General features: G+C 42.0%; 41 protein-coding genes (1 of these 41 running past the window's edge). 24 read left to right on the top strand and 17 right to left on the bottom strand.

The features are described 5' to 3' along the window. The 4 genes from tssI to ORQ98_RS15085 all read left to right on the top strand — a co-directional run. A partial coding sequence (gene tssI / locus ORQ98_RS15070; RefSeq protein WP_274689634.1) for a type VI secretion system tip protein TssI/VgrG occupies window positions 1–1,143 on the top strand: 1,143 nt, incomplete at its 5' end. Further along, window positions 1,140–2,009, top strand: coding sequence for a DUF4123 domain-containing protein (locus ORQ98_RS15075; RefSeq protein WP_274689635.1), 870 nt, complete (start codon window positions 1,140–1,142; stop codon window positions 2,007–2,009). The genes tssI and ORQ98_RS15075, both read left to right, overlap by 4 nt. Window positions 2,010–2,044: 35 nt before the next feature. Then, window positions 2,045–4,153: a T6SS phospholipase effector Tle1-like catalytic domain-containing protein gene (locus ORQ98_RS15080; RefSeq protein WP_274689636.1), complete on the top strand. Its 2,109-nt coding sequence runs from the start codon at window positions 2,045–2,047 to the stop codon at window positions 4,151–4,153. Next, complete coding sequence (locus ORQ98_RS15085; RefSeq protein ID WP_274689637.1) at window positions 4,150–5,049, top strand: hypothetical protein; 900 nt, start codon at window positions 4,150–4,152, stop codon at window positions 5,047–5,049. Before ORQ98_RS15080 ends, ORQ98_RS15085 begins: the two co-directional genes overlap by 4 nt. Before the next feature lie 105 nt (window positions 5,050–5,154). Here the strand turns inward: ORQ98_RS15085 and ORQ98_RS15090 are convergent, their stop codons facing one another. After that, on the bottom strand, window positions 5,155–6,189 hold the full coding sequence (locus ORQ98_RS15090; protein ID WP_274689638.1) for an N-acetylmuramoyl-L-alanine amidase-like domain-containing protein: 1,035 nt from the start codon (window positions 6,187–6,189) through the stop codon (window positions 5,155–5,157). A 336-nt stretch (window positions 6,190–6,525) separates the two neighbouring features. Between ORQ98_RS15090 and ORQ98_RS15095 the strand changes: the two genes are divergently transcribed. After that, a complete protein-coding gene (locus tag ORQ98_RS15095) occupies window positions 6,526–7,467 on the top strand; it encodes a LysR family transcriptional regulator (protein ID WP_274689639.1) in 942 nt (313 codons plus the stop codon). Between the two features lie 98 nt (window positions 7,468–7,565). Beyond that, a complete protein-coding gene (locus ORQ98_RS15100; protein WP_274689640.1) occupies window positions 7,566–8,180 on the top strand; it encodes a LysE family translocator in 615 nt (204 codons plus the stop codon). 13 nt (window positions 8,181–8,193) lie between these two features. Here the strand turns inward: ORQ98_RS15100 and ORQ98_RS15105 are convergent, their stop codons facing one another. The 10 genes from ORQ98_RS15105 to ORQ98_RS15150 form a co-directional block, all read right to left on the bottom strand. Continuing rightward, window positions 8,194–8,520: a DUF3392 family protein gene (locus ORQ98_RS15105; protein ID WP_274689641.1), complete on the bottom strand. Its 327-nt coding sequence runs from the start codon at window positions 8,518–8,520 to the stop codon at window positions 8,194–8,196. 10 nt (window positions 8,521–8,530) lie between these two features. Then, on the bottom strand, window positions 8,531–9,673 hold the full coding sequence (gene hemW / locus ORQ98_RS15110) for a radical SAM family heme chaperone HemW (RefSeq protein WP_274689642.1): 1,143 nt from the start codon (window positions 9,671–9,673) through the stop codon (window positions 8,531–8,533). 60 nt (window positions 9,674–9,733) lie between these two features. After that, a complete protein-coding gene (locus ORQ98_RS15115; protein WP_274689643.1) occupies window positions 9,734–10,339 on the bottom strand; it encodes an XTP/dITP diphosphatase in 606 nt (201 codons plus the stop codon). A 7-nt stretch (window positions 10,340–10,346) separates the two neighbouring features. Then, window positions 10,347–10,796 (bottom strand): DUF4426 domain-containing protein, encoded by a 450-nt coding sequence (locus ORQ98_RS15120; protein WP_274689644.1) that lies wholly within the window; start codon window positions 10,794–10,796, stop codon window positions 10,347–10,349. A 67-nt stretch (window positions 10,797–10,863) separates the two neighbouring features. After that, entirely contained in the window at window positions 10,864–11,454 is a 591-nt protein-coding gene (gene metW, locus ORQ98_RS15125; RefSeq protein ID WP_274689645.1) for a methionine biosynthesis protein MetW, read from the bottom strand. After that, the gene (gene metX / locus ORQ98_RS15130) at window positions 11,444–12,601 is read right to left on the bottom strand and encodes a homoserine O-succinyltransferase MetX (RefSeq protein WP_274689646.1); all 1,158 of its coding nucleotides are present in this window, start codon (window positions 12,599–12,601) and stop codon (window positions 11,444–11,446) included. Before metX ends, metW begins: the two co-directional genes overlap by 11 nt. 349 nt (window positions 12,602–12,950) lie before the next feature. Beyond that, on the bottom strand, window positions 12,951–14,915 hold the full coding sequence (locus ORQ98_RS15135) for a dynamin family protein (protein ID WP_274689647.1): 1,965 nt from the start codon (window positions 14,913–14,915) through the stop codon (window positions 12,951–12,953). Between the two features lie 445 nt (window positions 14,916–15,360). Next, window positions 15,361–15,966: a YggT family protein gene (locus ORQ98_RS15140; protein ID WP_274689648.1), complete on the bottom strand. Its 606-nt coding sequence runs from the start codon at window positions 15,964–15,966 to the stop codon at window positions 15,361–15,363. Between the two features lie 42 nt (window positions 15,967–16,008). Then, on the bottom strand, window positions 16,009–16,836 hold the full coding sequence (gene proC / locus ORQ98_RS15145) for a pyrroline-5-carboxylate reductase (RefSeq protein WP_274689649.1): 828 nt from the start codon (window positions 16,834–16,836) through the stop codon (window positions 16,009–16,011). After that, window positions 16,837–17,544 (bottom strand): YggS family pyridoxal phosphate-dependent enzyme, encoded by a 708-nt coding sequence (locus tag ORQ98_RS15150; protein WP_274689650.1) that lies wholly within the window; start codon window positions 17,542–17,544, stop codon window positions 16,837–16,839. Window positions 17,545–17,733: 189 nt separating this feature from the next. Here ORQ98_RS15150 and ORQ98_RS15155 point away from each other — a divergent pair, with 189 nt between their 5' ends. Both ORQ98_RS15155 and ORQ98_RS15160 read left to right on the top strand, forming a co-directional pair. Then, a complete protein-coding gene (locus ORQ98_RS15155) occupies window positions 17,734–18,768 on the top strand; it encodes a type IV pilus twitching motility protein PilT (protein WP_274689651.1) in 1,035 nt (344 codons plus the stop codon). Window positions 18,769–18,920: 152 nt separating this feature from the next. Continuing rightward, window positions 18,921–20,060, top strand: coding sequence for a PilT/PilU family type 4a pilus ATPase (locus ORQ98_RS15160; RefSeq protein ID WP_274689652.1), 1,140 nt, complete (start codon window positions 18,921–18,923; stop codon window positions 20,058–20,060). Between the two features lie 247 nt (window positions 20,061–20,307). Here the strand turns inward: ORQ98_RS15160 and ruvX are convergent, their stop codons facing one another. From ruvX to gshB, 4 genes are all read right to left on the bottom strand, one after another. Further along, window positions 20,308–20,724, bottom strand: coding sequence for a Holliday junction resolvase RuvX (gene ruvX, locus ORQ98_RS15165; protein WP_274689653.1), 417 nt, complete (start codon window positions 20,722–20,724; stop codon window positions 20,308–20,310). Window positions 20,725–21,037: 313 nt separating this feature from the next. Beyond that, entirely contained in the window at window positions 21,038–21,613 is a 576-nt protein-coding gene (locus ORQ98_RS15170) for a YqgE/AlgH family protein (RefSeq protein WP_274689654.1), read from the bottom strand. Window positions 21,614–21,678: 65 nt separating this feature from the next. Further along, window positions 21,679–22,557 (bottom strand): energy transducer TonB, encoded by an 879-nt coding sequence (locus ORQ98_RS15175; protein WP_274689655.1) that lies wholly within the window; start codon window positions 22,555–22,557, stop codon window positions 21,679–21,681. Between the two features lie 95 nt (window positions 22,558–22,652). Continuing rightward, window positions 22,653–23,609 carry a glutathione synthase gene (gene gshB / locus ORQ98_RS15180; RefSeq protein ID WP_274689656.1) on the bottom strand — a complete coding sequence of 319 codons (957 nt, stop codon included), beginning with the start codon at window positions 23,607–23,609 and terminating at the stop codon, window positions 22,653–22,655. Between the two features lie 319 nt (window positions 23,610–23,928). Between gshB and pilG the strand changes: the two genes are divergently transcribed. From pilG to ORQ98_RS15225, 9 genes are all read left to right on the top strand, one after another. Continuing rightward, window positions 23,929–24,324 carry a twitching motility response regulator PilG gene (pilG, locus tag ORQ98_RS15185; RefSeq protein WP_163836154.1) on the top strand — a complete coding sequence of 132 codons (396 nt, stop codon included), beginning with the start codon at window positions 23,929–23,931 and terminating at the stop codon, window positions 24,322–24,324. A gap of 99 nt (window positions 24,325–24,423) precedes the next feature. Next, window positions 24,424–24,798: a twitching motility response regulator PilH gene (gene pilH / locus ORQ98_RS15190; protein ID WP_180566535.1), complete on the top strand. Its 375-nt coding sequence runs from the start codon at window positions 24,424–24,426 to the stop codon at window positions 24,796–24,798. Window positions 24,799–24,809: 11 nt separating this feature from the next. Continuing rightward, window positions 24,810–25,352, top strand: coding sequence for a chemotaxis protein CheW (locus tag ORQ98_RS15195; protein WP_274689657.1), 543 nt, complete (start codon window positions 24,810–24,812; stop codon window positions 25,350–25,352). 93 nt (window positions 25,353–25,445) lie between these two features. Further along, the gene (locus ORQ98_RS15200) at window positions 25,446–27,482 is read left to right on the top strand and encodes a methyl-accepting chemotaxis protein (protein WP_342455205.1); all 2,037 of its coding nucleotides are present in this window, start codon (window positions 25,446–25,448) and stop codon (window positions 27,480–27,482) included. A gap of 58 nt (window positions 27,483–27,540) precedes the next feature. Next, complete coding sequence (locus tag ORQ98_RS15205) at window positions 27,541–28,410, top strand: CheR family methyltransferase (RefSeq protein WP_274689658.1); 870 nt, start codon at window positions 27,541–27,543, stop codon at window positions 28,408–28,410. Window positions 28,411–28,425: 15 nt separating this feature from the next. Beyond that, window positions 28,426–35,007 carry an Hpt domain-containing protein gene (locus ORQ98_RS15210; RefSeq protein ID WP_274689659.1) on the top strand — a complete coding sequence of 2,194 codons (6,582 nt, stop codon included), beginning with the start codon at window positions 28,426–28,428 and terminating at the stop codon, window positions 35,005–35,007. Continuing rightward, entirely contained in the window at window positions 35,000–36,073 is a 1,074-nt protein-coding gene (locus ORQ98_RS15215; RefSeq protein ID WP_274689660.1) for a chemotaxis protein CheB, read from the top strand. The genes ORQ98_RS15210 and ORQ98_RS15215 overlap by 8 nt, the downstream gene beginning before the upstream one ends. Window positions 36,074–36,123: 50 nt before the next feature. Then, the gene (locus tag ORQ98_RS15220; RefSeq protein WP_274689661.1) at window positions 36,124–36,585 is read left to right on the top strand and encodes a chemotaxis protein CheW; all 462 of its coding nucleotides are present in this window, start codon (window positions 36,124–36,126) and stop codon (window positions 36,583–36,585) included. A gap of 631 nt (window positions 36,586–37,216) precedes the next feature. After that, the gene (locus ORQ98_RS15225; RefSeq protein WP_274689662.1) at window positions 37,217–37,390 is read left to right on the top strand and encodes a hypothetical protein; all 174 of its coding nucleotides are present in this window, start codon (window positions 37,217–37,219) and stop codon (window positions 37,388–37,390) included. Window positions 37,391–37,494: 104 nt separating this feature from the next. Here the strand turns inward: ORQ98_RS15225 and ORQ98_RS15230 are convergent, their stop codons facing one another. Together ORQ98_RS15230 and ORQ98_RS15235 are read right to left on the bottom strand one after the other, a co-directional pair. Continuing rightward, window positions 37,495–38,331, bottom strand: coding sequence for a hypothetical protein (locus ORQ98_RS15230; RefSeq protein WP_274689663.1), 837 nt, complete (start codon window positions 38,329–38,331; stop codon window positions 37,495–37,497). A 102-nt stretch (window positions 38,332–38,433) separates the two neighbouring features. Continuing rightward, on the bottom strand, window positions 38,434–38,700 hold the full coding sequence (locus ORQ98_RS15235; protein ID WP_274689664.1) for a DUF4404 family protein: 267 nt from the start codon (window positions 38,698–38,700) through the stop codon (window positions 38,434–38,436). 338 nt (window positions 38,701–39,038) lie between these two features. Between ORQ98_RS15235 and ORQ98_RS15240 the strand changes: the two genes are divergently transcribed. The 7 genes from ORQ98_RS15240 to ORQ98_RS15270 form a co-directional block, all read left to right on the top strand. Beyond that, window positions 39,039–40,184, top strand: a complete 1,146-nt coding sequence (locus ORQ98_RS15240) for a FecR family protein (protein ID WP_274689665.1) — start codon at window positions 39,039–39,041, stop codon at window positions 40,182–40,184. A gap of 232 nt (window positions 40,185–40,416) precedes the next feature. Continuing rightward, the gene (locus ORQ98_RS15245; protein WP_274689666.1) at window positions 40,417–43,149 is read left to right on the top strand and encodes a retention module-containing protein; all 2,733 of its coding nucleotides are present in this window, start codon (window positions 40,417–40,419) and stop codon (window positions 43,147–43,149) included. 225 nt (window positions 43,150–43,374) lie between these two features. Continuing rightward, on the top strand, window positions 43,375–52,311 hold the full coding sequence (locus ORQ98_RS15250; protein ID WP_274689667.1) for a retention module-containing protein: 8,937 nt from the start codon (window positions 43,375–43,377) through the stop codon (window positions 52,309–52,311). A 324-nt stretch (window positions 52,312–52,635) separates the two neighbouring features. Next, on the top strand, window positions 52,636–54,978 hold the full coding sequence (locus tag ORQ98_RS15255; protein ID WP_274689668.1) for a retention module-containing protein: 2,343 nt from the start codon (window positions 52,636–52,638) through the stop codon (window positions 54,976–54,978). Window positions 54,979–55,066: 88 nt separating this feature from the next. Further along, complete coding sequence (locus ORQ98_RS15260; RefSeq protein WP_274689669.1) at window positions 55,067–55,753, top strand: DUF2927 domain-containing protein; 687 nt, start codon at window positions 55,067–55,069, stop codon at window positions 55,751–55,753. Window positions 55,754–55,833: 80 nt separating this feature from the next. Next, the gene (locus ORQ98_RS15265) at window positions 55,834–57,153 is read left to right on the top strand and encodes a TolC family outer membrane protein (protein WP_274689670.1); all 1,320 of its coding nucleotides are present in this window, start codon (window positions 55,834–55,836) and stop codon (window positions 57,151–57,153) included. Then, on the top strand, window positions 57,141–57,671 hold the 5' portion of the coding sequence (locus ORQ98_RS15270) for an OmpA family protein (protein WP_274689671.1). 117 nt of this gene lie beyond the right edge of the window; only the first 531 of its 648 coding nucleotides appear in the window; it begins with the start codon at window positions 57,141–57,143; the stop codon falls past the right edge of the window. The genes ORQ98_RS15265 and ORQ98_RS15270 overlap by 13 nt, the downstream gene beginning before the upstream one ends.

A 57,671-nucleotide genomic window follows, 5' to 3' on the forward strand; every position in this document is an offset into this window, starting at 1 on the left:
CAGCTACAAAATTATGATGACCCTCGTTATGACGTTCAATGGCTGGTCGATGATGTATGGCACTATGGTAGCCAACCCCAATCAGTAGAAGAGTTTACCGGCAGTAGCAACAGTGGCTATAGCAATAAACTACATGCAAGCCCCAGAGATCATGTATTTAAAACTCAACCCGTTGCCCCAAAACCGAAAATCCGAGGTTCACAAACCGCGTTTGTCACAGGCCCTAAAGGCGAAGAGATTTACTGCGATAAATACGGGCGGGTAAAAATCCAATTCCATTGGGATAGAGATGGCAAATACGATGAAAACAGCTCCTGCTGGGTACGAGTTAGACAACCACTGGCGGGTAATAAATGGGGAGACTTACTTATCCCACGAATCGGTACTGAAGTATTAGTGAAATTTATTAATGGCGACCCCGACCAACCGATAATCATGGGGTGCTTATACAATGGCAAAGACAAACCACCCTATAAACTCCCCGATCATAAAACCCGAACCACTTTCAAAACCAACAGCAGCCCAGGGGGTGATGGTTTTAATGAAATTCGCCTGGAAGATAAAAAAGGCAATGAAGAAGTGTTTATCCATGCCCAAAAAGACTTGGATATACAAGTCAAAAATGACAAGCGAGAACACATCAACAACGAACGCCATCTGAATGTCGATAACTGCAGCTACGAACACCTTAAAGGCAAATTCCACCAAAAAATCGATGGCAACTACAACTTAAATGTTAACAAAGACATCCACACCATCATCAACGACAGTTTGCACAGTACCACCGGGGTGAAATACAGCATCCAGGCAGGCAACGAAATTCATATCAAAGCTGGCGACAAAATCGTATTTGATGCCGGGGTAGAAATGACCCTAAAAGGCGGCGGCAGCCAGGCCAAAATCAATCCTTCGGGTGTGCATTTTACAGCACCGAAAATCAAAATTAAAAAAGGTACACCCGGCAGTGGTAGCGGGCTAAGTATTCAGGAGCCAAATGTAGCGGTTGAGGCGGATACCTCTATACCGGGATTAGCTCAATCTCAACTGGGTACGTTGAAAAAAGCAAGAGAATTAGCAGCTCCTGCATGTGCCATATGTGAGCCGTGCCTTGATAATGTATGCCCTACAGGAGAAAAGGAATGAATAAAAACGAACTGATCATTCAGCTCAATCAGCCAGAGTATCAATCTTCACCTCTTTATTTCATTATTGATAGTTTGACTGAAGATAAGCTTTATCAAAACTTCTTTCTTTATAAAGAAAGTGATCCTTATGCTGTTTTATATCAACAAACCCGCTTTAATGAGTTATACCAAGCAGGTCCAATATTTGTGCAAACATCTATCAACTCACCGTTAGCAGATTATCTACTAAATGATTTATCTCATTGGGGATGGTTATTTATTTCTGAGGCTCCTTTTGAAAAGTTGGTTGAACACTTCAGATGGTTGATTACGGCGAAATACATAATAGATGGATCAACAGTAATATTTCGATATCAAGACCCTCGAGTATTGTACAAACTTATTCCTGCACTCACTCCAGCAGAGTCATCACAGTTATTTAATTCAATTGATCAGATATGGATACAAGATCTAAATAAACAGTGGCAAGAATTTATACTTAATAGCCAAACTCTTGATAAGACTCAAGCTGAGAATGTCCCTGATAGTGAAAAAAATGAAATGTTTATACTTTCCCGAAAAATGCTAGAGGCGACGGGCAACGATAACGTACTTATAGATAACTTACAAAAAGAGCTTTGGCACAGTTATCCAGTTGAAATGGGACGCTTGTTAGCACATGGAGAGCTAGAAAATATGTTGCTCCATATTCTTAAAGAGGCAAAAAACTTGGGTTTTACTGCCTATGATCAGTTGAGGAAATTTATAATATGGAGTGGTCAGCATGGCGTTAATTTCCAGCGAATAGAGAAGTTAAGAAACCAATTAATTGCAGTAGAAACAGCTGAAGAGCGATTTAAAATAATAGAAAAATACTTTGCATAATCAAATTAAGGTTGTATATTGAGTTCTAGTTAATAATGAATAGTAACAGTAAAACGCAGTGTCCTAATTGTAATCACTGGGCTGAAGTACATATTTTTGATCCTCGTGCTAAAGGCTTCCCTGGTCATGAGTATCTTTTTATTGATCAGCAAGGTAATGAATATAATGGAACACTGAGTAAGCATAGTATAATTAGAATTAACAATATAGCTGCTGGCCCTTACAAGATATTGATTAAGGATAAAAATAGCTTTTTAAAAGATGCTTGGTTGAGGCCAGTGTGGGATGACAAGGAAGAAGCCAGTTTTATCGTTCCAGATGAAGAAAAGGATATGCCCATTAGCGCTGTACAAGATATGGCACAAATGGAAGGAAAAGTTTATAAAAAAGTAGAACTACCACAAACAGGTAGCGATAAAATTAACTATTTGGACGAATTCGCAAAAACACCAGAAGAGTATTACGAACTAACCGAGCAAGTTGATTTAATTCATGATAAGAAGTATTACATTGAGCTAAAACCTCCGTTGACTGAACCACTATGGATTTCATGCTTTTTTGACGGCACAGGAAATAGCCTAGTTTATGACAAAATTCTAGAAAAAATGACTAATGTAGGGAAACTGTATTGTGCTCATGTGGGTGAAACACGTGATGAATTTCGTGATGCAGACAAACGTATAAAATATAAATATCATGAAGGAATGCATTGCTATGCATTATATTACAGGGGAGTGGGTAGTGATCCAAATAGTAAAATTGATGAAGTAGCTGGAGGAGGTTTTGGACTAGGAACTAGAGAACGTGTTGACTATATAAAAGAACAAGTAACGGCAATATTCGACTTACATGTAAACTCTATACAGAAAGACATTTCTGCTTTTGGTTTTTCACGCGGATCATCTGCTGCCAGAGCCTTTAGCTGGGAGGTAAATAAAGATGATATTAATAGTGACAAGTATGAGACTATAGTCCGACTAAAAATTCCTGGACAGTCACCTATTGTTAACACTACCAGTCGAGACTTAAACACTTATGTAACACTTAAGCATAAGTTTACCCAAAAGTTTCTTGGTATATTTGATTCAGTGACTTCTATTGGTCTTGACCCTGACAATATAGAGTTTGGTATTGATTTTGAAATCCATGAAAAAATCGAACGCGTAGTACATTTTATTGCTGCTCATGAACGACGAGGAAAATTTGACTTGCAATCGATAAGATTGTACAACACTTGGACACAGCCAGTGTCAGGCAAATGGTTAGAAAGAATGTACCCAGGAGTACATGCTGATGTCGGTGGTGGATATTACCCAGGTGAGCAGGGTAAAAGTAATGAATTAGCCAGAATTCCGCTAAATGATATGTATGATGAGGCAATTAAAGTAGATGTCCCACTTGACACATTAGAAGTACTAAAAACAAAAAAACTTATGTCAGACAAAGAGCATCAAGAATCTAAGATTATTTTTGAGAAAAACATAGCAAATAAAATAAGCAGTATTAGAAATAATTCAAATAAATCTGAAAATGAAATAAATATAAAGGTAAATCGTGAAATAAGTAAAATTAAAGACGATTTTTCTGTTTTTTCTTTAAAGTCTATTTGGGAGTGTTTTGAGCGAAATAGTGAAATGATGGATCTTTTTGAGAAGTATAGTGATGAGATTAAGAAATTGCTCTTAAGGACGAATAAAGATAATATACAAAATGAGATGGCGGAGCATGAATTTCTATTGTTTTGTTATTTTAGGTTGTCTATTGATAATGTTGATTTGATAATTAAAGATGTTCCTGACTGGTATGAGAAAAAGTATGAATATAAAGATTCTTTGGAAAAATTAAAAGGTGAGCTTAATAAGTTTTATTTGAGATTTGTCGCTGCTTTCGAACCAGAAAAAATACCTTCTGCTGTAAAATGGATAGATAAAAAAGATGTCTCACGTCAACACGAAAGATGGTATGATGCTATAACGCATGGATACAAAAAATTAGATCCAGAAATTTATAAGTTTTTCTTGTATTATATTCACGACTCTGTGGCTCATTGGATGTTTTCTTTTATTGATGCTAGAACACATGCTCGAGGAGTATTTTTTCAATTTGATCCAAGATCAGTAATTGAGGTTTATCCCAACGAATGAAAAAAATGCTCATTTTTTTAATTATTTTTATATTTTCTATTAATGGATGTAATGAGTCTTCTATTAAGTTATCTGAGGTTAAGAAACAGTCTTTCGATGAACAGTATAAAATAGCAGAGCAAGCTTGGCAACAACAAGATCATGAGTTAGTACTTGATATTCTTCATCATCTTGCTTCCAAAAAATATCCTCCTGCATTACTTAGGTTAACTGATCTGTATGAGTACCATGATAAAATCAATCTATCTTTTTTCAGTAAGTACCAATGGCCTCCTAAAGCTCCACTATTGGAGGCATGTACCTGGAGTTTAAAGGCAGCCCATTTAGGTAACGAAGAAGGAATTGACAGAGTTATTGATTTTGTAGAAAAGAATCTTATTGAATCTAATAAAAAGTATTTTTCTTACTATTTGCGGTATAAAATGGCTGAAAATGGGCATTATGCAGGATTTCTTGCGATTGGGAGTACATTTAGTGGATCAAAAATGCTTAGTAGTATGATTGGATACCATGAAAAAAATATAGATAAAGAAATCTACTGGCATAAATTATCTGCCTTGAAAGGATCTAAAAAAGCATTTTACTTTATAGCATTTAGCTATAAGCACGAAAAAAAAGAATTAGTGACTGGGAATGCTTGGTTTTGGTTAGGTGAACAACAAAGTGATTACGAAAGCAAGAGTGCTTTTAGTGCTTATAAATCACGTGTTACAAAGGAAGAAGCTGAAAAGACTATTAAGCTTGCAAAAAGAATTTGGCAGGATTTAAATGAAAACAAAGAAGCCCTAGTATCAGAAGGTATCAAAAAAGTTAAAGAAAAACTAGCAGAGCCTGAAATGCAAGAGCTTGAGAAGTATTTTTACGGTTTGAAAAGCTGTGAAGATCTAGCTAAGTAGTGGTATTTTTAATATGATAAGCAGCAAAGATTGCTCACCAAAGAGCTTTTAAGTAGAACCCAATGCTCCGTGGTGAGAAAGAAAGCGTAAAATTTTCGGTAAATATTACCGTCTTAGTCTTAAAACGTTAACCCCTTTAAGTGTAGGACTTAGTAAAAATTTTGAAAAGTACTGAGTAAATTCAACATCTACGACTGCGTTCTGACTGGAGCTGGCATGGCGGAAATACAACTTGCCGTTTTTACGGATAGCTAAACCTTGATGAGATACATTCATATTAGTGCCAATCCATTTTTTAAGGTTCCAGTTGGGTCTGACTACATTGATAATACTGCCGGAGGGTATTTTATCAAGTAATGGTTGATTAATTACTGAATCTGCTATTCTATTTTCCAGGTTAAATTGCTTTATTTTTGCTTTACGCTCTTTATCAGATAATGATTCATCAGTTTGAATTGATCTGAGTTTATTTGCTCTTTCTTGTAAAACCTCTGAAGTAGGAGTTGTTTGGACAAAAATAGAATCGAGTGGAATATAAGGTAAGCTTGCTTGTTTAGGCTCAAATTGTTCCCCTTCAGCTTTTAATTGTTCCAGCAGTTGTTGTTTATTATTTTCGTCTATATCAATTGATTGGATTCTGGTTATTTTGCTAGCCTTATACCAGGCTTTTTTATCAATGATTGCTACTGCTTGAGCAGTTGTTTCTCCTGATATTGAACGAGTGATATCTTCGAAAAACACCTGATTATTAGGGATCCAGTCGAGACTGGGGAAGTGATTACGTGTAGTATATGAGACATAACCAGCTTTGTATCTGATATTATTTATGTTATTCAAAAAACTGTCAGAAGTATCTGAGATGGCAATAGCCATTACAGTTTCAACAAAAGTAGTGCAATCAAATTTATCAAAACGATAAAGTGGGTCTCTGTCATATTTACCATTGACTCCTTCTCCCAATTTTCCATCAGCATAGGGTGTTCCAAGTAGTAATTCGCTGATTTTTTCTACTTTTTTAATAGTGCTCAGGTTTTGAGTAGCATCTATTAAACTTTGTGTAATGTTAGATGTTGCAAACAAAGGTGAACAGAAGAGCATTGATAAAGTTAAGGCAGCGGCTTTTTTGCTAGTAGATAGCATATAATGACCTATAATGTATATCTTGAAATAATCAATAAAGTAGGTCTTATGATATCAGTATTGTTACTTGTTTGTAACAAGGCTTTTGCTAAATTTGGCTGGTTTTTTTGAGAGGTTATAGAGAGGTTATAGAGAGGTTATATTGTTCGCTGCTGGTATATATTTCTCATGACTAATGGTCTTGCTGTTTTCTATTTATAGGTTGTGAGAAGTTCTCTTTATTCAATTATTCTACTACTACCTTATTTTGTGCATGGCCCACTAGGTTTAACATTAAGTGAATATGAATTACATTTAAGCTAACAAGTCAGATGCTTATTGTATGGCCAACATAGTATGTTAAAAAACATAAACCTAGGTTTGCTTCAGACGCTACTTATCCTGTTACAAGAAAACCATGTTAGTAAAGCAGCTGCACGACTGAACTTGACGCAATCTGCTGTCAGTCGACAGCTCGGCCAACTTAGAGAGTTGTTTCAAGATCCTTTATTCGTTCGTCAAGGCAACCTATTATTAGCTACTCCCAGGGCAAAACAGTTGGAGCCTGAGTTAAAGGCGCTCATTCATCAAGTTAATACTTTAGTTTCTCCTGTGAATTTTAATCCTGCTCACTGGCAAGGCAATTTAACATTGGCTTCTTCTGACTATGTGGGACAGTTTATTTTTCCGGATATATTTGAGGCTTTTGCCCTGCAAGCTCCCGGTTTAACGCTGAATTACCAGTTATGGCAACCCGATCAATTATCGGTGTTGGGCGAGTTGGATATTGAGTTTGTGACTACTATGTTGGATCAACTTCCAGATGGTATTTATGGTGAGTTAATTGGCCAAGACAGCCCCGTTTGTGTCATGGCTAAAACACACCCTCTTGCTCAGCAGAAAGCTGATATATCATTATCAGACCTGTTGAGCTATCCCCATATTTCAATTACGACGGGAGGAGAGAAAGACAGTTTTGTAGACACCTATCTTACTTCTATTCAGAAACAACGTCATATTCAACTTAAAGTCCCTCTATTTGCGACCGCAATAAATATTCTTTGTCGTAGTGATGCACTACTGGTGATTCCTGAACATATTGCCTTGCATATATCTAAGCATTTTCCTGTTTATTATCGACTGCTACCTATTCCAATACCTATCCATAAATACTGGCTAATATGGCATCCTAAATACGATATGGATCAGGCGCATATTTGGGCGCGTGGTATGCTGATTACTCAGCTTAAAGGGTCTATCTACTCTCCATTACAGGTTATGAATAATTCTCATGACTAAGTCTACTTTTTTTAATTTCTTATCATCAGCCTAGATTGCTAATCTATGCCTGGAAAGCAAACCCTGCCTCTTATACTAGTAGTGGAGTTCTATTCCTTATGGAATTTAGTCTTTGGTTATCCCTTGTATTAATTTGTCTATTAGGTGCAATGACACCAGGCCCTAGTTTAGCTGTGGTAATTCAGCATACAGTGGGTAGCAGTCGACTACATGGCTTCTGTACTGCTTGGGCGCATGCATTAGGTGTTGCATTATATGCACTATGTAGTTTGTTAGGGCTGTCCATTGTTCTCCAGCAGTCTCCACTCTTGTTCAAAGTGATTGCCTACGGCGGTGCGGCCTATTTAGCATGGCTGGGCTTCAAAGCCATTAGCTCTAAAGGGGGTCTGGTCAATCAGCTCAAATCCCAGCAAGCTGCCAGTTATAGTAAGGCTGCTAAGGATGGAGCCATGATTTCCCTGTTAAACCCCAAGTTAGGGTTATTCTTTCTTGCTCTTTTTAGTCAGTATGTTTCTGCAAGCTCAGGCCTTTCTAGCCAAGTTGCTTTAGTTTCCACACCATTAATTATTGATGGGCTCTGGTATAGTTTGGTTGCATTTCTACTGACTATCCCCAAGATATTGAGCACTATTCGTCAACAAGCCATTTGGATTGATCGAGTGTCTGGCGTGATCTTGCTGATTCTGGCTGTGAGGGTCGTGTGGTCTGTCTAGTAGAGGGTGCTGTTTAGTAATTCCTATCTGCGATCATCCCTATGCCAATAAATAAAAACAATAATATTGGCGAGAGTACTAGGTTGTGTAGTGAAACGAGTATGTCGGCTAGCCAGGGGGTTAAAAAGATTAGTGCGGCACCATAACCCACAGCACAAACCAATATAAATACGGCAGTTCGGATTATAAAATTAAAGCGATTAATATGACGTTTTATTGCCAGGTTAACTTTATTGCCAAACAGTACAATTAATGTAGCCATAATGGCTAGTGCCGTTTCGTAACTGTACTTTTTGCACCATAGCGATAGTTGGCTAAAAATATCTAAAAATGCATCCATAGTTTATTGTTTAACTCATAAATAATTCGAGTAAATCATTTAGATACTGAGTACCCAATGGAGTAGGTTTGATTGTGCCCTTGGATATATCAAGAAGCTCTTTATCCACTGCTATTTGTAAGTCTGTTTTTATTAACTCAACGGAAATTCCTGTGCGCTCACTAAAATAGCTAAGGGGTACACCTGCTGTTAGCCGCATGGCGTTCATCATAAATTCTAAGGGAAGTTCTGACGTAGTAATCAGTCGTTCGCCAGCAATAAACGTTTTGTCAGGGTTTAAATAGTCTTTAGGTAACCGAGTTTTCCAACGACGTATAATCTGTTGTTGGGTTAAATCAGTCAGTTTACCGTGGGCACCTGCACCAATGCCGATAAAATCGCCGAATTGCCAATAATTCAAATTATGTTGTGCAGGTCTACCTGGCTTGCTATAAGCAGAAACTTCGTATTGTTGATAATTATGCTGAGCTAATAAAGTCTGGCCTGCTTGTTGAATATCCCATAGCAGATCATCAATAGGGAGTTTAGGTGGTTTTGAGTAAAAGACCGTATTAGGTTCAATAGTTAGTTGGTACCAAGATATATGGGTTGGCTCAGCAGCAATAGCTGTGTTTATATCGGATAACGCTTGTTCAACCGTCTGGTTAGGCAAGCCATGCATTAAATCCAGATTAATATTTTCAAAGCCAGCTCGTTTTGCAATTTCAACTGCTAGTAGTGCTTCATCTGCATTGTGAATACGCCCAAGCACAGTTAAATGCTTGGGATTAAAACTTTGTATACCAATGGATAGACGATTGATGCCAGCCTGGAAGAAGCCTGCAAACTTTTCCTGTTCAAATGTACCTGGATTAGCTTCCAGGGTTATTTCTATCGTTTTTGTAAATTGTATATGAGTTTTTAGTCGGCTTAATAACTCTTTTATTGCATTAGCTGAAAGCAGGCTGGGAGTTCCGCCACCAAAAAAAATACTCTGTAGTTCTCGGCCATGAATGTATGGCTTCTCTTGAATAAAGTCCTGAATTAACGCATCAATATAGTCTCTTTCGGGTATTTGTTGTGGTGAGGTGTGAGAGTTAAAGTCACAGTAGGGGCATTTACGCACACACCAAGGTACATGAATATAAAGACTTAAAGGGGGCAATTTGATCACAATATACGACTTTAGCTAGCTAAATACCCAAGAAATTAAAACCATACGAGAATGACATTGTTAACTTTTCTTTAGCTTTGCTAACAACTGCTGCATTGCTTGCGCACGATGGCTGAGTTTGTTTTTCAGGTTTGATGGAAGTTCTGCAGATGTGCAATGCTCAGATGGCACAAAAAATAATGGATCATAACCAAAGCCATTGTCACCACGTACTTCTTCTAAAATGATACCTTCCCAAGTGCCATGACAAATGAGAGGGGTTGGGTCTTCCGGGTGCTTTAGATAAACCAGCACACAGTGGAAGCGGGCAGTACGTTCACTGGGGGACTTGCCTTCTAGTAGCTGTAATAATTTCTGGTTGTTATCAGCATCTGATGCGGCTTCGCCAGCAAAACGAGCAGAATAAATGCCTGGGGCACCATTGAGAGCATCTACTTCTAAACCAGAGTCATCAGCAAGTGCTGGCAACCCAGCAATGCTTGAGGCATGTCGTGCTTTTAAAATGGCATTTTCAACAAAAGTAAGACCAGTTTCTTCTACTGATTGGATACCAAATTGCTTTTGGGGCAGCATCTTAAAATTCAGCCCCCCCAGTAAGTGTTGAAATTCGTTCAGCTTACCTAAGTTATTGCTTGCTAGTACCACTTGCTGAATATTGCCTGACATAAATAGATTATTCCTCGTATAACTTGTGATGAAAGTTAAGCTCGAAGGGAGACTGATTAGGATCGGGTTGAATTTCTACAGTAAATTTTAACTGCTCTTCGTTGGTAAATTCAAAAGGTGCTAGATAATAAACGGCAGTGCCTTCTTCGATTTTTTTAAAGGAGAGAGTTTGAGACTGTTGAATTAGGTTGATGACTTTTCCGTTCAAAATCGCACTGACTGGCTTGCTGCTGCCTTGTTGCTTTTTTTGTACGGAAATATTAATTACACCTTCACGCTTGCCTCTTGGAATGCCATATTGTGCAGCGACATTTGGCTGTAAAAAAGTGCTGTTGAATACGGAGTAATGAACTATGTAGTCGTTGAACGACTTGGTTTCAGCATTAGCTGATGGGCTTAATAAATAAGCAAAAATCACTGCAACATAACCCATCAAGTTTAATTTGACTCTCATCATGGCTGACTGCCCTTGTTTGTTAAGCTGACTCTAAGCGGCTATTGATTAAAGTATACTCTAGCTCGTACTAACGAGTGAGATGGTAGATAGCTATTTCCCCAAACAGGTTTGGTAATAGCCGTGACAACCAATCACCACGGTGAGTTTGGTCTACTACCATACGGCTAAGAATTTTCACTTGTTTCTGCTGGCAAAGCTCTTCAAAGTCTTTAAAAGTACAGAAGTGAATGTTGGGGGTGTCATACCAGGTGTAGGGCATGAACTTGGATACAGGCATTTTACCCCGCTGGGTTAGATAAAATCGACAACGCCAATGACCAAAGTTAGGGAAAGTGACAATACACTCTCGGCCAATTCTTAGCATTTCTTCTAACACTAAGTGAGGGTAGTGAACAGCCTGTAGTGCTTGAGCCATTAATACAGTATCAAAACTGTTATCGACAAAGTTACTTAGCCCTTTATCTAAGTCTTGCTCAATAACATTAATGCCTTTCGTAATGCAGCGTTCGATATTTTCTGGGTCAATTTCTAAACCATAGCCCTGGGTTTGTTTGTGTTCATGCAGATATTTTAGAAAAGAGCCATCACCACAGCCTAAGTCTAGTACCCTGGATTGAGGGTCAATCCATGCCTGAATAATCTGAAAGTCAGTTCTCATTGGCTTTCACCTCATTGGCAATACGCGCTAAATAAGCTTTAAAAGCATTTCGATAGCGAGGGATTGGTAATAAAAAGGCGTCATGTCCTTCTGGTGCATCTATGTCCAGGTAGCTCACATTTTTTTTGGCAGAAAGTAGAGCATCAACAGTTTCTTTGGAGCGCTCAGGAGAAAAGCGCCAATCTGTCGTGAATGACATGATAAAAAACTGGCAGCTGGCATGGCTTAATGCAGCCACCAGATCATCGTTATAATCTTTTGCAGGGTCAAAGTAATCCAGCGCCTTGGTCATTAGTAAGTAAGTGTTTGCATCAAAATTTTCAGAGAAAACTTCACCCTGATAACGTAAATAACTTTCAACCTGAAACTCTGCACCAAAATCAAAATTAATTGCCCCAGAGCGTAACTCTCTACCGAATTTTTGCCGCATGGCATCATCAGAAAGGTAGGTGATATGGCCAACCATTCTGGCAAGCATTAACCCTTTTTTAGGGTAATCATTTTGCTTTTTGTACCAGCCATTATGAAAGCCTTCATCGGACATAATGGCTTGTCGTGCAACTTCATTAAATGCAATGTTTTGTGCTGTTAGTTTTGGGGCAGAGGCTATAATCACCGCATATTTAAGACGGTCAGGATAATCAATTGACCATTGTAGCGCTTGCATACCACCTAAACTTCCCCCAATGATGGCGGCCCACTGCTCAATACCAAGCATGTCTGCTAACCTAGCCTGGCTATTCACCCAGTCTTTAACTGTGACAATTGGAAATTCTGGGCCATAAAGCTTTTTGGTGGCAGGGTTAATACTGTTTGGTCCAGTGGAACCATGACAACCCCCGAGATTATTTAAAGCCACCACAAAAAAGTGGTTGGTATCAATGGGTTTGCCAGGGCCTATGTAGTTATCCCACCAACCTGGTTTTCGATCTTCCATACTATGGAAGCCTGCTGCGTGGTGGTGACCACTGAGTGCGTGACAAATCAATACAGCATTTGATTTATTGCTATTTAGGTTGCCATAGGTTTCGTAGGCTAACTCATAATGAGGCAGAGTTTGGCCACAAGCAAGTTTCAAAGGGTTGTCAAAAATGGCTAGCTGAGGTTCAACCAAACCTACCGAGTCTGGCGGGATTTGTTCTGGCATGATTAGCTTACTTCACTCCTTTATACCCTTTTTGAATAGTTTTTAGGGTATCTCAAACGAACTGTCGTATAGCAAATGGGGTTTGTGGGCTAAATACCCAAGATGTAGAGTATAATAAACAGAAGTCAGTACTATAGCTATTGGCTGAGTAAGTTATTTGGAGGGCTTGTGTACACTCCCCAAGAAAGGAAGTAAAAATAACTTTTACCGGATGTTATCATTAAAGCGGCTTCACCTTTGTAGGGTGTCGTGAAAGCTGGGAATTATAACTTTGGTGCAAACCAGCTTCCCCCTTTATTAAAGGGGGAAATAGCATTTGCAACAGTCTGAAGTAGACTACAAAGGGAGGTTACAAAGTAGAAGGCCACTCATCTTGCATTGTCGGTTCTGGCTCAGAGCTGTTATTAGATTGCCCTAGAAATCCATCCGCTAACTCTAGCTGTTTGGCTGTATCATTAATAAACAAGCTGATTTTTTCTGAACGCCAAAGAATACTTTGGGCATCCATTGTCAGGTTACGTAACTGGACCATTTGTTGCTCCGTAAGCTGCTTCTGCTCCAAAGTATGCTGAAGTAACGGTTGTAGCACATCGTTTGCCCAGTGAGTCGTTTCTTCATTTAGCAACTTTAATGTCTGATTAATTTGGTTCAGTAATGTATTGAATAGGCGGGTAGGGATAGGACCTGTTTCTGGCGATTGAGCGGTTAACTGTTGGTTAAAGCCTTCTGAGCGTGTTTGTAAAGATCGGAACTGTTGAGTGTAGAACTCTAAATCGATATGAGGAACAGGTAAAGTTAGCTCATCATGCTTTGGTTGATACCGCTCATATAATGAGCTGGCCATTTTGTTTGCCATGCTCACTTCAAGCTTCAAATTATTTAAGTCTAAATATAAAGACCGGAAAAAATCAGCAATACCTTGAGCAAGGCCTGCGCCTGGAGTCCACTGCCCACTGAGACTGTTTTTAAGCTTATTAGCGAGTCGGCTAAATTGTGGAGTGTTGGCTGCGGTGCTTAATAGTTCTGCTTGTCTAGACAGTAAGCGGCGGTTAGATTTTAAAGTAAGTAATCGTTTATGATAATTCTGGAACTCTGCCTTGGTTTGGGTATTTAATTCTTCAATGATAGCTTTGTTTTCACCAGTGCCTTTGCCAATTAACTGGTGCTGAGCTTTTAAATCTTCTAGCCGTAACCGCATGGAATCACGGCTGTTCTTCATCATGGCTAGGGTACTCTGCAAAATTGGGGTAGTAGCCAGTTTAGCCTGATGTTCATTAACTCGTTCGCTTAATGCCTGTTCTAACGCATCAATATTGCTGCGGCTAATTTGTCGTTGATTTTGACGCACTTTACCGAGCAGAGCGTGCTTGGCAGAAACGGGTAAAATGTTCTCTGCGGCCAAGCCTAGTTTTTTAGCAATAGACTTTTGTCGCTGGGCTATGGTGAGCTGGGCATAGCGTTCACCCTCTAAGTCATCCCATAGTAAGTCAACTTTATTTAATACGGTCAGCAGCTGGACTGTTGGGTCATCCTGAATTTGTTTTAAGTAAAACTTCCAAACGGCCAAGTCATTAATACTGATGTTTTTCTCTGCACTGACTACAAATACTACTGCATGGCTATGATTGAGAATATCCAGTGCCAACTCTGGCTCACAGCCATAACTGTTTAAACTTGGGGTATCAATAATACGCAGCCCATGGTTGAGCTGGGGGTGAGCAAAACTAATCACTGCATAACGCCAGGCCGGGATAATCACTTTACCTGGAGTCGTTTCACTGGCTTCTAGAGCACCAGGACTAAACCCTAGCTGTCGAGCTTCTTCATAGCTAGCTTGCCGGTTCCGTGACACTTCATTGAATGCCTTGGCCATTTCTGCTGGGTTATTGCCTGGTAGGTTGATGGTAACCCATTCATCAGGTGATGCTTTATAGCTAGCAATGGTGCGCTCAGTTTTACGTGTTTCAATGGGAAGTAATCTTATATAAGCATGGGTGGCTGTTTTATCAGATAGCACTTCTGTTGGGCACATGGTGGTTCGACCCACTTCAGAAGGAAACAGCTTTTGCCCAAACTGAGAAGAAAATAAAGCATTGATCAGCTCTGTTTTTCCCCGAGAAGACTCACCTACAAAAGATAAGGTAACAGCATCGTCAACCAGTTTTTGTTTGGCGCGTAAAATCAGGTCTTCTATCTCTGGGGAACTAAGTTGGTTTTTAGACAACCAACCAGTATATTGGGAGAGCTGGCTGTTGGCTTTCCGTTTCCAGTCTATATATTGTTCAAGTTGTTTTGTTAAACTGCTCGTGTTCATTGCTTGGTACCACTACCCTTAAATGCGGCGACTTCCTTTATATTTAGCCAGCTTCTTTAGACCAGTTGTGGGCCTAGTGCTGCACATTCTAAATTAAAAATGCAGCACTATATTTAATTAAACGAAGAGGCGTGGAAAGGGTCAATTAATCACTACAAGAAAATTACAGCACTGTGATAGATAACACGAATTTAAGCCGATAAGTGAAATTGATTGTATAAATAGTGTGAAAGCCTAAGGGAGAGCATAGCCTGCTAATTGTCGTATTCGTTTGGCAGTTATAGCGTGGTCTTTTACGCTCAGTAGTTACGATGTGTTGTTATACTTGCAGCTTTATTGATGATCAATAAAAGCACTACTCACTGTATACTAAAATAATTTGAAGTAACTAGTAGGCAGTGCTTGGTACGAATAGCCTAAATCAGCTTCTTTATATTCAAGTTCTTTATATATAGCTAAGAAAAAACCGCAAGCCAATATCTGCTAAAGCAATCCCCTTTAAAGTATGCACGGTTACCAGCTTTAGAACATAGATGCCTAAAAATACCACCATAATGGAAAAGTCCAAGCCTCCCAAGGGGGGAATAACTTGTCTGATTCGTTTGCACATGGGCTCAAATAGCTGATTAAGCAGCATTAGGGCGGGACTGTAGCTACCTGGTGCAATAAAACTTGCTATGGCAATGATTATACCTGCAAACATATAAAAATTAAGCAGAATGCCTAATAAGCCAGCAATTGAGGCAACTATTACCATGCCAAAATGTAAACTAAGTGGCGATACCCCACCAATTAATGAAATTAAATACACCAGAGCGATTTGAACCAGTAAAGCTAGCGCTAAGCTAGCAGTGTCTGAACCCGCTACGCTGGGGATAATACGCCTTAAGGGTATAAGTGGTGGGTTAGTTACTTTTACCACAGCCTGAGAAATAGGATTGTAAAAATCTGCTTTAATCAGCTGTAAAATAAATCTTAGCAGTACCGCAAGTACATAAAGCTCCCCGACAAACCATATTATCAGGCCTAAAACCATTTGCAGTGTATCCATAAGTTTTTCTCTAATCCTTAGTGCTAATCGTAAACAGTTGGATTACTTATATTCAGTTGCCATTTCTACTGAACGCTGATAACAGGCTTCCATTGCATCATTTACTAAAGATTCAAAGCCATTTTGCTCAAAAAACTGAATCGCTTGTTCAGTGGTGCCACCTGGTGACATGATTTGTCGTTTTAATTCAGTAACAGTATATTCGCCTTGCTGTGCCATTAAACCTGCTCCAATGGCTGTTTGTGAAGCCAGCTTAATTGCATCTTGCTCAGTAAGTCCCATTTTTTGTGCTGTAGCGACCATTGACTCAAGCAGTAGAAAAAAATAAGCCGGAGCACTGCCTGAAACAGCCGTTACAGCATGAAGCAGTTCCTCATCTGCAACCCAGGTACTGTTACCAATGGTAGCAAATAGTTCAGTAATAAAGTCTTTATCTGCTAGTGTCGTATGCTTATTAGCATAAAGTCCAGTTGCTCCTTTTCCTACTAATGAGGGGGTGTTGGGCATACTGCGAATAACAGCCAGAGAGTCGTCACCTGCCCAGCTGGCAATTTGGGTAGTGGGAATACCTGCTGCCACTGATACCAGTAAAGGCTTATTGTTAACAATTACAGGAGATAACTCAGCTAGTACATCCTTTAGCTGTTTAGGTTTGACAGCTAATACGACAATATCTGCCTGTTGTACGGCAGCTTTATTATCGAAGGTTGTTTGGATTTGCCACTGAGTAGGTATTTTATCCAGCGTGGTTTGGCTGCGTGCAGTTGCCCAAATGGATTGAGATGGATAGCTTTGCTGAACTAATCCGCCAATGATACTTCTGGCCATATTGCCAGCTCCAAGAAATGCGATTGTCTTATCTGCTTTCATCTATTTACTCTCTGGTTTAACCGGAGGACGTCGCCCAAAAATTGCAGTACCCACTCTGACATAAGTAGCACCTTCTAAAATGGCAGCTTCTAGATCATTGCTCATTCCCATTGATAACGTATCGAGAGGAGCTTCTGGTAGCTGCTTTTGCAACAGTTGTAGTGCACTAGCCAGTTGAGCAAAGTTTGCACGTTGCTGTGCTTGATCTTCTGTGGGGGCAGGAATTGTCATTATCCCTCGAAGTGATAAATGAGGTAACGAGCAAATAGCACTGGCTAGTTCTGGTAGTTCAGTTAGAGATACGCCTGACTTACTTGCTTCACTGCTAATATTGACTTGTAAGCAAATATTTAAGGGGAGAGTGTCAATTTCTGCTCTAGCTTCGTTTAGGCGGGTGGCAATTTTCAGTCGATCAACACTATGCACCCAGTCGAAATGGTGGGCAATGGGTTTGGTTTTATTTGACTGAATAGGTCCAATGAAATGCCAGGTCAGTGGTAAATCCTGAAGATGTAGTTGTTTATCAAGGGCTTCCTGCAAATAATTTTCACCAAACTCTGTTTGACCTGCTTCATAAGCGGTACGAATTAACTCAGCAGGTTTGGTTTTACTAACTGCAAGCAATTTTACTTGTTGTTTATATGAGCTAGCGGCAGCAGCTTTCGCAATTTGTTGACGAACAGAGTCTAGATTGTTTGCTATGGTCATTAATAAACACTTTTTAGCTTTCGTGATGTTAGGGGAGCAAGCTTCCCTGATAATAAACGATGTGCTAACAAATCAAAATGTTAGGGCCTATTGACTTCAGGCGTTGTATAATTTTGCAGTAACCAATAATTGTTGTAGTAAAACTAGCTGCAGTTGTATCAAAGCAAGAAAAATAATTGAGGAACCAGCATGGACATAACTGAGTTGCTTGCCTTCAGTGCTAAGCAGGGGGCATCTGACTTACATATTTCTGCCGGGCTGCCACCTATGATCAGAATAGATGGTGATGTCAGGCGGATTAATCTACCTGCTTTAGATCATAAACAGGTCCATGCACTGATTTATGACATTATGAATGATAAGCAGCGTAAGGATTATGAAGAATTTCTTGAAACTGACTTTTCATTTGAAGTGCCAGGTGTCGCTCGTTTCAGGGTAAATGCCTTTAACCAAAACCGAGGGGCTGCGGCAGTATTTCGGACCATCCCATCCAAAGTACTCTCAATGGAAGAATTGGGAATGGGCAAAGTATTTAAAGATATTGCTGGCTATCCTAGAGGAATCGTGTTGGTAACAGGGCCAACTGGTTCTGGTAAGAGTACGACACTTGCCGCGATGATGGATTATATTAATGAAAATCGCTATGAGCATATTCTAACCATCGAAGACCCTATCGAATTCGTGCATGAATCCAAGAAATGTCTGGTTAACCAGCGTGAGGTGCATCGTGACACCTTAGGGTTCAGTGAAGCCTTGCGCTCTGCGCTTCGGGAAGACCCGGATATTATCCTAGTGGGTGAGATGCGTGACTTGGAAACTATACGTTTGGCGCTTACCGCTGCGGAAACCGGCCACTTGGTCTTTGGTACCTTGCATACCACATCTGCAGCTAAAACCATTGACCGGGTAGTGGATGTATTTCCAGCACAGGAAAAAGATATGGTGCGGTCGATGTTGTCTGAATCACTACAGGCTGTAATCTCCCAGACCCTATTGAAAAAAATTGGCGGTGGACGAGTGGCAGCCCATGAAATCATGATTGGTACCCCAGCAATCCGAAACCTTATTCGTGAAGATAAAGTTGCTCAAATGTATTCATCTATTCAAACCGGCGGTAGCTTGGGGATGCAGACTTTAGACCAATGCTTGAAAGACCTTTTGCAAAAAGGCGTAATTGGTCGCGATGCAGCCAAAGAAAAAGCCAAAATCCCAGAAAGTTTTTAAGAGAACAGTTTAATGACGGGTGACAGCAACTGAGTTGTTAGCCGTACTATTCTGAAGTTGCAGGCTATTTTAGAGAAGTGCCACTAGACTTAATCAAGAAGTGATACTTTAAGCAGCTTACTGTTGTTCCTGCTTTTTTAAATGGTGCAGGTATGGAAATTAATAAGATTTTAAAGTTAATGGTTGAAAAAGGGTCTTCAGACCTTTTTATTACTGCTGGGGTACCGCCAAGCATGAAAGTGCATGGCAAAATTGTCCCCATCACTAAAACCAACCTCAGTCCAGAGAAAACCCGCGAGACTGTTTATGGCGTAATGAATGAGTCTCAGCGCCGAGAGTTCAACGAGAAACGCGAGTGCCAGTTTGCTTTAAGTGCCAGAGGCGTTGGTCGATTTCGGGTAAGTGCTTTTTATCAGCGTAACTTGGTTGGTATGGTATTAAGGCGGATTGAAACCACTATTCCTGAAGTTGATGATTTAGGCCTGCCGTCAGTTATTAAAGACTTAGCCATGACAAAGCGTGGCCTGGTAATTTTTGTAGGCGCGACGGGTACCGGTAAGTCGACATCATTGGCAGCGATGATTGGTCATCGTAACCAAAACAGCACAGGCCATATAATTAGTATTGAAGATCCCATTGAATATATTCACCAGCATCGTGGCTGCATTATTACCCAGCGAGAGGTAGGTATTGATACCGACAGCTTTGAAATTGCCTTGAAAAACACTTTGCGCCAGGCCCCTGATGTCATTTTGATTGGTGAGATTCGTTCGAGAGAAACCATGGATTATGCTGTTGCGTTTGCTGAAACCGGGCATTTATGTCTGGCTACTCTGCACGCTAACAATGCTAACCAGGCGCTAGACCGGATTATCCACTTCTTTCCATCTGATCGACACAGCCAGACCTGGATGGACTTGTCATTAAATATGCGAGCAATCGTTGCCCAGCAACTGGTGCCTACGCCAGATGGTAAGGCTCGTCGAGCGGTGGTGGAGGTTCTGTTGAATACACCTCTTGCATCAGATTTGATACGTAAAGGGTCAGTGCATGAGCTGAAACCATTGATGCAAAAATCCAATGAGTTGGGTATGCAGACCTTCGACCAAGCGTTGTATAAGCTCTATAACGCAGGCGAAATTACTTACGAAGATGCCCTTGCTCACGCAGACTCACCTAACGACTTGCGCTTGATGATCAAACTCGGCTCTGAAACTGACTCTGATCACCTAACCAGTGTGGCGGATGCGTTGAGTATTCAGGAGGAGGAAGAACCAAGGAAGATGTTCTAATAGCCTTCGCGAAAGCTTTTTATGGTTTGTTGTCTTCGTTTGATCACCAAGGATGGTGGGAATGCAGATCACGCAAGGAGCATTTATCTGCCTTCACCCCAGTCACTTATTACTTATAAGCTCCTGGGGGCAAGTCTGCTACTGTAAGACTTGCGGTAGCAGCTTTACTTTATAAGAAAGTGCTACTGGAACTCATCGCTCGACGGCCGCCCCTAAAAACCTTTCACTGTGGCTATATTTTGTATGTCTAGGAGCTTTCTTGGGCTGCTAGTTGAGTTAGCCACTCTTCCAATAAAACTAGTGCGGCCAGGCTATCAACTGGCCGTTCTTGGTAGTTGCCTCGGTGGCCTACTTCATCTGCTTTTTCTTTAGCACTTCTTGTTGATAACCGTTCATCAGCTGGATACCAGGGTTTACCAAAACGCCCGTGCAGGCGGTTTGCAAACTTTCTTGCTCGTAGCCCTATTTCACCCATCGAGCCGTCCATGTTGAGTGGTATACCCACTAAAAAAGCATCTGGCTGCCATTCTTTAATCAGTTGTTCTAACACTTGCCAATTGGGTATCCCATCTTGCGCTCTAATTGTAGGCAGGGGAGAGCTGGTGCCAGTGACGCGTTGGCCAATGGCGACGCCAATATTTTTTGTACCAAAATCAAAAGCCATAATTTGGCTGATCTTGTCGTCTAATTTAGGTAAAGAAAAATCAATATTCACAGGGTTGAAAATAATTTAATAGTCAAAGATCCATTTTGAAGAGCTTTTAGGGGAGGCCGTCGAGCGATGAGTTCCAGTAGCACTTTCTTATAAAGTAAAGCTGCTACCGCAAGTCTTACAGTAGCAGACTTGCCCCCAGGAGCTTATAAGTAATAAGTGACTGGGGTGAAGGCAGATAAATGCTCCTTGCGTGATCTGCATTCCCACCATCCTTGGTGATCAAACGAAGACAACAAACCATAAAAGTTATTCAGAATGGAGATTAAGCGTGACCGACTTCTGTGGAGAGTAGATGCAAGTCCACCCCAATTAATGCTGCGGCTGCTTCCAGGCGCTTTTCCATTGGCGTTTGAAATAAGATTGATGGATCAGCATCACAGGTTAGCCAGGCATTGTCTTTAATTTCTCGTTCCAGTTGGCCTGCTTCCCAGCCAGCATAGCCAAGGGCTACTAACGCATTCTCAGGGCCATCATTTTTGGCCATTGCTTGCAGAATATCTTTGGAGGTAGTCAGCTGAATATTGGGAGAAACCGCTATGCTTGAGTCCCACTGGTGTTCGCCAGGGGTGTGCAGCACAAAGCCTCGCTCAAGTTCTACTGGTCCTCCAGCATAGATAAGATCGCTTTGATATCGGTTATTGGAGTCAGGCACGATGCCAACCTGACGAAATATTTCACCCAGGGTTAATTGAGTTGGTCGATTAATAACAATCCCCATTGCGCCCTGGTCGTTATGCTCGCAAATAAAAGTGACTGATTGCGAAAAATTAGGGTCCATCAAATGAGGCATGGCAATCAGAAAGCGATTTTTTAAGCTGTCAGGCACTTGTGTTTTCATAACCCTAAGTATTGGGGTATGTATAAGGGAACACAAGCCCGAGCTTAGAAATTTTTTGGCCGCTGTTAAAAACTTGAAAGATAATTGCCTTTTTCAAAACGGAAGGTTCGAATGATTTCGACTTTATCGAACTCTCTTAAATCATCACCGAAAGGTGCGTAAGGTGCGGCTAATTTAACAATTCGAATAGCTGCATCATCAAGAACTTTTTTGCCAGAAGATGATGAAATTTCAACTCGGTCCAGGCTGCCATCAGCATTAATAACCGCAACTAGTCGTAAGCTGCCATAAATTTTGCTTTGACGCGCTTTTTCGGGGTAGTTGATATTACCTACTTTTTCAACTTTGCGACGCCAGGCTTCTTTATAAAAAGCACCTTTGTCTCGCATAGTAGATGCTGCCGTAATGCGATGAATTTTTGGTCGCTTTGCATACTCTTGCACTTGTTGATCGAGCTGAGCTTGAACCGCAGCAACTTCAGCACTTATCTCAATAAATTGCTTAGTTTTTTCACGGCGATTGGTTTTTTGCTTTTTCTGTTGTTTAGTATCTGCAGCTACTCGTTGCTTTGAGCGGCTAGTTGTTGCTACAACATCTGATTGTTGTGCTTCTTGCTGCTTGACTACCTGTTCCTGGGGCTGTGGAGATATTTTACGGTGTTTGGTGTCGGCAATTTGGGCTTGTTGGTTAGTCGTTGGGCGGGCTTTTTCTTCCAGGGTGCCACTGCCCTCTTGATCGGCCTGAGCCAGAAAATCTGCTTTTTCAGGGCGCTTTTGGCTTTCGTACGAGGCCAGGGTAATCTCAATTGCTTTACTCACTTCAGGCGGGTCAAGTAAGTCAAAGCTAATAAGCAAGAGCAATAAGTGGGCACCAATAGCAACAAAGGTCGCAAATAATAGCCTGTCCGTTGATGAATTATGTGCGTATGCTTCTGCGATAGCCATCTGCTTCTACATCCAAAACTGAGTCAAAAGCCCATATGGAGCTTAATTCAAACAAACCGCCGAGTCTGCCAACATTACATATAAAAGTCTATGAATCAGCTTGCACCTTTTATCTTTTGGTAAATAGTATCCATTAATTGTCCTGCAATGTTTAAATTGTAGGCGTTATCAATCTCTCTGATGCAGGTTGGGCTGGTTACATTGATTTCTGTAAGATAGTTGCCAATAACATCCAAGCCAACAAAAATAAGCCCTTTTTCTTTTAATACAGGCCCAATGGTTGTAGCTATCTGTTTATCTCTTTCAGAAAGTGGTTGGGCAACGCCTGAGCCACCTGCGGCTAAATTGCCACGGATTTCACCTTCTGGAGGAATTCGAGCAAGAGAGTAAGGGACAGGCTCTCCATCAATCATTAGAATACGCTTGTCGCCTGTTTTTATGTCAGGCACAAACTGTTGTGCCATTATTTGTTGTTGGCCAAAATTTGTTAATGTTTCCAAAATAACGTTGGTATTTGGATCAGGGTGTTTTACTTTAAATACAGAGCTGCCGCCCATACCATCTAGTGGTTTATAAATAACCTCTTTATACTCGCTGGCAAACGCTTTTAATTTATCGGCGCGCCGGCTAATTAAGCTTGCAGGCATTAAATCGGGGAAATGAGTTGCAAAGAATTTTTCGTTACAATCACGTAAGCTTTGTGGCTTATTCACTACTAATGTGCCGTGTTGTTCTGCTTGCTCTAATAAATAGGTGCTATAGATGTATTCGTTATCAAACGGTGGGTCTTTGCGCATTAAAATGACATTAAGCTCTGCTAAAGGCTTATCATGCGCTTTTCCTAATGCAAACCAATTATTAGGATTAGCTTGAACAGACAGTTCTTGCATGAGGCCTTTGGCTACACCATTTTTTTGGTAAAGGTCGCGCTGCTCCATATAAAACAGTTGCCAGCCTTTAGCCTGAGCAGCAAGTAACATCGCCAATGAACTATCTTTGTGATAATTGATCTGGCTAATGGGGTCCATGACTATGCCAAGAGAAATATTCATTAATTGACCTGTGATTGCGCTAAGGACTTAAATGCATTGAACAAAAAATGTTATGCCCCGAAGTTTACCCTTATTTAGAATTGATAGCTAAACTATTATAAAGCTTGTTAAACCATATACATCGAGAGAAGTAAAATGTCTTAATATTATGAGCATATTGCTTATCAGGCGGTTTGTTTAGACCGCTTGGTTATAGTACGTTATAGATTGCACTAAGAATGTGTGATAAAACAAAAAATGACGCGGAATTCTGACTGCTTCTGTGGTCTAACCACTGACTAAAGTTGAAGAGTAACCCTAAGGCTGAAGGCGTTAGAGTATGGAAGACAACTTCGAGAGTTTGAAAGTAATGGTGATCGACGATAGTAAAACGATTCGCCGTACTGCGGAAACTCTACTTAAAAAGGTTGGCTGTACTGTGGTAACAGCAACAGATGGGTTTGATGCACTGGCTAAAATAGCCGATACCCAACCCAACATTATTTTTGTGGACATCATGATGCCTCGTTTAGACGGCTATCAAACATGTGCCCTGATCAAAAATAACAGTGCATTCAAAGCCACCCCTGTTATCATGTTATCTAGTAAAGACGGTTTGTTTGATAAGGCGAAAGGGCGCATTGTTGGCTCTGATCAGTATCTAACCAAGCCGTTTAGCAAAGAAGAACTGCTTGGTGCAATACGCGCTCATGTACCTTCAGCTAACAATGCCTAACCGGTTTTTTTAAATGGTGTTTTTTCAGATGGTGCCAGTGACCGTGAACATTCAGCAGCCACGGTTATCGGGTATAGGTGAATTAATTTTGGGGGAATTATGGCTCGAGTACTGATTGTAGAGGACTCACCCACTGAACGATACAAGCTGAAAGAGATGCTTGAAAAACACGGCCATGCTGTGTTGGAAGCAGAAAATGGAGCTGATGGAGTTGCATTGGCAAGGGATCAGAAGCCAGATGCGGTATTAATGGATATCGTTATGCCTGGTTTAAATGGCTTTCAAGCAACTCGACAATTAACAAAAGACCCTGGCACAAGCCATATCCCAGTTATAATTGTTACTACAAAAGATCAAGAAACTGATCGAGTGTGGGGAAAGCGACAAGGCGCAAAAGATTATTTGACGAAACCTGTCGAAGAGTCTGTTTTGGTTAAGACCTTAAATAATGTACTGGCGGAAGCAAGTCGTTAAGGTTACTTACAATGGCCGAGGTGCAAACTCCTTTTAAAATCCTTCAGGATATTGCCAAACGAAGCAAACAGCATGCAGCTGGCTTGCCTGCCCAGGTTGAGGTCAAAGCTCACTGGAGTGGAGTAGGTTTTCGGATCGGTGAGCAGCATTTTGTGGCGCCGATGGAAGAGGTGGCTGAGATATTACCAGTCCCTAATTATACCCAACTACCAGGGGTAAAACCATGGGTAAAGGGTATTGCCAATGTACGTGGACGATTAATTCCGATTATGGATTTACCTGACTTTTTAGGGGATCGGCTGTCTTCTACAAGAAAGATGCGTCGGATATTAGTTGTTGAGTACAACGAAACAGTCAGTGGTTTGGTGGTTGATGAAGTGCTGGGAATGCAGCACTTCGCCATTGATGGGTTTATGAATCAAATTCCACGAGAAACACCAGAAAGTCTGCAGTCTTTTCTCACTGGCTCATATGAGCGCGATGATGAGCTATGGTTGGTATTTAGTCTGTATGCCTTAGCAGAGCATCCTGATTTTTTACAGGTGGCTGTTTAATGGGTATTCAGGGAAGCAGGCTAAGAGTCTGCTTGTGATGGTGATTGCGATAACAAACATAAATGTTGTAGGCCATGCGGGGGCCATTAAAACATGAAGGGTAAAGCTAAGAACCAAGCCTTTGTGCTTGTGGCTGTTTTAATCGTAGTGGTTATTATTGCGGTGGTTGCGGCAGCGTTTATTTTGTACGACGTTAACGTTAAAGCTACGCAAGATAAGGAATATATCGGTCATGCCGGGGAGTTGAAAGTATTATCTCAGCAGATAGCAAAAAACGCGACTGAGGCAGCCAGTGGTACAGAAGAAGCATTTTTATTGCTTAACCAGGCACGTAACAATTTCCAAACCCGGATGGATATTTTGGAAAATGGTGAGGCCCACTTACCCCCAATTGCTGATCAGGGGTCTGACACTGTAAATACTCAAATGACTAGCTTGAAAACTACTTGGGAAAAAGTAAAAAGTAATGCCGATAGTATCTTACAAACAGAAGATACCGTTCTTTCTTTACACGACGTAGCGGCTACTTTGTCTGAAACCATTCCCCAGCTACAAATTGAGTATGATGAAGTAGTAGAAATTCTGCTCGACAATAATGCACCAGCTGATCAGGTGGCGGTTGCACAACGTCAATCATGGTTGGCAGAACGTATCGTAGGTAGTGTTAACAAAGTATTGGAAGGTACTGAAGAATCAGTAATGGCGGCTGACAGTTTTGGTCGGGATGCTAGTTTATTTGGTCGTGTATTGAATGGCATGATCAATGGTGACGAATCATTGAATATTACCAAAGTCGCTGATGATGAGGCGGTTGACAGGTTAAATGAGATTAGTGACTTATTCGAGTTCGTAAGTGGTAGTGTGGATGAGATTCTGGAAACTTCTCCTGAGTTATTCCAGGTACGTGAAGCATCTGACCAAATATTTACCGATACCCAACAACTGCTGAAAGACACCACTGGTCTTGCTGATAGTATTGAAAACTTGGCACAGGAAAGACCACTAAAAACTTACTTTGGTTTGATTTTTGGTTTAGTTGGTCTGATTGCGGTAATTGGTATTGGTTTTGTATTGGTAGTCGACTCTCGTAACCGCCTGAGAGAAACAGCAGAAGCCAACGAAGCAAACCAGAATGCGATTTTACGACTGTTGGATGAATTAGCCGACTTGGCGGATGGTGACTTAACTGTATCTGCAACGGTAACCGAGGATTTCACTGGTGCGATAGCAGACTCTATTAACTTCTCTATCGACCAATTACGACAGTTGGTAACTACTATTAACGAAACTGCGGTACAGGTGTCGTCTGCTGCTCAAGAAACACAGGCAACAGCAATGCACTTAGCAGAAGCATCTGAGCACCAAGCCCAGGAAATTGCAGGGGCGTCCGCAGCGGTTAACCAAATGGCGGTTTCTATCGACCAGGTATCTGCCAACGCAGCTGAGTCTGCAGCGGTAGCGGAACGTTCGGTGGGAATTGCGAACAAAGGTAATGAAGTTGTACAAAATACCATCGCAGGGATGGATACGATTCGTGAGCAGATACAGGACACTTCAAAACGGATTAAGCGTTTGGGTGAATCTTCTCAGGAAATCGGAGACATCGTATCGCTGATTAATGACATCGCCGACCAAACCAACATTTTGGCATTGAACGCGGCGATTCAGGCATCGATGGCAGGCGACGCAGGTCGTGGTTTCGCGGTGGTAGCGGATGAGGTACAGCGGCTGGCGGAACGTTCATCAGCTGCAACCAAGCAGATTGAAGCACTGGTAAAAACCATTCAGACTGATACCAACGAAGCAGTAATTTCGATGGAACAAACGACAGCTGAGGTAGTTAAAGGTGCTCGACTAGCTCAAGATGCGGGTGTCTCTCTAGAGGAAATTGAGAAGGTTTCCAAACACTTAGCAGATTTAATTCAAAACATTTCGAATGCCGCACGCCAGCAGGCTTCATCTGCGGGGCATATTTCGAATACGATGAATGTAATCCAAGAAATTACCTCTCAAACTTCTGCTGGTACAAATGCTACTGCTAACTCTATCGGTAACCTGGCAGAGTTGGCGACAGAAATGCGTAAATCGGTAGCGGGCTTCAAATTGCCAGAATCAGAAGCATTGAATTAATTAGGTAATAGGAGGTCATTGACAATAACCAACGAGGTGCTTATTAGGTTGTGACACCATGACGGTGACAAATGAGTGGTCATTACAAGCCCTGCCTGACATGGATCAGGCACAGTTTGAGCAGTGGAAGTCACTGCTCGAAGAACGTACTGGTATGACTATTACCGAACAGCGCAAAAGTTTCTTGCAAACCAGTGTCGGCATTCGTATGCGGGAGCTTGGTTTTAGCAGTTACCAAGCGTATTACGAAGAAGTGTCCACAGGCCCTTCTGCTGCACAGGAGTGGGCTACGCTGGTTGATCGGTTAACGGTCCAAGAGACGCGCTTTTTTCGTCATGAGCCTTCATTTGATGTTGTTAAAGACTTCTTACTTCAGCGTGAAAACCAAGAAAAAAAATCGGTTGAAATCTGGAGTGTCGGTTGCTCAACAGGAGAGGAAGCCTATTCACTTGCCATGCTAGCAGATCAGTGCTTGAGCAAAATTGGCAAGGGCTACTACTTTGGCGTGACTGCAACTGACATTAGTGTACCTGCCTTAGCCAAAGCCCGACAAGGTATTTACCATCACCGCAAATTAGAAACCCTGGATGACCAATTGTTGACAACCTATTTTGAGCAGAAAAGTCAGCAGCATTATGAAGTGGTTCCTCGGTTGAAAGAGCGGGTTTGCTTTGCCAGAGTAAATGTATTAGAGCTGGATAAAGCACCTATGCACGGGATGGATATAATTTTCTGTCAGAACTTATTAATTTACTTCCGCCGTTGGCGACGAAAAACCATTTTAAATCGGTTGGTTGAGCGTTTAGCCCCTGGTGGCTTAATGGTATTAGGTCTGGGAGAGGTGGTTGATTGGGTTCACGCTGATCTTCAACGTACTCACAGTGACAGCGCGCTTGCTTTTTATCGTAGCAAGGCAAGCAGCAAATAGTTTGGTGGAGTAGTTATGGGCGATCGCCACGACTATGTAGCCCTGGACTGGGTTAAACCGGAAATAGATGAGGAGCTCAAACGCGCCAGACAAGCTTTGGAGGCGTTTGTAGAAAATCCACAAGATTTAACCCGGATGAGGTTTTGCCTCAACCATATTCACCATGTGCATGGTACTTTGCAGATGGTGGAGTTCTATGGGGCTGCATTACTTGCCGAAGAAATGGAAGCATTGGCACAAGCACTCTTAAATAATACTGCGCGGAGTATCACTGAAGCGCAGGAAGTATTAATGCAGTCAATCTTACAACTGCCAATGTATTTAGACCGGGTACAAAGTGGTCGGCGAGACCTGCCTGTTATTTTGTTACCTATTTTAAATGACATACGAGCAGCTCGGGGTGAAAAACTTCTATCGGAAACCTCGCTATTTTCTCCGACCCTAGAGCATAAATACCCCAAATTAAAACCAGCTGCTGTTCAAAAATTAAAAGGCGAGAGCTTTGATACATTGCTGAAAAAATTACGGCAAATGTATCAGTTTGCCTTAATTGGGGTATTACGTGATCAGCATATGGCTGAAAACCTCAATTACATGGTGAAGGTTTTTGGCCGTTTAGAGCAGCTTTTTTTAAAAACACCTTTAGGGCAGTTATGGTGGATTGCCAAAGGGGTTATTGAAGGCATTGCTAATGGCTCTATTCATAATGGCAGTTCAGTACGCTCATTACTACGACAGGTAGAGCATGAAATAAAACGTGTTGTAGATGAAGGGCCTGAAGCGTTAAATGAGCCTGCACCTGATGATTTAATAAAGAATTTACTTTATTACGTTGCTAAGTCTGATAACGAAACACAACGTATTAGAGAAATAAAAGATAAATTTAATCTCGACGATGCATTACCCAGTGAGCAAACCATTATTGCCGAGCGTGATGCATTAGCAGGGCCGGATAAAGAAGCAGTTGGCTCAGTTGTTGAAGTATTAATTGAAGAATTGGTTGAGGTGAAAGAAGCCCTCGACCTATTTGTTCGCGATGCTAATAAAGAAGCAGAGCACTTAAAAAAACAGCTACCTACTTTAAAAAGAATATCTGACACAGTAGGTGTGCTTGGGTTAGGTATTCCCCGTAAGGTATTGGTTGAACAAACCGAAATTATTGAAGCGCTGGCTAATAATGAGCGTCCTCTGGAAGACAATACCCTGATGGATGTGGCTGGTGCTTTGTTATATGTGGAAGCTACCTTATCTGGCATGCTGCAAGAGCCTTTAGCTAAAGAAGGCGAAGAAGGAAAAGAGGCATTAATTCCAGCCTCTAAAATTACTGAAGTTCACGGCGCAGTTATTCGTGAAGCACGTAATGGCTTAGAGCAAGGTAAAGACGCCATTATCGAGTTTATTGCCTCGCAATGGGATCATGAAAAACTAAAAGACGTACCCCTGCTACTTGATGAGGTACGTGGCGGTTTAGCCATGATTCCACTAGAACGAGCTTCTATTTTAATTGCTGCCTGTCAGCGTTATGTGCAGCTCGACTTGTTAGTTAAAAAAGCGATTCCTCAATGGCAGGCACTGGATACCTTGGCAGATGCCATTACCAGTGTTGAATATTATCTAGAGCGGTTAACCGAAGATAATGTTGCACAAAATGAACTGATTTTAGATGTTGCAGAAGAGAGTTTGATGCATCTCGGCTTTAGTAAGGCAGAGCTGCGTGGTGAAGAACCGTTGGCACCCGTAGAAATTGCAAGAGAGCCAGAAGTAGAAGAAGGGGAAGAGTTTGACGTTGAAGGTCTCATCAGTGATGAGATGGAGCCAGGCAAGCCGGTAGCAAAAGAAGAACAACCATCTGAGCTGGAAACTGGAGAAGAGATAACAGCAGAAGAGTTACCAGAGTTACCCGAAGAAGTTGAAACTGCTGAAGAAGTAGAGTTCACATTAGAAGATGAGGCACTAGAAGCAGAGCCAGTAGCTGAAGAGCAGCCTGTTGAGGAAGCGCCTGCTGAACAAGCTGCAGCCCCAGCTGTTGAAGAGCCTGTTGCTGAAGTAGAGGAAGAAGATGACTTAATTGATGATGAAGTCATCGAAATCTTCATTGAAGAAGCAGGTGAAGTGCAAGAAACCATCACCGAGTATTTCCCTCAGTGGCAAGCCAATCCTGGTGATAATAATGCATTGACTGAGGTTCGTCGCTCATTCCACACCCTAAAAGGCAGTGGCCGACTTGTAGGAGCGACAGTAGTGGGTGAGCTAGCTTGGTCAGTGGAAAACATGCTGAACCGAGTGATTGATGGCACTATCGAAACGTCTGACGCTCTGTATAGCATCATAGAGAGAGTCAGGCTCACCTTACCAAGCTTGGTGGATGACTTTGAGCACCGACGACAGAAATTGACGCCTGTAGTTGAGTCTTTGATGGCTGAAGCTGAGGCTTATTCAAAAGGATTACCTTACGAAGCACCAGCTCATATTGGGGAAGCTGAAGGAGTTCCCTCGCAAAAGGAGTCTCAAGCCGCTGAAGCTGAGGAGGCAGCCGCCCCCTCAGAGGAAACTGGTCGTCCTTCAGCGGAGGAATTGGAAGAAACGGAAGAAGTTGACCCAATCCTACTGGAAATTTTCCAGAATGAAGCAGAGTCCCATATCAAAACAGTTGGTCAGTTTATTGATCACTGTCGTGCCTATAATGAACCCCAACCAATATCTGATGAACTACCTCGTGCACTGCACACCTTAAAAGGCAGTGCTCATATGGCTGGTGTTGAGCCAATCGCGTTACTTGCCGGGCCGCTGGAAACCCTGGTGATTGACTTGCGAAACCATATGATCAAGGCTGATGAAGAGGTGGTTAACTTACTCGATGAGGCTAACAGCTTATTTGAAGCCAGTGTGCCGCAAGCGGGTAAAACTGCTCCGTTTAGCCAACCGCAGCTAGAAACCTTTTTAAATAGGGTTGCTCAGTTGCAGCAAGACAAGATAACGAAAGTTGTTGAGGGAGAGCTTCTTGGAGAGCCTCGAGAAACCTCAGGCTTTAACTTTTTAGCAGAAGGAATGGAGCTGCTGTTAGATGCAGGTGAGATCTTGCATCAATGGAGTCAAAAACCTGTACCTGGTGATGAGCTGAATGAGCTGATTAGTGAATTGGCATCATTAATAGAAGGCGCTGAAGAAGCTGAGCTGTATGCCTTGGCAGAACTTTGTGAGGCACTAAGAGATACTTATATAGCCGTTCTTGAGGGGCGGATATCCTTGAGTGAGCAGTTCTTCCAAGTGGTAAAAGATGCGCACGAACAGCTGATAGGTATGATGGATAACATTGCTGCTGTTCAGTCAGTTGAACCTGCGAAAGAGCAAGTACAGCAACTGACTCAGTTACTGGAGACAGCTGCTCCTGCTTCTATTAGCGACATGGAAGAAGAAACCATTGAACTGGGAGAAATGCCAACCCTTGAAGTCGATACTGGAATCGACTTTGATCTGGAAGCCAAGCTTACTGCAGCAGAAGAAGGCTTAGAGGCAGAGTATGCGGGACTTGATGAACCTTCAAATGAAGACTTGATTCCAGAGGATGCCAACCTTGCAGATCTGGCGATTGAAGAAGAAATAGTTATTGATGAGCCAGAGGAAGAGCAACCGAGTGCTGAAGAAGCCGCTGAGCCTACCGAAGAAGAAATTGCTAAGGCTGAACTAACCCGTGATCCTGAGTTAGTCGAAATCTTCTTAGAAGAAGCTAATGACATTATGGAAAGCACTGCTACTTCTCTGCATAAGTGGATTGAAGATCCAAGCAGCATGTTTGAAGTAGAAGAGCTGCAGCGCGATCTTCATACACTTAAAGGTGGTGCCAGGATGGCAGAGATCTCTGAAATAGGGGATCTTAGTCATGAGCTGGAGTTTCTATACGAAGGACTTAGTGATGGTCGCCTGAAAACGGCTCAACCATTATTTGATTTACTGCTTGAGTGTCATGACCGTCTAGCAGATATGCTTGATGAGTTGAGAAACACTAATTTCTGTCGCCCAGCGGATGATTTGATTGCTTGCTTACATGCTTTCCGTACTAATCCAGAAGCGGGTGTACCAGACTTAAAAGAGTTCGCTCAACCAAAACAACCAGAGAAAAAAGTGGCTGCAACTGAACAGGTAAAACCTGTTACACCACAAGAAGTGCCTACAGTAGCAGTTGATTTGGATGACTTAAGCCTGGCTGATGAAGATGTATTGGAGATCTTTCTGGATGAGGCCAGCGAAATTGTCGAAAGCATCGAGCACACAGCTGACAACTGGAGTAAAGAGCCTGCAGCCGCACAATATGCTGATGAACTGCTACGTCACTTACATACCTTGAAAGGTGGTGCCAGGCTGGCTGGGTTGAGCAAGTTAGGTAATTACACTCACGACTTTGAGCTGTTTATTACTGAGGCGCAAAATAAACTACCAAATGTTGAGCCTGAATTTTTCAAAGAGGTAATGTCCCGCCAGGATATCCTGCTCGTTCATGTGGATGCAGTAAAAGCCTATATGAAAGGTGAGCAGCCTATGGTTGCAACGGTCAGTGAAGAAGCTGAACATCCTGCCTTTGAGGTTACCGAGGAGGAAGGTGAGCTACTAAGAGAAGAAGCATCGGCTGACATTATTCCATTTACACCGCCTAAACCTGCTGAAGGTCGGCAACTGGCTAATGGAATGCCTGCCAAGGTAAGCCCTATTTCTAAAGCACAGCAAATGCTGCAGACTAGCCGACGTGCACCACAGGAAATGGTGAAAGTGCCAGCAGATTTATTGGAAAGCCTGGTTAACCTAGCAGGGGAAACCAGTATCACCCGGGGTCGGGTAGAGCAGCAGATCAGTGATATCAGCTTTACCCTGGAAGAGATGCATACCACTATCGAGCGGGTACGGGAGCAGCTGCGCCGGCTGGATATGGAGACGCAGGCCCAGATTATTTCCAAACATGAAGCTGACTCTGGCATTCATATGCTGGACTTCGACCCGTTGGAAATGGACCAATATTCAGAGCTGACCCAGCTATCTCGCTCACTGTTCGAGTCTGCCTCTGACTTGATGGACTTAAAGGACGCATTAACTGATAAAAACCGGGATGCAGAAACTTTATTGCTACAGCAGGCCCGAGTAAACACTGAGCTACAAGAAGGGTTGATGCAAACCCGGATGGTGCCTTTCAGTAGGCTGTTGCCCAGGTTACGTCGAATTGTTCGTCAAGTCTCTACTGAACTGGGTAAACGAGTTGAGTTCAACGTGCTTAATGCTGAAGGGGAAATGGACCGTACTGTGTTGGAGCGGATGGTTGCTCCTCTAGAACACATGCTTCGTAATGCGGTTGACCATGGTATTGAATCTGAAGAAGCTCGTGCCAATGCTGGTAAAGAGCCGGTTGGCCATATCACGCTAAGCCTTTCCCGAGAAGGTGGTAACGTGATGCTTGAGTTGGCCGATGATGGAAATGGGGTAAACATTGAGGCGGTGCGAGCCAAGGCTATTGAACGGGGCTTGATGGATTCAGATGCTGACCTGTCTGATAGTGAAATCATGCAGTTTATTCTTGAAGCTGGATTTAGTACGGCTAAAGAGGTTACCCAAATATCCGGCCGTGGTGTGGGGATGGACGTAGTCCATAGTGAAATCAAGCAGCTGGGTGGTAACGTTGTCATCCAGTCGCAGCCAGGCCAAGGCACTACTTTTGTGGTTCGGCTGCCATTCACCGTATCAGTTAACCGGGCCTTGATGGTTTACATCGGTGATGACCTTTATGCCATTCCACTAAACAGCATTGAAGGTGTGGTTCGGGTTAGTCCTTATGAGTTGGAAGCCTATTACGAAGAAGATGCCCCTGATTTTGAATATGCCGGGCAAGACTACAAGCTTAGGTATTTAGGAGACATCCTGCATAAGCGTGGTAAGCCTAACTTACAAGGAGTGATGGCACCATTACCTGTTATTTTGACCCGTGGTGCGGAACATACGGTAGCCCTTCAGGTAGATAGTTTGGCGGGTAGCCGTGAGATTGTGGTAAAAACCTTAGGTGCTCAATTTGCGATGGTGAATGGTGTATCTGGTGCCACTATTTTGGGTGATGGTCGGGTGGTAATCATCCTTGATCTGGTTGCCCTCATCCGTACTGATTATGCACACCATGCATTAGCCCCTGTAGGCGTCACAATTGAAGCGCCAGTAGAAGAGGTTGTTGAAGAAGTTGAAGAGGCCAAAATACCAACGGTTATGGTAGTGGACGACTCAGTTACGGTACGTAAAGTAACCTCTCGGCTTCTGGAACGTAATGGCTATGAGGTCATGACAGCTAAAGATGGTGTGGAAGCTATTGCCCAGCTGCAAGACAGAAAACCAGATGTCATGCTGTTGGATATTGAAATGCCTCGGATGGATGGTTTTGAGGTTGCCAGTACCGTTAGAAATGACCGACGTTTGAAAAATCTGCCGATCATTATGATTACCTCGCGTACAGGTGAAAAGCACCGTGAGCGGGCAATGTCTATAGGAGTTAATGAGTACTTAGGTAAACCATTCCAAGAAGGGCCTTTGTTAGAAACCATAGAGAAAATGGTAAAAGTGAATGGTTAGAGCGGTAAGCAATGTACACCACGGTAAGGTGGGTGTTATTGCTGATACCTCTTTACAGCGCCATCTTATTCAAGCACTTATTCAGGCACAAGGCTATCAAGTAACTTTTAACCTTGCGCCTGACCGTGTTGATATTGATACCTTAAAGTCAGCAGTTGCCGCTTGGTATGTGGATTTAGTGTCTGATGAGTCAGATTGGTCTGACTTTATCGACCTTATTCTTGAATATAGTGATGTTCCTGTATTGTTTGGTGATGGTGAAGAAGCGCCGCCAAGAACCTCTGAAAACTATCCACGTTGGGAGCGCAGGCTACTCAATAAGCTATCCAACGTAGTGCCACTGCCACCAGCGCAACTACCTCAAACAGAAGAGGCCACAACCCCCATTGCATTCGATACCCCTAAAGAAGCAGTACCGTTACCCAGCATATTGGCTAGCTTAGCTGCAGAGCCTCCAGAAGTACCTGAGCGAGTATGGGTCCTGGGTGCATCATTAGGGGGGCCAAGTGCTGTTAAACACTTTCTAGATTGCTTGCCAGGTAAACTACCTATTGCCTTTGTTTATGCCCAGCATATTGACTCCAGCTTTGAAGAAGTGCTGGGTAAGTCAGTTGGGCGGCACAGTGAGTTTCAGGTGGTGTTAGCCAAAGATGGGCATCGGCTTGCTCATGGGGAGGTATTGGTTGTTCCAATTGATAATGTAATTACGTTTGGCGAACAAGCAGAAGTCATTAGAGAGCCAAGAGAATGGGATGGACCTTACAACCCCTGTATTGATCAGGTAATGAACAATACATTGCAGCGCTTTGGTAAACACACAGGTGCCATTATTTTCAGTGGCATGGGTCAGGATGGTGTAAAAGCAGCAGCCAATTTTAAGGAAGTGGCAGCCCCTATCTGGACTCAGGCACCAGAAAGCTGCGCCAGCAGCTCAATGCCAGATGCCATTATTGATGCAGGCCTTAATCAGTTTAGTGCTGACCCGGTAGGGTTGGCAGAACAGCTCGTACAGCATATAGCTGATGAGGTAAAAAATAATCCTCCGCAGCGAATTAAAACCAGTTAATTTTAGTCAAAGCGAAAAAATTTATTCGCGAAGAATATAGGTAGTTAATTATGGCAACCGAACAAGACAGCCAACTATCCGCTTTACTGGTACCAATACAAGATAAAATGTTATTGGTGCCCAACGTTACCATTGCAGAATTAATTAATTTTGAAAAACCCAATGCATCAGGCGACACCCCAGACTGGCATTTAGGACAACTCACCTGGCGTGAACAAACAATTCCAGTCGTGTCATTTGAAATCGCCAATGGCGAAGAATATCGCGGTGATACAGCAAATGCCCGGGTTGCAATTGTTAACGGCATAACTGGCCAGCGGGAATTATCTTTTTACGCGATTATTGTCCAAGGTATCCCTCACTCAGTAAAGCTCACCGAAAGTGAAATAGTAAAACAAGACGAAAAAGTCGGTGAAGTAGAAATGCTCGCCGTACAAGCAGCAGGCGAACCCGCAATAATTCCCAATTTAGATAAATTAGAAAAAATGATCCTGGATTTTGGTCTGGCCTAGTTAAAATAAAAGGGTAATTTTAGTGGGGCGCTAAAAGTGATTTGGTCGTCTTACTATTGTAAGCAATGTAAAGATAGTTGAGCAGCAAAAAGCAGTTTGCTATTTATAATGAGTGAGCCTCTTATCTTGTAGCATAACAAAGATAAGAATATTAGCCTCATGCTTATTTATTACATATAACCCCAACCAGTTAGCTAACAAGCGGGTTCGTAAGTTGGCTGGTTGGTTTTTTTATGTGTAAGATCTATGCACAGGACAAAATTTCTAAACAGTACAGAAACTGTTGTATTTTAGCTATTCCTTTAACTAATAACCAGTGTCGGAATAGGCTTTGGGACTTCCGATCATGCTTTTTTAGCTTGGTAGGCTTAAATATATATTCTGCCAAATGCTAATGCCAATACAAAAAACAGCTTATCTAGTCGTTCATGATACTTCAGATGAGTAGCATCTAAATAAACCCTTGACTTTTTAAGCAACCAAATAACGTAAATTTAAGTATCATTTACTTTTCTCCAGGCATAAAAAAAACCCTAAACATGATACTTTTAGTTATATTGATCAGGATGTAGTCAGTTCAACAAATATAATACTGGTGGGAGACTCAACAAAGAAAACTAAAAAGATATATATGATGTTTTCTGTTAAGGATCACCAGAATAAAATTTATCCACTCGAACAAGGGCTTGAAATTTTAAATGGCCTTCTTAAGAAAAAGGGGGTTCAATTTCTGCCAGTGTTAATTAATAGTAATTTAAGAGAGCTTATAGCCAAAAAACTGCTTGCACTTATTGAGATTAGATAAATTGGAAAGTATTTCTGACTTTCAAAAAAAGATATTGCTGAAACCATACATGATCGCATTAGCCCGTTGTATAGGCTTTCAGATTTGATTAAAACTCAATGAAACTAGTTCTCTTCGTAATTTGCCATTGTATCCTGCTTTTCTATTAACTTATCAATTTTTGTCTGTACTGCATGTACGACAGCTTTAGCTATAATACCATGTTGGGTAAATAGTGGGGCAATAGCGGCTTTTAGCTCTTCTTTTACGGTGGATGCCAGTTGGTTAAATGGTCCTATCCCATTAAGGTTAATTGTGAGCTGTTGGTAGGGCATACGAAACTCACTGATTACCAAGTCTGTTAGACGCATTTGTTTGGTACTCATGGTGAGGACAACATTGGCTTTAGGTGATAGTCCGTTAATGACAGCAACGGTTGAAGCTGAGGTGGGTTTGGCGAGTTGTTTGGGCCCTCCAGTTGTTTTGGCATAGCCCATTGCAACCAGACTATCTAAGTAAAAATCTAGGCAGCCATTAGCTTCTATATCTTCATTAGTGGGTGTGCTTACGTCGTATATATGCAGATCATTTATACGTAGTGTCGATAGCCCTTTTAGTTCATGAAAGCCTGTACTTAAGGTGCCTGTGGTACATATTGGTACAGAGGGAACTTTAACCGTTACCCCTAAAATATGCGTGCACTGCTGTGGAATACAAATAGGACCAGAAATTTGAGCGATTACTTTTCTATTGAAATTGAGAGGATCTAGATGATTAATAATGTCGCCAAATAAGTTGGTTGTGATATCTGCTATTTTAGGTAGCTCTTGGTTAATCTGTTGTACTATTTCTTGTAACAGCTTATTGAGCACTTCCAGGTAGGGGCTTTCCTGGTATGCCTGCAGCACCGCTTTATCACCAATAGGTGATTTGAGTGCTTGTGCAATCAGCGCTTGCGACATTGTTAGCGGTCCATCTAGTTATTCAGCAATCGGTTCCTTGATCAACCTTTATGGATATAGGTGATACGACAAGCGTTGTAAAGTCATAAAAGTGTTATATTTTTAGACACCTATATTTTTTAAACCATCTAATAGCTGTTGTATAGCTTCTGCCAAAGCAGGATGCTTATCTGAAAATTTGATTAATTCTTGTTCTAGCTGATCAATGATTGTTTCAACAGGAGTCCCTTGCTTAGGGTTGGCTATAGCTAGGTTAAGCTCTTCTGCAATAGCCTTGAGCTCTGCTGTCGTACATTCATCGGCAGCATCCATTGCCTGAATAATATTTTGGATGTTATCAACATGTGGCTGAAGACGTTTTGGTGCCATTATAAACCCTCAGTTAGTGACTACTTGTCGTATTTATAAACTCTCTTTTACGTTTCTATTTAAACTGAAAATTTGCAATATATCATTAACCTAGAGCAATAATTTCAACAATTATTAGAGGTGCTCTTTATTTAAGTATTGGCTGAGTTGTTGGCACATTCCATTTTTTACCATACTGATAGCTTAATGTTATATTTGGGGTTATATGTATTGCAAAAAATTATTAAAGTTTTTGCAATAAGTGTTTTCGTGATTAGTACCAGGGTACAATTGTGAGCTAGAGCTAGTTTCCTTAAATTTGCGCCTTTTTTGACTGAACAGTTAATATAGAGGCGGCAATGACAAACCAAGTTTCAGACTCTCTCTCACCTCACACTCAGGCTGCTATTGGCAAGGTTAAGTCAGTTACTGGCAAAGTAGTCATAATTTCTGAAACAGGTTTAGAGCGTCTTGCTGTTACAGGTGACTTGCTTTTTCGTAATGATAAAATTTTAAGTCAGGGTGCTGAAACTGTCCTTGAGTTTGTTGATGGTAGTCAGGTTAGTCTGGGTGGTAATGATCGTCTCGTTTTAACTAAAGAGGTTTTTTCTGATGGAAACATCGAACAGCAATTAAACGAGTCAAGTACCAGTGTTGAGACGTTACAAGATGCTCAAAGAAAACTAGTAAGTGCTGATGCAGTTGAAAGTCATTCGATAAGTCAGGGTGCTACTTTTCACGCGACAGTTGAAAGGGATTTTGCTGAGGTTACAGTTGAAACAGAGCTAACAAAATCAAGCCTTGAACAAGAAGTATTATTAGATAAAAAACAGCACCTCTTATTTACGGATGATATTTTAACTGAGGACTTGGTTTTATTTAATAGTATTAATCAGTTGAATAATACTCAATCTGAAATGTCTGTTGAGTATCCTGTATTAACTGAAATTGTTAAAGCGACAGATACAACACTGAATCCATCTATTAGAGAAACTACAAAGCAAGTAAAAGAAGGTATATCGGACATAAGAGAGCGCTTCAAAATATACGATGAACTTGGGAAGTCCAAAAGTAAACTAATTGCTGAGAAAGAGTTAGTTGATTTATATAAAGGCAACTTAAAAAATGTCTTTGTCGAAGATGTTGACATAGGGTGTAATGAGTTGGGCAGTATTTTTTATAAAGCTGAAGAAAATGCTTGGCAGTTTATGCCTGCTCAGGGATTTGCTACTAATACCTTAAGCGTGAAGTTACTGGTAACAGTGACTGATGGGCTTAAGCGTGACGAAATAGTCGTAAAATATTCTGTGAATAAGGAAAACCTATCTATTGTAGAAAATAACCCATTAAACGCAAATGATGTCATTGAGGACAATGAAGGTGCTGACCTTATATTTCCTGGTCAGGTAGTGACGCTCAATTTTGTATGTAATGAAGTACCTCAAGCACCTACATTGCCTATAAATAATTATCTGGAAAATGATGACCAACAGTATGATGTATAAGTAAGTTATAAAGTCATTCAAAAAAATAGTTAAAAAGCCAGTAAATGCTGGCTTTTTGTATTTATATAGAAGCATTCAGTCTAGTTTATAAGCAGAAATACTATTAATCCTTTATTTATAACAAGCAGATGAAATAAGTAATGTGACTAGTACCTAAGTACAATTGTGACCTTGTTTGTATTTTAGTTACAACTGGGGCTAAGTGTTCTTCCATATTGTCAGGAGGTACGGTATGGCCACTCATCAGAGTGATTCAGTTGACCCACTTCAGTCTATTGGCTTTGTAAAACAAGTCTCTCAAGCAACAGCGATTGCAACCAATGGAGAGCACCGACCGTTACACTCAGGTGAGCCAGTTTATCCCTTCGATAAAATTATCAATCATAGCGGCGTAATTGTTGTTGAGTTTACTGATGGCTCGTGGCTGGATATGGGGCCAGGTGACCAAACGGTACTTGATCAAGATGTATTTGATTTTACTGCTGCCGAAGAAGCTGTTGCAGCTACAACTGATGTTGATGTATTGCAACAAGCCTTATTAGCAGGTGCAGATCCAACTCAAGTATTAGAGCCTACTGCAGCTGGCCCTACAGCAGGTACTTCTCCAGATGCTGTAAGTAATGATGGTTCTAGTGGTGGTATAGCGACTATAGCACGAGATGGCTCCACCACTCTGGCAGCTAGTGGTTTTACTACTGATGAAGCTGATGTGTCAGAACTGGTTGATACTGCCTCAGAACTAGAAGTTGATGAGCTGTTTAGCTTTAATCTCATAGATACTGCGACAACCGCTACAGGTGAGCCTGATTTTCCAGTTCAGCCTGAGATACCTTCAGAGCCTAACCCTACTGAGGTGCCAGCAGTTCCTTCTCCAGTGGAATTCCCTGATGAAACGACACCTCCAGAATTCCCTGATGAGCAATTTCCAGAAGATACAACACCACCAGCTGTTAGCTTAAATACAATTGGTGTAACCAATAATAATGCGCCTGTTATTTCAGGCACGGCTGAGCCTGGTAGTGCGATAACTATAGTCGTGGCAGGACAAACTCTTGCTACGGTAGCTGCAGCTGACGGTAGCTGGAGTGTAGCACCTCAGCCTTTGGCAGATGGTAGCCACACAATAGCAGTGAGCGCGACCGATGATAGCGGTAACCAATCTACAGAAGTAACAGAAATAGTGACTGTTGATAGCACTGGCCCAGTAATTAATGCCATAGATTTTGATCTAGCTGAACAAAGTGCAGCAGGAGATATAGTTGGGCAGGTGACAGCAACTGATATAAATGGCCCTATTAGTTATCAGTTAGATACGGCAACTGATTTATTTGAAATTAATAGTGAAACTGGGGTAATTACACTTACTAATGCAGGTGCAGCAGCTGATTTATTAGATTTTGAAGCTAATCCTAATTTGGCTGAGCTAACTGTAATAGCAACTGATAATTTAGGTAATCAAACCAGTCAATTAATTAATATCAATATCACTAATGTCAATGAGTCACCTACTGGAGAAGACGACACAGGCATTGTTAAACTAGGCGCAACTGCAAGTTTAGCTGGAAATGTACTTATTAATGATAGCGATCCTGACGGGGATAGTTTAACCGTTGCTGAGGTTAACGGTGTTCAATTGGGTGCAGGTAATAATGTTATTAATGGTTTGTATGGTGATTTAACTATTCAGCAAGATGGCAGTTACAGTTATCAACAGCACAATATTAATTTAACTGAGGGGTTAGTTGCCCATTGGACTTTTGATGAACTAGTCAGCGGTAATCGTTTTGATGATATTGCAACAGCAGATCAAATAAATGATCGAGGACGGCTAAGAGGCAATGCCAGTTTAGTTGATGAGGCTATTAGCGGAAAAGCACTCAGTTTGGATGGAGCTGGTGATTATATTGATATTAACAACTCCAAAGAAATTAATAATTACTCACATAATAAACCCATTGGAGGCGCAGGTTTTTCAGGGCGCTCAATCAGCTTTGGGTTTAAAGTTGATGGCACTGATTTAGATAGTCGTCAGGTCATATTTGAGGAAGGCGGTAATGTTCGTGGCTTGGTGATTTATATCGAAAACGGTGAGCTTATTGTAGGTGGTTATAACCGGCCCGATAATATTAACTGGCAAGGTAGTTATGCCAAAGCGGATATTACCAATTTAGATACTAATGAGTGGCATCATGTTGCTCTTGTGTTAGACCCAGCTAATCAGCAATTGACCGGCTATTTGGATGGAAATAGCTTTCAGCAGGTGCAGGGTGATTTACTTTACCGACACCCAGGTGATATCAGCATTGGCCGTACCGGCGACCAAAATGTATTTTTAGATAACGATGGAGTTTCAAGGGTTGATAATAGCCCAAATTATTTTAAAGGTTTAGTAGATGATGGGCTGGTTTATAACCGTGCTTTAACTGATGCTGAAGTGAAAGTATTACATTCAGGAGAATTGTCTGAAGATTTTAGTTATCAATTATCTGATGGTGAACTTGCTGCACAAGCCAATTTAAATATCACTTTAACAGGCAATTTAACTGGGGGAGCCACTGACGATACTCTGTTAGGAGGGGACACCATCGATTTAATGGCTGGTGGGGCAGGTAATGATCAATTAACCGGAGCTAGTGGAGGTGATCAATTTATTTGGAATGAACAAGATCAAGGAACAGATGAGTTACCCGCAGTTGACATTATTAAAGACTTTAATGCCCAGCAGGGAGATTCACTTAATTTAGCTGACTTACTCATTGATGAAGATGTTAATAGCTTAGAACAGTATTTAGCGTTTAATTTTGATAATGGTTCAACCACTATCAATATAAGCCCCGAAGGCAATGGTGAAGTCACTCAACAAATTGTTTTGGAAAGCTTCGACCTGTCCAGTCATTATGGCACTACAGATTCGTCTGAAATAATTAACGGTTTATTGGATGACGGACATCTGATAGTGGATTAATTATTTAGTCTTTTTATCTTTTTCTTTTTTTATAAGCTCCATAACCAAAAAAATGGAGCTTATTTCCTTTCTCTTTAAAAATAATTTATTTCTTCTTGTTGCGTCAAAAAAATTTGCGGTATGTAGTTAAATTTATGTGACTAGTACCTATGTACTATTGTGACATATTTGTTATTAGCCTAAAAATTACACAGGTTTTTTATCCTGTAGTAGCGGAGACGACTAATGGCAAATGAAAAGGATGATTTAACAAATATAACACCAGACCCAATTGGATTTGTTAAAAAACTAACAGGTGAAGCAGTAGCCGTTTCATCGACAGGCGCTACACGCGAACTAAGTGTAGGTGATCCTGTTTATCCATTTGAAAAAATAATAAATAAATCAGGGGTTATTCTGGTTGAGTTTACGGATGGCTCTTCTATGGATATGGGGCCTGAAGATTCAACGGTGTTAGATGAAGATGTTATTCCTGAAAAACATGAAGTAGCCGACGCAGAAGAAGCGGCTACAGATGTTTCCGCTATTCAACAAGCATTACAAGCAGGAGCCGACCCTACTCAAGTAGCCGATGCTACCGCGGCTGGTACATCTGGGCGACAAGCAGCAGCGACTATCGATCACAGTGAAGGTGCTGAGGCGGGCATGGTGCTCGATCGGGATGCTCATGAAACCATAGCTGATGCTGGGTTTGATACCACCGGGCCAGCAGGATTAACCGGTGCGGCCATTGAGCGAGAAGTAGGAGATGTTGCGGCCAGTGTTTCAGCAGAAATTGCTGCAGCCAGATTAGGCCCATCAGCACCGTTTTTGGTGATTAACCCAGTTGGGCCAACCGATGATGCAACACCGGATATTACAGGTACAGCAACCCCAAATAGTACGGTAACCCTGTTAGTGGGCAACCAAGTATTAACCACCAAAGCAGGCCCTGATGGTTTCTGGAAAGTAACACCTACAGACCCTCTTCCTGTTGGTCGAGTAATTACTGCCACCGGTACAACTACCGATGAAAACGGCAATACCTCACCCCCAACCCAAGCACCTGTCAGTATTACCGACACCTCAACATTCATCACTATCGACGGCCCCATCGAAGTCGACAATGTTGTTGATGCTGCTGAACAAACAGATGTATTGGTTTCTGGTACGTCTGAGCCTAATACCAAAGTAGTTGTCAGTTTTATTGATGAAGCAAATGGCGAAGTGGTTAGTAAGCTAGTTACTACTGACCCCAATGGAAAATGGTCACTAACAGGCAATGAGGTTGATCTTACTCCATTACAGTCAGGGAATATCACGGTTCAAGCGGTTGGAACAGACCCACACAATAATACAGCTACAGCGACTACAGCTATTACCCTGCAGCCGAACGTAGCGGTGACAGCGATTACTGATGACACAGGTAACCCGACTGATCACATTACCACAGACCAAACCCTTGAAATTAGTGGGACAGCAGAGCCTAATAGCACAGTTGAGGTATTTATAGATGGCACCTCAATTGGTACGGTACCTAGCGATCCAAATGGCAACTGGACCATAGATCATACCGCTACCAACATACCAGAAGGTCCACATACTATTACTGCAACAGTGACCGATCAGTCTGGTAATACAGCGACATCGACAGAGCTTCCTATCACAATTGATGTCACACCACCTGCTGTAGCGATTACCCAAATAACGGATGACTCTGGTAATCCCACTGACTTTATTACTAATGACCAAACCCTGGTTATTTCAGGTACTTCAGAACCGAATAGCACGGTAGAAGTGCAAATTGATGGTACACCTATTGGAACTGTACAAGTTGATCCCAACGGCAACTGGAGTATTGATCATACCGCTACTCAGCTACCTGAGGGACCCCATACGGTAACAGCGACCAGCACCGACCCAGCAGGTAATCAGGCGACAACAACCCAGCCGGTTACTATTGATGTTACTGCACCAGCTATTGATATCACAGGGATTACTGATGACTCAGGTAACCCCTCTGACTTTATTACCAATGACCAAACCTTGGTAATTTCAGGTACTTCTGATAACCCAAACAGTACAGTCGAAGTGTTTATTGATGGTAACTCGATAGGAACCGTCCCTACTGATGGGAATGGTGCCTGGAGCATTGACCATACTCCAACACAATTGCCAGAAGGGCCACACAATATTACTGCATCTACTACAGATACTGCGGGTAATACGGTAACCACAGCTCAGCCTCTGACTATTGATTTAACTCCACCAGCAGTAGTGATCACAGCGATTACAGATGACTCGGGTACGCCTGCTGACTTTATTACCAATGATCAGAACCTGGTCATTTCAGGTACGACAGATAACCCTGCAAATACCGTCGAAGTGTTTATTGATGGGGTATCGATTGGTAATGCGGTGGTTGATCCCAACGGCAACTGGAGCATTGATCATACCGCGACTACGCTGCCAGAAGGGCCGCATAACATTACGGCTACCAGTACTGATCCAGCGGGTAATAAAACAGATGCTGACCAGCCATTAACCATTGACGTTACAGCCCCGGCTATTGCTATTACGGGTATCACTGATGACACAGGTAACCCCACTGACTTTGTAACCACGGATCAAACGTTGGTGATTTCAGGTACTTCCAATAACCCCAATAGTACGGTAGAAGTCTTTATTGATGGTAACTCGATAGGAACCGTACCCACTGATGCCAGTGGAGCATGGAGCATTGATCATACCGCGACTACCTTACCAGAAGGCTCTTATAACATTACGGCAACAACAACAGATGTTGCTGGTAACCCAGCTACTGCTAACCAGCCGTTAACCATTGACTTAACGCCACCAGCTATTTCAATCACAACCATTACGGATGATACGGGCAATCCTGCTGACTTTATAACCAGTGATCAAAACCTAGTGATTTCTGGTACGACTGATAATCCAGCAAATACGGTGGAAGTCTTTATTGATGGGGTTTCCATTGGTAATGCGGTGGTTGATCCCAACGGCAACTGGAGTATTGATCATACCGCGACTACATTGCCAGAAGGGCCGCATAATATTACCGCTACCAGCACAGATCCATCAGGCCAGCAAGAGACGGCAGCTCAGCCATTAACTATTGATGTTACAGCCCCTACAATTGCTATTACTGGGATTACCGATGATACGGGTAACCCCGCAGACTTTATTACCAATGACCAAACGTTGGTTATTTCGGGCACGTCTAACAACCCCAATAGTACGGTAGAAGTGTTTATTGATGGCACTTCAATTGGCACAGTACCCACGGATGCTACTGGTAACTGGAACATTGACCATACGCCAACGACCTTACCAGAAGGGGCTCACAATATTACCGCTACCACTGTCGATACAGCTGGCAATGTGGCTAATACCGCTCAGCCATTAACCATTGATGTGACTGCACCAACTATAGATATCACAGGCATCACTGATGACTCTGGCAACCCTACTGACTTCATTACCAATGACCAAACCCTGGTGATTTCGGGTACGTCGAATAACCCCAATAGCACAGTAGAAGTGTTTATTGATGGTGGCTCAATTGGCACCGTGCCCACTGATGCTACTGGTAACTGGAGCATTGATCATACGGCGACTAGTTTGCCCGAAGGGCCGCATAATATTACCGCTACTACAATCGATACTGCGGGCAATATTGCTAATACAGCGCAGCCTTTGACTATTGATGTTACGGCGCCAGCTGTTGCTATCACAGCGATTACAGATGACTCGGGTACGCCTGCTGACTTTATTACCAATGATCAGAACCTGGTCATTTCAGGTACGACAGATAACCCTGCAAATACCGTCGAAGTGTTTATTGATGGGGTATCGATTGGTAATGCGGTGGTTGATCCCAACGGCAACTGGAGCATTGATCATACCGCGACTACGCTGCCAGAAGGGCCGCATAACATTACGGCTACCAGTACTGATCCAGCGGGTAATAAAACAGATGCTGACCAGCCATTAACCATTGACGTTACGGCCCCGGCTATTGCTATTACGGGTATCACTGATGATACAGGTAACCCCACTGACTTTGTGACGACAGATCAAACGTTGGTGATTTCAGGCACTTCCAATAATCCTAATAACACGGTAGAAGTCTTTATTGATGGTAACTCGATAGGAACCGTGCCCACTGATGCCAGTGGAGCATGGAGTATTGATCATACCGCAACAACTTTGCCAGAAGGTGCCTATAGCATAACGGCAACAACGGTTGATACGACAGGAAACCCAGCTACAGCAAGTCAAGCATTAACAATTGACTTAACACCACCAGCAATTTCTATTACAGCGATTACGGATGATACGGGTACGCCTGCTGACTTTATTACTAATGATCAAAACCTGGTGATTTCTGGTACGACTGATAATCCAGCAAATACGGTGGAAGTCTTTATTGATGGAGTTTCCATAGGTAGTGCAGTAGTTGATCCGAATGGTAATTGGAGCATTGATCATACCGCGACTACGTTGCCAGAAGGGCCCCATAATATTACTGCTACTACTACAGATCCTTCAGGCCAACAGGAGACGACAGCCCAGCCATTAACTATCGATGTTACGGCACCTGTCGTTGATATCACAGCAATTACGGATGACTCGGGCACCCCAGCTGACTTTATTACTAACGATCAAACCCTGGTAATTTCAGGTACGTCGAACAACCCAAACAGTACCGTAGAAGTCTTCATTGATGGCACTTCTATTGGCACTACACCTACTGATGCCAGTGGTAATTGGAGTATTGATCATACGGCGACTAGTTTGCCAGAAGGGCCTCATAATATTACGGCTTCGACAACAGATGTTGCAGGTAATACAGGTACAACTGATCAGCCGTTGACTATTGATCTGACACCACCGGCGGTATCAATCACGGCCATTACTGATGATAGTGGCACCCCTGCAGATTTTGTCACTAATGACCAAACCCTAGTGATTTCAGGTACTACTGATAATGCAGCCAATAATGTTGATGTCTTTATTGATAATGTATTAATTGGCACAGCTGTTGTAGACCAAAATGGTAACTGGAGTATTGACCACACAGCAACAAACTTGCCAGAAGGGCCCCATAACATTACTGCTACGGCGACTGATTCGGCAGGTAATAAAGCTGATACAGACCAACCACTGACGATTGATATCAGCGCACCTTCCATTACATCACCTGACAACTTTTCAATCGAAGAAAATAGCCCAGCAGGTACAGTGGTAGGTTCTGTGGCAGCAGCTGATGTCACCAATGTGACTTATAGTTTCCAAGGCGGTGCCTTAACCAGCTCAAATGGCTTCTTTGCTATTGATCCAAACTCAGGTGAAGTCAGCTTAACTCAGGCTGGAGCTGATACAGCAGCAGCTAATGGTTTACTGGACTATGAAAGTGGTATACATACCGACTCGCTTAATGTTGTTGTCAGTGATAGTGCAGGAAACCAATCAACACAACAGCTCACGATTAACATAACCAATGTTAATGAGCCACCGAAAATTACTGCTAACACTTTAGATATCAATGAAGGGCAAACGGTGGTGTTGGGCTCTGCCAACCTGGCAGCTACAGACCCAGAAACCAATGACCCAGCTCTACAGTTTACTGTAAGCAATGTGCAAAATGGTCAGTTCCAATTAGTAAGCACAGGTTTGCTGGTAACCAGTTTTACTCAAGCTCAAGTGGCTAATGGTGAGATTCAGTTTGTCCATGATGGTAGCGAAAACCCACCTAGCTACGACGTCACCGTTACAGACGAAGGTGGCCTCACTGATATGGGCTCTGTAGCAGTGAATTTCACCGCATTGAATGAACCGCCGGTGATTACTGCTAATACCCTGGATATCACTGAAGGGCAAACAGTGGTGTTGAATTCTTCTAACTTGGCGGCCACAGACCCTGAAACCAATGACCCTGACTTGGTATTTACTGTTAGTAATATACAAAATGGCCAGTTTCAGTTGGTGAGTGATGGTTCGGTGGTAACCAGCTTTACTCAGGCCCAAGTCACTAATAATGAAATACAGTTTGTCCACAATGGCAGTGAAAACCCACCTAGCTATACCGTAACTGTCACTGATGAAGGTGGCTTAACAGATACTAGTAATGTGGGGGTGAGTTTTACCAATTTGAATGAGCCTCCAATTGTGGGTGATATCGAGTTATCACAAGTGATTGAGGATAATGTTTTAGTTATTAATCAGTCTGATTTACTGGCAAACTCATCTGACCCAGATGGGGATACATTATCTGTTACCAGTCTTTCAGTAGATCCTCAATATGGCTCACTGGTTGACAATGGCAATGGCACTTGGACTTTTACTCCCACAACTCACTATTCAGGTGATGATGTTCCGTTTAGCTTTACCGTTTCTGATGGAGCGTTAACTACGAACGGCAACGCTATGCTTGATATCATCCCAGATGCAGATATACCTAATCTAAATATTGGTGATCCATCAATGGGGCCAGGTAATGGCTTATTGGGTGAGTACTACGGTGTTGAGGATCCCACTCTTGCTTTTAAACTGACAGATGTTCCTGGCGTTGTAGCAAACAACAGCCCTGATGCTACTTTTGTTTCGACATCGGTTAATTATACGGGTGGCATTGACAGCTTAGGCACAGGCAATTCGCTACAACAGTTTTTAAAACAAGATGCGGCTTCTCTTAGTACAGATCCTGGTGATACAACCCATGGGGTGATTAATCTGAAAGGGTTTATTTACCTTGAAGCGGGTACATATACAATCAGTGCGTTACATGACGATGGTATTTCTATCGATATTGGTGGCGAAAATGTACTTACCCGTGAGGGCTTTGCAAGTACGCGTATTGATAGCACTTTTACCATCGATAATAGTGGTGTCTATTCATTTAACCTGGATTATTATGACCAGGGCAGTATTCATAACCTGGATCTATTGTTAGGGCTTCAAGGTCAAGCACTGGAACCTCTTTCACAAGCCTTTACTTATCAAACCCTAACTGATGCTGAAAATGCTGTGGATGATGGCGGGTTAGTGTATGTGGATAACCCATCAGGAATGGATTATTACACGGTAACAGGCAACACGGGTTACGAAGACACTTATATTGAGCTGGTTGATTTAAATGCTGCTTTAGTGGATGTAGATGGTTCTGAATCATTGGTAATGGCCCTGGAAAATATTCCAGTGGGCGCTGAGTTAACTGATGGCACTAATAAATTTACCGCAACAGCAGGTAATACTACAGTTGATGTGAGTATTGGCTGGAACCTGAGTAATTTATCAATAAAACCACCCGCTAATTTTAATGGCACTTTTGATCTCAACTTTAAAGCAACATCAATTGAGCAGTTGAATAATGATCAGGCCGCTAATTCGCAGACTATTACTGTCACTGTATTACCAGTCGCAGATGTGCCAACAGCGAGTGATTTTACTATCGACTTGAATGAGCAGGTCACAACAGATGGTGACTCATCCGATGAATTCACCACTTATACCTTTAGTCAGTCTGACTTTACTGATGCGAGTAAAGGTAATTATTTTGATGAGCAGGGAGATGCATTAAGTTCAATTACCATTACTAGCTTACCTGCCAATGGCACCTTGCTGTTTAACGGTACTCCTGTAACAGCGGGACAGATAATTAGTGCGGGTGATATTAGTAATTTAAGTTTCCGTGCAGATAGTAATGCCAGCGGTGATAATTTTGCCAGCTTTGATTACCAGGTAAGTGATGGTAGTGATACCAGTAATGCCCATACGATAAACTTTAATATTGCAGCGCAGGCTGATCAGCCGGTAATTGATATTGCAACAGAACAGCAGACCAGTGTTTTTACTTCTAGTTTTGAAGGAGCAACTGGCGTTGCAGCTGGGCAAGCTTCATTTGTTGATACGGTTGATGGTTGGTTAACTGCTAGTAACAGCAAAATTGAAGTTCGTGGTTGGAGCGGTGATTTTTACACTGCAAACAGTGGAACGCACTTTATTGAGTTGAATGATGACCCAACAAATCAATTTCCTGATGCATTAAATATTTATCGCGATATTAATACTGAAGCCGGCGCGAAATATGAATTAAGTTTTTACTACTCACCCAGACCAGGTTATGACGAAGACACAACTAAAATAGAAGTTTGGTGGGATGGTAAGCTGATTGATACGATTGCACAGGATGGCGGATCGGACCCAAATGCTACTAATTCTTGGCATCAATACAACTATACGCTAGCGGGGGATGGCACGAGTGCGAGACTAGAATTCAGGACTGCTGGAGACCCAAGATCGGGTGGCCGAGGTGGATTCTTGGATGATGTACAACTCACCGAAACGAGGGGAGGTAGTGCAACAGGGTATGAAGACACTACAATTAAGCTGCCAGATATTACGGTTACAGCTGTCGATCCAAGTGAGCAAGTCACTTATAGCTTAAGTGGGATGCCAATTAGCACAGTTATTAGTGATGGTGTGAATTCTGAGGTCTTCAGTGGAGGCCAGCTTGACATTAGTAACTGGACATTAAGTAACTTAAGTCTTACACCACCTCCAGGTCATAAAACCGATATTGACCTTACCTTCACAGCAACAGCTACTGAGCCAAGTACAGGTCATAGCACTCAGGCTACTGAAACAATTCATGTTGATATTCTCTCGTTGCCTGAGCAAGTAGGAAGTCCGCAGTATGTGGATGGAGATACTAGCGCTAATGTTCTAACAGGTGGTGATGGAATCGACTTTATTAGTGGTGGCTTCGGTCATGATACGTTAACTGGTGGTGAAGGTGCAGACCAGTTTATTTGGCATCGAGATGATTCAGGAGCACTGACTAATGAAGGGGTAGTAACAGTTGCACCAGACCCAAATAACCCTCAAGTTGACCATGTAACTGACTTTGAAGCTCATAAGGATATTCTCAATGTTAAAGACCTGTTAGCAGGTGAAAATGCGCAGAATATTGATAACTTCTTAACCTTAAACTTTAGTGGTGGCTCTACAACAATTGATGTAAGCCCTAATGGTGATGGGCAGGTTTACCAAAAAATTGTCTTGGATAATGTTGACTTATCCACTCAATATGGGGGTGGGTCTTCACACGACATCATCCTAAATATGATTCAAGAGGGAACCCTTGTTATTGACCAATAGCAGGTCATAAGAAACTGAAAGCCGGCTCAATGCCGGCTTTTTTGTGTCCTAAATAAATTGTTTCCTCAAAATGCTTCCTAAACGAGTCAAGGTTAGTTGTTTTGCTAAAAATATTTATTTTTTAGTTAGAACGTCCGGTTTGTTTTTCTTTTTTGCTTTCTTTTGTCTGGCTGAGAAGTATCAATAAAAAAGCCGAATATTTATAAAATTATTTCTTTTTTGTTGAATTTGTGCGACTCGTACCCTTGTACAATTGTGACTGATTTCTTTTTTCTATAAAAAGCACATTTTTCTTTTAATTGACTATTTAATTAAGGAAGTGTTGTGGCTGAGCAGACGAAACTACAAGTAAATATCGACCAAAACCCTGTAGGTTTTGTAAAAAAACTGACGGGGCAATCTATAGCAGTTTCGTCAACAGGCGCAGAAAGAGCTTTGCAGATAGGCGACTCTGTTTATTCTGGGGATAAAGTAGTCAGTAAGTCAGGAGAGATGCTGGTTGAGTTTACCGATGGTTCAAGCTTGAATATGGGGCCAAATGATCAAACGCTACTAGCGGATGACGTTATCCCTGCTCGGCAAGATTCAGTGGAAATCAGTGAGACCGTCACAGACTTGAGTACTATTCATCATGCTATTCAGGCTGGCGCTGATCCTTCTCAAGTAACCACAACAACTGCTGCAGGTATACAGCAAGCTTCATCAGACAGTGATGAAGGAAGTTACATGGTGGAAATGGCTAGAGATGGCCATGAGACTATTGCAAAAGCAGGGTTTGGTACGGGTGATGTTGCGGCTGAGAGCGATAATGAGGAAAGCACGCTCACTGATACTGCCTCTGAAATAATGAAGAGTAGTGAAGCGAGTGGCGCATTGACTTCAACTCCTTCAAACACTACTGGCAAACCTTCTACTACAGACCCTAGTACACCCCCAACAACTGGCCCTGGCACTACAGACCCTAGTACACAGCCTATACCCCCTACTGTTGATAATGTAGAGCTGCCTGCCATCAATGAAGACAGCAGTATTATTATCAAACCAGCAGATTTGCTAGCAAATGCTAAAGACCCTGATGGTGACAGCTTTAGTGTAACTGATCTGACATTAACAAACCCTACTGTGGGGGTGTTGGTGGACAATGGTGATGGCACATGGACATTCATCCCCAACAAAAACTATGCAGCAGATAATGTAGAGCTTGGGTTCACAGTTACTTCAACCACTTACTCTGCTGAAGCCAAGGCGACAATTGATGTCATTGCTGTTGCAGATGCGCCAACCCTTTCTGTTAGGGTTAATACTCAGGAGTTTAAGGAGCATAAAGACACAGTCAAGAATCCGGATGGCTCTATCCAGCTGACAGCCGAAGAAAATAATAAGCATGGGACAGCCTGGAGTGAAGATAAAATCGATTTAGCCAAAGACTTTACCCTAAATTTCCAGCTGAACTTTGGTAACAAAGATAGCACTGGTGCTGACGGTATTGTGTTTGTTTTGCAGAGTAATGAGAAAGGCATTAATGCAGTAGGCAAGTCAGGTGGTGGGCTAGGATTTGAAGGGTTGGACAACAGCTTTGGGGTGGAATTTGATACTTGGAAAAATAAGACTGACCATGATGAGGATCATGCTGCTTTTGTAAATGGAGGATATGTAAAACATGATAAAGAGCTTACCTCTCGTCAGCCGCTAGACAATATTGAAGATGGTAAGTGGCATGATGTTCAAATAACCTGGAATGCTAGTGAGCAACGTATAACCTATAAATTTACTAACCAAACAACAGGGAAAGTGACAACCGACTCAATAGTACGAGATATCGTCAACAAGGACTTGGGTGGGAGTACCGAAGCCTGGTTTGGTTTTACTGCAAGTACAGGTGGTTCTAACAATAAACAAAGTGTCAGAAATGTTGAGCTGCATGACTCAACAATTTCTCTGGATATTAAAGTCGCTGTGACTGATGACTCTGAAGCATTAGGCGATGTCATTATCAGTCAGGTGCCTACAGATGTTGAGCTATCAGCTGGAACCAATAATAACGATGGTAGCTGGACACTTAAGCAAGCAGAGCTAAAAGACTTATTCTTAGATACCCAACATTATAGTGGTGATAAAGATTTTCGTTTGGTAGTGCAAGCGGCAAGTAGTGAGAAAAATGGTTCTACAGCAGCAACACTGCAAGTAATTAATATTGAAGTAAATGGTAAAGATGCAGTTGCCTCTGGTGCAACAGTTGTTGGTACACAGGGTCATGATGTAATTCTTGGGGGTGTTGGTGATGACATTATTTTTGCAAGTGCTGGCAATGATAGCCTGACTGGCAACGATGGTGCTGATCAATTTATCTGGAATAAAGATGCAGCTGTGAGTGGAACGGTTGCCAACCCTATAGAAGATCACATAACTGACTTTAATAAGGACGAAGATGTTCTTAACCTGAAAGACCTGCTTGAAGGTGAAAATGTAAATACAATAGATGACTATTTAGCAATAAACTTTGATGGCAAGTCTACTACAATTGAGGTAAGCCCGATGGGTGATAACCAAGCTGTGCAGAAAGTGGTGCTGGATAATGTCGACTTGTTTGATCAATACAGTACTCCTGATTCACAATCAATTCTTCAAAATATGATAACCGATGGGACACTAATCATTGACCAGTGAAGTATGTCGTTTTAATTGCTGGCCATATTTTCTGTGTTTGCTTAAGCCTGCAATAGTTAGCTATTGTGGGCTTTACTTTTTATTGAGCATGAAATGTAATGCTGATGATATAAATGCATGGCAAAACGTAGACTATTTGGTCTCTGCATTTCATCGTACTGCTTTTTATTCAGAGTACCCGGCCCAAGGTGTACCGTTGCGAAAATGGCAAAGCCCAGTCAAAATTTATATTGATAGTCGCGTTGGATTTAAGGATATACAGCTTCAGCTTGTGACGGCTCAAGCTGAAGAGCTGGCAGAGATTACCGGACACCCGGTAACAATAACTAAAGAAAAAAGTGAAGCAAATGTAGTTATCGTTTTTGCTCACTCAACGAAGATTCCCAATGTAATTGTTGAAAATGGTAGTGGCGTGCCGCTATTGAATGTGGCAGCAAAAAGCTTGTGTTTTTTTCAAATTAAAGTGTCTCGGCTGGATTGGGTGATTCAGGAGGCTGCTATTTATATTCCACCTGATACAGCGCGAGCCGTTGCTCGCTTGCCAGGCTGTGTTGCAGAAGAAATGGCACAAATAATGGGATTAACCAACGATGATGATCAACTATTTCCTACTGTATTTAATGACGAAAGCGTCTTTGATGAGTTGACGCCGTTGGATAAAACATTATTGAAAGTGCTTTATAATGATAAATTAAAGCCAGGTATGGGGTGGGAGCAAAGTAAAGGAGTAGTAGAAGAAATTATTCAGCACTTGCTGACTAATACAAAAAAATAGTTTGATATACTTTGCACCTTTGTTGTTACCTTGCTAATAAATAATGTGACTTATAAGAAATTATTTGGGGGCGTTACATCGTGAGATTGTTTGTTCGCGCAGGAAAACCATTAGCGTTGGCTTGTAGTTTGTTCTATGTTCTGCCAACACAGGCTGCCACTTTGGAAGAAACTGTGGCAAAAGCACTGGATACCAACCCACAAACCTTAATTAGCTTACAACGCTATCGTGCTGGAACGGCTGCGATTGGTTCAGCAAAGTCTGGTTATTTGCCCTCTTTAGATCTGGCTGCTGGGATTGGTCATCAACGCAAGTCATCACCGGGCACTCGGGCAAGTGGTGAAGATAACACTGACTTTACCCGACGTGAGCTGTCGCTGTCGTTACGCCAAATGATTTTCGATGGGTTTGCTACTTCCAATGAAGTGGATAGAACTACGAATGAAAACTTGGCACAGGCAAGCACTTTGTCTTCTACCGCAGAAAATGTTGCTTTGCGAGTAGCGGAGGTTTATTTAAATGTGCTGGAAAAACAGCAGCTGCTTGAGTTAGCAGAGCGTAACCTAAAAACGCACAATCGTATTTTCCAGCAGATCAGGTTAAGAGCAGAGTCTGGTGTTTCCCGTAGCTCAGACTTAGCACAAATCACGGGTCGCCGTGCTAGGGCAAAAACCAATGTGATTAATGCGAAAAATAACTTAATGGATGCTGAAGCTGAGTTTTTCCGGGTAATTAATTTGGTGCCAGCCAAATTAGTTACACCACGGCCTAACCAGAAGTATATGCCGCTCAATATGCAGGCTGCTGTAAAACAAGCAACAGAAAACCATCCTACGCTGGTTTCGGCTAATTATGATATTAAAGCAGCTGAATCTCAGTATGAAGCCAGTAAAAGCCCATTTATGCCAAGGGTTGACTTTGAAGTGGACCAAGCCTGGGATCGCGATAACGATGGCGTTCATGGTCGAGATAATGACTTAACTGCAATGGTGCGGATGCGTTACAACTTATTTAACGGCTTTGCAGATAAGGCTAGAAAAGAAGAGTCTGCCTATCGAGTAGAAGAGGCTAGAGCGGTTAAGAAAAATGCTTATCGCCAAGTAGTAGAAGGTTTAAAGCTTTCTTGGAATGCTTATCGATACTTGAATGAACAAAAAGTGTCATTAAAGCAACATGTAAACTCAAGCAGACAAACTGTATCGGCCTATCAGCAGCAGTTTAATATTGGCAAGCGTACATTGTTAGACTTACTGGATAGTGAAAACGAATTATTCCAGGCAAGGCAGGCATACATCGAAGCAGATTATGATGAGCTCTTTTCTCGCTATCGAGTATTTAATGCAACAGGGCAGTTACTACCTGCACTGAATGTTAAACTACCTGATGCATGGACCCGATAACTGCTATAAAAAAACATTGCTGGTATTTTATTTGTTACTGGTGGCTAATACTTCCTGCTCTACTATTACCTTATGTCATAGCACTAGGTGTGGTAGAAGTTGGAGCTGAAGAATTAAGTGTTACAGAGCCAGGAACAGATCAAGGGTTAGGAGATAACGATGGTGACGGGGTAATTGATGCTAGAGATCAATGCCCTGGCACTAATAACCAGTTAGCAGTGAATAATCAAGGTTGCCCTGAGAAGGGCATGACAACAATAAAAAAGACAGTAGTCATACCGTTTTATCCTGATACTCCAGAAACTAACACAGTTAAGTTTTCACAAATTCAACAGCTTGCCATTTTTGCAAGAAAACACCCCTCTGCAAGTATTACTTTAACTGGGCACTCAGAACAGTCTGGCAACAGACAAAAAAATAAGTCTCAAGGGGTCGCTCGTGCTCAAGCGGTAAAAGAAATCTTAGTAAACCGCTTTAAAATTAAAGAAAGTCGTATCAAACTTCATACGGTAGGCGCT

The sequence above is a fragment of the Spartinivicinus poritis genome (assembly GCF_028858535.1).
Lineage (GTDB): Bacteria > Pseudomonadota > Gammaproteobacteria > Pseudomonadales > Zooshikellaceae > Spartinivicinus > Spartinivicinus poritis.

Bases quoted from the DNA above. Each gene is read 5' to 3' on its own strand.
- ORQ98_RS15095 (WP_274689639.1), top strand. From the start codon at position 6,526: ATGTTAAAAAACATAAACCTAGGTTTGCTTCAGACGCTACTTATCCTG.
- ORQ98_RS15140 (WP_274689648.1), bottom strand. From the start codon at position 15,966: ATGGATACACTGCAAATGGTTTTAGGCCTGATAATATGGTTTGTCGGG.
- ORQ98_RS15235 (WP_274689664.1), bottom strand. From the start codon at position 38,700: ATGGCACCAAAACGTCTTCAGCCACATGTTGATAACATCCAAAATATT.
- pilG (WP_163836154.1), top strand. From the start codon at position 23,929: ATGGAAGACAACTTCGAGAGTTTGAAAGTAATGGTGATCGACGATAGT.
- ORQ98_RS15150 (WP_274689650.1), bottom strand. From the start codon at position 17,544: ATGACCATAGCAAACAATCTAGACTCTGTTCGTCAACAAATTGCGAAA.
- ruvX (WP_274689653.1), bottom strand. From the start codon at position 20,724: ATGGCTTTTGATTTTGGTACAAAAAATATTGGCGTCGCCATTGGCCAA.
- ORQ98_RS15075 (WP_274689635.1), top strand. From the start codon at position 1,140: ATGAATAAAAACGAACTGATCATTCAGCTCAATCAGCCAGAGTATCAA.
- ORQ98_RS15210 (WP_274689659.1), top strand. From the start codon at position 28,426: ATGGGCGATCGCCACGACTATGTAGCCCTGGACTGGGTTAAACCGGAA.
- ORQ98_RS15080 (WP_274689636.1), top strand. From the start codon at position 2,045: ATGAATAGTAACAGTAAAACGCAGTGTCCTAATTGTAATCACTGGGCT.
- ORQ98_RS15195 (WP_274689657.1), top strand. From the start codon at position 24,810: ATGGCCGAGGTGCAAACTCCTTTTAAAATCCTTCAGGATATTGCCAAA.
- ORQ98_RS15240 (WP_274689665.1), top strand. From the start codon at position 39,039: ATGACAAACCAAGTTTCAGACTCTCTCTCACCTCACACTCAGGCTGCT.
- ORQ98_RS15245 (WP_274689666.1), top strand. From the start codon at position 40,417: ATGGCCACTCATCAGAGTGATTCAGTTGACCCACTTCAGTCTATTGGC.
- metW (WP_274689645.1), bottom strand. From the start codon at position 11,454: ATGAGAACTGACTTTCAGATTATTCAGGCATGGATTGACCCTCAATCC.
- ORQ98_RS15160 (WP_274689652.1), top strand. From the start codon at position 18,921: ATGGAAATTAATAAGATTTTAAAGTTAATGGTTGAAAAAGGGTCTTCA.
- ORQ98_RS15135 (WP_274689647.1), bottom strand. From the start codon at position 14,915: ATGAACACGAGCAGTTTAACAAAACAACTTGAACAATATATAGACTGG.
- ORQ98_RS15225 (WP_274689662.1), top strand. From the start codon at position 37,217: ATGATGTTTTCTGTTAAGGATCACCAGAATAAAATTTATCCACTCGAA.
- ORQ98_RS15085 (WP_274689637.1), top strand. From the start codon at position 4,150: ATGAAAAAAATGCTCATTTTTTTAATTATTTTTATATTTTCTATTAAT.
- pilH (WP_180566535.1), top strand. From the start codon at position 24,424: ATGGCTCGAGTACTGATTGTAGAGGACTCACCCACTGAACGATACAAG.
- ORQ98_RS15115 (WP_274689643.1), bottom strand. From the start codon at position 10,339: ATGTCAGGCAATATTCAGCAAGTGGTACTAGCAAGCAATAACTTAGGT.
- ORQ98_RS15215 (WP_274689660.1), top strand. From the start codon at position 35,000: ATGGTTAGAGCGGTAAGCAATGTACACCACGGTAAGGTGGGTGTTATT.
- ORQ98_RS15260 (WP_274689669.1), top strand. From the start codon at position 55,067: ATGAAATGTAATGCTGATGATATAAATGCATGGCAAAACGTAGACTAT.
- gshB (WP_274689656.1), bottom strand. From the start codon at position 23,609: ATGAATATTTCTCTTGGCATAGTCATGGACCCCATTAGCCAGATCAAT.
- ORQ98_RS15250 (WP_274689667.1), top strand. From the start codon at position 43,375: ATGGCAAATGAAAAGGATGATTTAACAAATATAACACCAGACCCAATT.
- ORQ98_RS15230 (WP_274689663.1), bottom strand. From the start codon at position 38,331: ATGTCGCAAGCGCTGATTGCACAAGCACTCAAATCACCTATTGGTGAT.
- ORQ98_RS15155 (WP_274689651.1), top strand. From the start codon at position 17,734: ATGGACATAACTGAGTTGCTTGCCTTCAGTGCTAAGCAGGGGGCATCT.
- ORQ98_RS15100 (WP_274689640.1), top strand. From the start codon at position 7,566: ATGGAATTTAGTCTTTGGTTATCCCTTGTATTAATTTGTCTATTAGGT.
- ORQ98_RS15170 (WP_274689654.1), bottom strand. From the start codon at position 21,613: ATGAAAACACAAGTGCCTGACAGCTTAAAAAATCGCTTTCTGATTGCC.
- ORQ98_RS15090 (WP_274689638.1), bottom strand. From the start codon at position 6,189: ATGCTATCTACTAGCAAAAAAGCCGCTGCCTTAACTTTATCAATGCTC.
- ORQ98_RS15205 (WP_274689658.1), top strand. From the start codon at position 27,541: ATGACGGTGACAAATGAGTGGTCATTACAAGCCCTGCCTGACATGGAT.
- metX (WP_274689646.1), bottom strand. From the start codon at position 12,601: ATGCCAGAACAAATCCCGCCAGACTCGGTAGGTTTGGTTGAACCTCAG.
- ORQ98_RS15200 (WP_342455205.1), top strand. From the start codon at position 25,446: ATGAAGGGTAAAGCTAAGAACCAAGCCTTTGTGCTTGTGGCTGTTTTA.
- proC (WP_274689649.1), bottom strand. From the start codon at position 16,836: ATGAAAGCAGATAAGACAATCGCATTTCTTGGAGCTGGCAATATGGCC.
- ORQ98_RS15220 (WP_274689661.1), top strand. From the start codon at position 36,124: ATGGCAACCGAACAAGACAGCCAACTATCCGCTTTACTGGTACCAATA.
- ORQ98_RS15105 (WP_274689641.1), bottom strand. From the start codon at position 8,520: ATGGATGCATTTTTAGATATTTTTAGCCAACTATCGCTATGGTGCAAA.
- ORQ98_RS15120 (WP_274689644.1), bottom strand. From the start codon at position 10,796: ATGATGAGAGTCAAATTAAACTTGATGGGTTATGTTGCAGTGATTTTT.
- ORQ98_RS15175 (WP_274689655.1), bottom strand. From the start codon at position 22,557: ATGGCTATCGCAGAAGCATACGCACATAATTCATCAACGGACAGGCTA.